Source organism: Streptomyces pseudovenezuelae (assembly GCF_001513955.1).
In the GTDB taxonomy this organism is placed as follows: Bacteria; Actinomycetota; Actinomycetes; order Streptomycetales; family Streptomycetaceae; genus Streptomyces; species Streptomyces pseudovenezuelae.
The window spans coordinates 267,148-324,818 of the sequence record NZ_KQ948149.1 but is presented as its reverse complement, the minus strand read 5'-3'; the positions used below and the strand labels follow the sequence as shown (position 1 = coordinate 324,818).

At 72.6% G+C, this 57,671-nt stretch carries 47 protein-coding genes (2 of these 47 only partly in view); 31 read left to right on the top strand and 16 right to left on the bottom strand.

The window, feature by feature from the left end:
* From AQI94_RS25735 to AQI94_RS25715, 5 genes are all read left to right on the top strand, one after another.
* Positions 1-1,298, top strand: partial view of a glycoside hydrolase family 38 N-terminal domain-containing protein gene (locus AQI94_RS25735; protein WP_062229948.1) — the final stretch only. The gene continues 2,917 nt to the left of window position 1, outside the view; 1,298 of the gene's 4,215 nt are visible here — the last part of the coding sequence; its start codon lies off the left edge, out of view; its stop codon occupies positions 1,296-1,298.
* The gene (locus AQI94_RS25730; RefSeq protein ID WP_031050869.1) at positions 1,295-1,960 is read left to right on the top strand and encodes a hypothetical protein; all 666 of its coding nucleotides are present in this window, start codon (positions 1,295-1,297) and stop codon (positions 1,958-1,960) included. Before AQI94_RS25735 ends, AQI94_RS25730 begins: the two co-directional genes overlap by 4 nt.
* A 117-nt stretch (positions 1,961-2,077) precedes the next feature.
* Positions 2,078-3,451, top strand: coding sequence for an extracellular solute-binding protein (locus tag AQI94_RS25725; RefSeq protein WP_031050872.1), 1,374 nt, complete (start codon positions 2,078-2,080; stop codon positions 3,449-3,451).
* A gap of 2 nt (positions 3,452-3,453) precedes the next feature.
* Positions 3,454-4,467 (top strand): carbohydrate ABC transporter permease, encoded by a 1,014-nt coding sequence (locus AQI94_RS25720; protein WP_031050875.1) that lies wholly within the window; start codon positions 3,454-3,456, stop codon positions 4,465-4,467.
* A complete protein-coding gene (locus AQI94_RS25715) occupies positions 4,464-5,372 on the top strand; it encodes a carbohydrate ABC transporter permease (protein ID WP_031050878.1) in 909 nt (302 codons plus the stop codon). Before AQI94_RS25720 ends, AQI94_RS25715 begins: the two co-directional genes overlap by 4 nt.
* Here AQI94_RS25715 and AQI94_RS25710 read toward each other — a convergent pair.
* Together AQI94_RS25710 and AQI94_RS25705 are read right to left on the bottom strand one after the other, a co-directional pair.
* Entirely contained in the window at positions 5,336-7,546 is a 2,211-nt protein-coding gene (locus tag AQI94_RS25710) for a glycoside hydrolase family 3 N-terminal domain-containing protein (protein ID WP_031050881.1), read from the bottom strand. The genes AQI94_RS25715 and AQI94_RS25710 overlap by 37 nt on opposite strands.
* Positions 7,543-8,619: an N-acetylglucosamine kinase gene (locus AQI94_RS25705; protein ID WP_062229947.1), complete on the bottom strand. Its 1,077-nt coding sequence runs from the start codon at positions 8,617-8,619 to the stop codon at positions 7,543-7,545. The genes AQI94_RS25710 and AQI94_RS25705 overlap by 4 nt, the downstream gene beginning before the upstream one ends.
* An 8-nt stretch (positions 8,620-8,627) precedes the next feature.
* Here AQI94_RS25705 and AQI94_RS25700 point away from each other — a divergent pair, with 8 nt between their 5' ends.
* On the top strand, positions 8,628-9,944 hold the full coding sequence (locus AQI94_RS25700) for a glycoside hydrolase 5 family protein (protein ID WP_031052228.1): 1,317 nt from the start codon (positions 8,628-8,630) through the stop codon (positions 9,942-9,944).
* A gap of 58 nt (positions 9,945-10,002) precedes the next feature.
* Here AQI94_RS25700 and AQI94_RS25695 read toward each other — a convergent pair whose 3' ends face one another.
* The 7 genes from AQI94_RS25695 to AQI94_RS25665 form a co-directional block, all read right to left on the bottom strand.
* Positions 10,003-11,481, bottom strand: a complete 1,479-nt coding sequence (locus tag AQI94_RS25695; RefSeq protein WP_031052226.1) for a glycoside hydrolase family 3 N-terminal domain-containing protein — start codon at positions 11,479-11,481, stop codon at positions 10,003-10,005.
* 56 nt (positions 11,482-11,537) lie between these two features.
* Entirely contained in the window at positions 11,538-11,786 is a 249-nt protein-coding gene (locus tag AQI94_RS25690; protein ID WP_031052224.1) for a hypothetical protein, read from the bottom strand.
* A gap of 93 nt (positions 11,787-11,879) precedes the next feature.
* A complete protein-coding gene (locus AQI94_RS25685; protein WP_062229946.1) occupies positions 11,880-19,694 on the bottom strand; it encodes a type I polyketide synthase in 7,815 nt (2,604 codons plus the stop codon).
* A 129-nt stretch (positions 19,695-19,823) separates the two neighbouring features.
* Positions 19,824-20,231, bottom strand: coding sequence for a peptide-methionine (R)-S-oxide reductase MsrB (msrB, locus tag AQI94_RS25680; protein WP_031045006.1), 408 nt, complete (start codon positions 20,229-20,231; stop codon positions 19,824-19,826).
* A gap of 13 nt (positions 20,232-20,244) precedes the next feature.
* Positions 20,245-21,636: a UDP-N-acetylmuramate--L-alanine ligase gene (murC, locus tag AQI94_RS25675; RefSeq protein WP_031045004.1), complete on the bottom strand. Its 1,392-nt coding sequence runs from the start codon at positions 21,634-21,636 to the stop codon at positions 20,245-20,247.
* Positions 21,637-21,680: 44 nt separating this feature from the next.
* Positions 21,681-22,154 carry a hypothetical protein gene (locus tag AQI94_RS25670; protein ID WP_031045003.1) on the bottom strand — a complete coding sequence of 158 codons (474 nt, stop codon included), beginning with the start codon at positions 22,152-22,154 and terminating at the stop codon, positions 21,681-21,683.
* Positions 22,155-22,307: 153 nt separating this feature from the next.
* Complete coding sequence (locus AQI94_RS25665; protein ID WP_031045001.1) at positions 22,308-23,105, bottom strand: pyrimidine reductase family protein; 798 nt, start codon at positions 23,103-23,105, stop codon at positions 22,308-22,310.
* Positions 23,106-23,178: 73 nt separating this feature from the next.
* Here AQI94_RS25665 and zapE point away from each other — a divergent pair, with 73 nt between their 5' ends.
* From zapE to AQI94_RS25585, 15 genes are all read left to right on the top strand, one after another.
* Positions 23,179-24,243, top strand: a complete 1,065-nt coding sequence (zapE, locus tag AQI94_RS25660) for a cell division protein ZapE (RefSeq protein WP_051832185.1) — start codon at positions 23,179-23,181, stop codon at positions 24,241-24,243.
* Positions 24,244-24,934: 691 nt separating this feature from the next.
* Positions 24,935-25,513: a carbonic anhydrase gene (locus AQI94_RS25650; protein WP_031044992.1), complete on the top strand. Its 579-nt coding sequence runs from the start codon at positions 24,935-24,937 to the stop codon at positions 25,511-25,513.
* Between the two features lie 5 nt (positions 25,514-25,518).
* Positions 25,519-27,000, top strand: coding sequence for a SulP family inorganic anion transporter (locus AQI94_RS25645; protein ID WP_031044989.1), 1,482 nt, complete (start codon positions 25,519-25,521; stop codon positions 26,998-27,000).
* Between the two features lie 100 nt (positions 27,001-27,100).
* Positions 27,101-27,877: a slipin family protein gene (locus AQI94_RS25640; RefSeq protein WP_031044985.1), complete on the top strand. Its 777-nt coding sequence runs from the start codon at positions 27,101-27,103 to the stop codon at positions 27,875-27,877.
* A 100-nt stretch (positions 27,878-27,977) separates the two neighbouring features.
* Positions 27,978-29,360 carry a PhoX family protein gene (locus AQI94_RS25635; protein WP_031044982.1) on the top strand — a complete coding sequence of 461 codons (1,383 nt, stop codon included), beginning with the start codon at positions 27,978-27,980 and terminating at the stop codon, positions 29,358-29,360.
* A 181-nt stretch (positions 29,361-29,541) separates the two neighbouring features.
* Complete coding sequence (locus tag AQI94_RS25630) at positions 29,542-31,059, top strand: FAD-dependent oxidoreductase (RefSeq protein ID WP_031044979.1); 1,518 nt, start codon at positions 29,542-29,544, stop codon at positions 31,057-31,059.
* Positions 31,060-31,119: 60 nt separating this feature from the next.
* On the top strand, positions 31,120-31,941 hold the full coding sequence (locus AQI94_RS25625; RefSeq protein WP_031044975.1) for a polysaccharide deacetylase family protein: 822 nt from the start codon (positions 31,120-31,122) through the stop codon (positions 31,939-31,941).
* A gap of 9 nt (positions 31,942-31,950) precedes the next feature.
* Positions 31,951-32,130 carry a hypothetical protein gene (locus AQI94_RS25620; protein ID WP_031044972.1) on the top strand — a complete coding sequence of 60 codons (180 nt, stop codon included), beginning with the start codon at positions 31,951-31,953 and terminating at the stop codon, positions 32,128-32,130.
* A 16-nt stretch (positions 32,131-32,146) separates the two neighbouring features.
* Complete coding sequence (locus tag AQI94_RS25615; RefSeq protein ID WP_031044970.1) at positions 32,147-32,863, top strand: aminoacyl-tRNA hydrolase; 717 nt, start codon at positions 32,147-32,149, stop codon at positions 32,861-32,863.
* Entirely contained in the window at positions 32,860-33,462 is a 603-nt protein-coding gene (locus AQI94_RS25610; RefSeq protein ID WP_031044969.1) for a TetR family transcriptional regulator C-terminal domain-containing protein, read from the top strand. Before AQI94_RS25615 ends, AQI94_RS25610 begins: the two co-directional genes overlap by 4 nt.
* A 125-nt stretch (positions 33,463-33,587) precedes the next feature.
* Complete coding sequence (locus AQI94_RS25605) at positions 33,588-34,187, top strand: TIGR03086 family metal-binding protein (protein ID WP_031044968.1); 600 nt, start codon at positions 33,588-33,590, stop codon at positions 34,185-34,187.
* A gap of 145 nt (positions 34,188-34,332) precedes the next feature.
* On the top strand, positions 34,333-35,628 hold the full coding sequence (locus tag AQI94_RS25600; RefSeq protein WP_031044967.1) for a DUF692 domain-containing protein: 1,296 nt from the start codon (positions 34,333-34,335) through the stop codon (positions 35,626-35,628).
* Positions 35,629-35,755: 127 nt separating this feature from the next.
* Positions 35,756-36,544 carry a DUF4142 domain-containing protein gene (locus AQI94_RS25595; RefSeq protein WP_031044966.1) on the top strand — a complete coding sequence of 263 codons (789 nt, stop codon included), beginning with the start codon at positions 35,756-35,758 and terminating at the stop codon, positions 36,542-36,544.
* A 100-nt stretch (positions 36,545-36,644) separates the two neighbouring features.
* Positions 36,645-37,487 carry a TIGR04222 domain-containing membrane protein gene (locus tag AQI94_RS25590; protein ID WP_031044965.1) on the top strand — a complete coding sequence of 281 codons (843 nt, stop codon included), beginning with the start codon at positions 36,645-36,647 and terminating at the stop codon, positions 37,485-37,487.
* 116 nt (positions 37,488-37,603) lie between these two features.
* Positions 37,604-39,226: an alpha/beta hydrolase gene (locus AQI94_RS25585; RefSeq protein WP_062229945.1), complete on the top strand. Its 1,623-nt coding sequence runs from the start codon at positions 37,604-37,606 to the stop codon at positions 39,224-39,226.
* On the opposite strand, the gene hemQ is transcribed toward AQI94_RS25585, so the two are convergent.
* Together hemQ and hemG are read right to left on the bottom strand one after the other, a co-directional pair.
* Positions 39,227-39,958: a hydrogen peroxide-dependent heme synthase gene (gene hemQ / locus AQI94_RS25580; RefSeq protein ID WP_031052469.1), complete on the bottom strand. Its 732-nt coding sequence runs from the start codon at positions 39,956-39,958 to the stop codon at positions 39,227-39,229. It abuts the gene before it with no gap.
* Between the two features lie 5 nt (positions 39,959-39,963).
* Positions 39,964-41,403, bottom strand: coding sequence for a protoporphyrinogen oxidase (hemG, locus tag AQI94_RS25575; protein WP_031052471.1), 1,440 nt, complete (start codon positions 41,401-41,403; stop codon positions 39,964-39,966).
* A gap of 157 nt (positions 41,404-41,560) precedes the next feature.
* On the opposite strand from hemG, the gene AQI94_RS25570 reads away from it, so the two are divergent.
* Together AQI94_RS25570 and AQI94_RS25565 are read left to right on the top strand one after the other, a co-directional pair.
* Positions 41,561-42,574, top strand: coding sequence for a DUF4349 domain-containing protein (locus AQI94_RS25570; protein ID WP_062229992.1), 1,014 nt, complete (start codon positions 41,561-41,563; stop codon positions 42,572-42,574).
* 27 nt (positions 42,575-42,601) lie between these two features.
* Entirely contained in the window at positions 42,602-43,996 is a 1,395-nt protein-coding gene (locus tag AQI94_RS25565; RefSeq protein ID WP_031044903.1) for an FAD-dependent oxidoreductase, read from the top strand.
* Positions 43,997-44,005: 9 nt separating this feature from the next.
* Here AQI94_RS25565 and AQI94_RS25560 read toward each other — a convergent pair whose 3' ends face one another.
* The gene (locus AQI94_RS25560; protein ID WP_031044898.1) at positions 44,006-44,332 is read right to left on the bottom strand and encodes a hypothetical protein; all 327 of its coding nucleotides are present in this window, start codon (positions 44,330-44,332) and stop codon (positions 44,006-44,008) included.
* Positions 44,333-44,467: 135 nt separating this feature from the next.
* Between AQI94_RS25560 and AQI94_RS25555 the strand changes: the two genes are divergently transcribed.
* A complete protein-coding gene (locus AQI94_RS25555) occupies positions 44,468-45,295 on the top strand; it encodes a rhomboid family intramembrane serine protease (RefSeq protein WP_031044896.1) in 828 nt (275 codons plus the stop codon).
* Between the two features lie 6 nt (positions 45,296-45,301).
* On the opposite strand, the gene hemE is transcribed toward AQI94_RS25555, so the two are convergent.
* Positions 45,302-46,357 carry a uroporphyrinogen decarboxylase gene (gene hemE, locus AQI94_RS25550; protein WP_031044893.1) on the bottom strand — a complete coding sequence of 352 codons (1,056 nt, stop codon included), beginning with the start codon at positions 46,355-46,357 and terminating at the stop codon, positions 45,302-45,304.
* 116 nt (positions 46,358-46,473) lie between these two features.
* Between hemE and AQI94_RS25545 the strand changes: the two genes are divergently transcribed.
* From AQI94_RS25545 to AQI94_RS25535, 3 genes are all read left to right on the top strand, one after another.
* On the top strand, positions 46,474-47,142 hold the full coding sequence (locus AQI94_RS25545; protein ID WP_078902720.1) for a DUF3000 domain-containing protein: 669 nt from the start codon (positions 46,474-46,476) through the stop codon (positions 47,140-47,142).
* A 224-nt stretch (positions 47,143-47,366) separates the two neighbouring features.
* Positions 47,367-48,029, top strand: a complete 663-nt coding sequence (locus tag AQI94_RS25540; protein WP_031044887.1) for a helix-turn-helix transcriptional regulator — start codon at positions 47,367-47,369, stop codon at positions 48,027-48,029.
* Between the two features lie 134 nt (positions 48,030-48,163).
* Positions 48,164-49,444: a ribonuclease D gene (locus tag AQI94_RS25535; RefSeq protein WP_078902719.1), complete on the top strand. Its 1,281-nt coding sequence runs from the start codon at positions 48,164-48,166 to the stop codon at positions 49,442-49,444.
* A 69-nt stretch (positions 49,445-49,513) separates the two neighbouring features.
* Here AQI94_RS25535 and AQI94_RS25530 read toward each other — a convergent pair whose 3' ends face one another.
* From AQI94_RS25530 to AQI94_RS25520, 3 genes are read right to left on the bottom strand one after another with little or no spacing between them, the layout of a single operon-like run.
* On the bottom strand, positions 49,514-50,344 hold the full coding sequence (locus tag AQI94_RS25530; protein WP_031044882.1) for a carbohydrate ABC transporter permease: 831 nt from the start codon (positions 50,342-50,344) through the stop codon (positions 49,514-49,516).
* Positions 50,341-51,282: a carbohydrate ABC transporter permease gene (locus AQI94_RS25525; RefSeq protein ID WP_031044880.1), complete on the bottom strand. Its 942-nt coding sequence runs from the start codon at positions 51,280-51,282 to the stop codon at positions 50,341-50,343. The genes AQI94_RS25530 and AQI94_RS25525 overlap by 4 nt, the downstream gene beginning before the upstream one ends.
* A complete protein-coding gene (locus AQI94_RS25520; protein WP_031044877.1) occupies positions 51,282-52,595 on the bottom strand; it encodes an ABC transporter substrate-binding protein in 1,314 nt (437 codons plus the stop codon). The genes AQI94_RS25525 and AQI94_RS25520 overlap by 1 nt, the downstream gene beginning before the upstream one ends.
* A gap of 154 nt (positions 52,596-52,749) precedes the next feature.
* Here AQI94_RS25520 and AQI94_RS25515 point away from each other — a divergent pair, with 154 nt between their 5' ends.
* The 4 genes from AQI94_RS25515 to AQI94_RS25500 all read left to right on the top strand — a co-directional run.
* On the top strand, positions 52,750-55,119 hold the full coding sequence (locus tag AQI94_RS25515) for a glycoside hydrolase family 2 protein (RefSeq protein ID WP_031044874.1): 2,370 nt from the start codon (positions 52,750-52,752) through the stop codon (positions 55,117-55,119).
* Positions 55,116-56,153, top strand: a complete 1,038-nt coding sequence (locus AQI94_RS25510) for a LacI family DNA-binding transcriptional regulator (RefSeq protein ID WP_031044873.1) — start codon at positions 55,116-55,118, stop codon at positions 56,151-56,153. Before AQI94_RS25515 ends, AQI94_RS25510 begins: the two co-directional genes overlap by 4 nt.
* 118 nt (positions 56,154-56,271) lie before the next feature.
* Positions 56,272-57,498, top strand: coding sequence for a thiolase family protein (locus tag AQI94_RS25505; RefSeq protein WP_031044870.1), 1,227 nt, complete (start codon positions 56,272-56,274; stop codon positions 57,496-57,498).
* Positions 57,495-57,671, top strand: the 5' portion of a protein-coding gene (locus tag AQI94_RS25500) for a 3-hydroxyacyl-CoA dehydrogenase NAD-binding domain-containing protein (protein WP_031044867.1). It continues 1,950 nt past the right edge of the window; only the first 177 of its 2,127 coding nucleotides appear in the window; its start codon is at positions 57,495-57,497; its stop codon lies beyond the right edge, outside the window. The genes AQI94_RS25505 and AQI94_RS25500 overlap by 4 nt, the downstream gene beginning before the upstream one ends.

Below are 57,671 nucleotides of genomic sequence, written 5' to 3'. Positions count from 1 at the left end.
TCTACATGTCCCTGATGCGCTCCTGCACGGGCTGGCCCTCCGGCATCTGGGTCGACCCACCCCGCCGCACGACTCCCGACGGCTCGGGCTTCCAGCTCCAGCGCTGGTCGCACACCTTCCAGTACGCGGTCGTCGCGGGCGACGGCGACTGGCGGGACCTCCGACTGCCCGCGCGGGGACACGAGTTCAACCATCCCCTCACCGCCCGCGTGCGCGGCGAGGGCGGGTCCGCGCTGCTGCCCCGCGAGACCTCCCTGCTGGAGGTGGAGCCGGCCCGCGAGGTACTCCTCGACGCCCTCAAGCCGCTGGGCTCCCCGCTGGCCCGGGGCAGCGCGGCGCCCGCGGATCCGGGGCGCGGGGTCGTCGTGCGCGTGCACGAGGTCAACGGACGGCCGGTGCGGGCCCGGGTGCGCGGGCCGGTCGCCTGGACCGAGGGCGCCCTGGCGGACGTACTGGAAAGGCCCGGTGAGTCGCTGCTCCCGGACGGCGAGGGGGCCCTGGAGGCCGGGCTCACCGGCTTCGAGGTGGCCACCTTCCTCGCCACGCCCCCGCAGGCGCCGGAGCCCCGGACCGACCCCGGGGTCGCCGCCCACGAGCCCGCCCAGCCCGTCCACACGCGCTACTGGCTGCACAACTCCGGGCCCGCCCCGCGCGGCAACATGCCGGTGTCCGTCTATCTCTCCCCGACCGCGCTCACCGCGACCGGCCCCGTCACCGCGACCGTGCGGATCGGCTCCGAGCTCACGGACACCTCGGCGAAGGGCACCGTGGTCCTCGACGTGCCGCCCGGCTGGACCGCCGAGCCTCCCGAGCTGCCGTACGCGCTCGGGCCCGGCGGCTTCTCGCTGGCCGAGGTGACGGTGACCCCGCCACCGGACGCCGCGCCCGGCCGGCACTGGCTCACGGCCCGGCTGTCGTACGGCGGCCAGATCTACGAGGACGTCGTGGGCCTCGACGTACCAGGCGGACCGCCCCCGGGGCAGGGCCTGGTGTGCGACCTGGCCGCCGACCGGGTCACCGTGCGCAGGGGTGAGCGGGCTCAGGTTCCGGTGAGCCTGCGCAACTCCACCCGGGGCCCGGTCGGCGGTCAGCTGTGGGCGGTGTCGTCCTGGGGCACCTGGCAGGGCGTCACGCCGGGCCTCCAGGGCTTCAAGGTGCCGGGAGGGGAGCGGCTGGACGCCGTCATCGAGGTGGACGGCTCACTGATCCCCCCGGGTGCGTACTGGCTGATGGCGAAGGCGGCGTGGAACGGTCACGTGGCCTACACGAGGGCGATCCCCCTGGAGGTGACCCCGTGACCCCGGAACACGCGGCACTGATAGACGGCGAACCGCTACCGAGGGACCGGGTGGACTCGTTCCTGGAAAGGCGCCCCTTCAGGGGCGCGGGGAACGGCGCGATCAGCCACGACGCACCCGCACCCGCCGGACGACAGCCGGAGGCACCCTCCGTCGCGAGACAAAGACGCCGCTGGGCCACCCAAGTCGTGGTCACCGACGAACTGGCCCGAAGAGCCTGCACGGACCGCGGCCTGAAGGTCCCGGAAGAGGTGTCCCCCGCCTCCGTCCTGGCCGTCGCCGAGACAGACGTGGCGGACCTCGGCAGCATCGTCGCCGCGGCCCTCGCCCACTCCCCGGCCGCCCGTGCCCTCCTCACCGCGCTGGAAGCCGAGCAGACGGTCCCCGAGACGGCCGTACGGGACTACTACGACCGCAACCAGGACCGCTTCCTCACCCCGGCGGCGCTGAGGCGGGGCGTCACGCCCTTCGACGGGGCGGCCCCGGAAGATCTGCTGCCGTACGACGAGGTCCGCGAGGGCATCGCGCGCGAGCTCCGCAGGGCAGCCGGCCGCCAGGCGTTCTTCGGTTGGCTGGACCAGGCGCGCGGCGGAGTGACCTACTCCCACGGGCACGAACACCCCGGCGACCCCTCGCACCCGGACCATGAACACCGTCACTGATCTCGTACGGAACCTAAACGCAACACAGCAAACCATTGACCTCCGATGAATTCTGGTCCACCTTTTCATCAATCGGAGTCGGAGTTGGTTCATTGAACCAGCCGTGGAGGGCATCACATGCGAGCAAAGAGACTGACCCGCACCCTGACCTGTATCGCCGTTCTGTCACTCGCTGCCACCGGCTGCGGTCTCAGTGGCGGCTCCGACAGCGGTGACGCCACCGCCGGCGGCTGCAAGGTCGACAAGGGCAACGTCGGGTCGGGGAAGCTGACCGGAGACGTCAAGGGCACGATCACCTTCCAGACGACGAACCTGAAGAAAGACTTCGGGGACTTCTTCAACGGTGTGATCGCGGACTTCCAGAAGGCCCACCCCGGCACCAAGGTCAAGTGGATCGACGACCCGGGCGACAACACCTTCACGAGCCGGACCGTCGCCGACGCCCAGGCCTGCACGATGGCCGACGTCATCAACGTCAACGCGCCGACGGCGACCGCCCTCACCAAGGCCGGCTACCTGCTCGACATCGGCACCAAGGACCCGGACGCCGCCAAGCCCTTCGTCCCGTCGTTCTGGAAGACCGCCACCTTCGCGAACGCCTCGGGCAAGGCGATCCACACCACGCTGCCCTGGTACACCGGCGGTGTCCTGCTGACGTACAACAAGGACCTGCTGGCCAGGTCCGGCGTCGACGCGGCGAAGCCGCCGACGAGCATCTTCGGGCTCTTCGCCGACTACGAGAAGGTCGCCAAGGCCGCCGACGGCAAGTACTTCGCGACGATGGCCAACCCGATCTGGCGCATCCCCGCCGACTTCGACCAGATGGGCATCAAGGTGCTCTCCGCCGACGGCAAGTCCGCCGTCTTCGGCGACGACCCGCGCACCACCCAGTGGGTCGCCTGGATGGCGAAGCTGTACAAGGAGGGCGCGATGCCGAAGGACTCGCTGTCCTCCAGCAACGACCCGTCCACGCTCTACAGCCAGGGCAAGGTCGCCTACGGCTCGACCAACCCGAGCTTCGTGCGGTTCGTGAAGCAGAACAGCCCGTCGGTCTACGACAAGACGGCCGTCGGCCAGCAGCCCTACGACGCGCTCGGCGTCGCCTCCGCCGGCGCCCCGCAGTACATCTCGGTCGCCGCGACCAGCAAGCACGCACCGGTGGCGCTGTCGTTCGCGGAGTTCCTCACCAACGCCGAGAACCAGACGGCCTGGTGCAAGGACCCCGACGTGGTGATCTTCCCGACCACCACCCAGTCGCTCGACGACCCGTTCTTCCAGAACGTCACCGGCAGCGACCCGTTCTCGCAGGCCCGCAAGCTCGTCGCCGACCAGCTCAAGACGGCCTCCACCAACCAGACCAACCTCTCCCCGGCCGTGCAGAACGCCATCGTGTCCCAGGTGCAGCTGGCCATGCAGGGCAAGAAGAGCCCCGCGGACGCCGTCAAGGACGCCCAGGAGAAGGCGAACGAGCTGCTGAAGCAGGGCAGCTGACGGTGACGGCACAGATCACGCATCCGGTGTCCGGCGTGGAGTCCCCGACCCCCGCGCCGGGCCCGGCCCCGTCCCGCCTCCGCCGACTCACCAGGGCCGTGCTGCCGGGTCCCGCTCCCGGCGCCAACGGCGCTGCCATGTACCGCCGTTGGTGGCTGCCCTGGCTGTGGACCGCCCCGGCGATCGGGTGCGCGGTGGTCTTCGGGGTGTTCCCGTTCCTCAACACGCTCCTGCTGTCGTTCACCAACGCCAAGCCGCTGGGCGGCGCCGCGGGGTTCGTCGGACTCGACAACTACACGCGGATGATCCAGGACGACGACTTCTGGCTCGCCACCCGCAACAGCATCCTCTACGCGGTGATCGTCGTACCGCTGATGGTGCTGCTGCCGCTGATGCTGGCCGTCCTGGTGGAGAAGAACCTCCCCGGCATCGGCTTCTTCCGCTCCGCCTTCTACACACCGGTGCTCGCCTCCAGCGTGGTCGTCGGTCTGAGCTGGCAGTGGCTGCTCGCCGACGACGGGCTGGTCAACACCTGGCTGGAGAAGGCCCACCTGATCAAGTCGGCCGTCCCCTTCCTCTCCGACTCCTGGCTGATCCTGCTCTCCGCGATGGGCCTGACCCTGTGGAAGGGCCTCGGCTGGTACATGGTCTTCTACCTGGCCGCCCTCGGGAACGTGCCGAGGGAACTGCACGAGGCCGCGCAGATGGACGGCGCCGGTGCCGTGCGCCGCTTCTGGCACATCACGGTCCCCGGTGTCCGGCAGGCCATGATGCTCGTCGGCACCCTCACCGGCATCGGCTCGCTCAGGGTGTTCACCGAGATCTACATGCTCGGCAGCTCCACCGGCGGCCCCGGCGGCGCCGACCGCACCCTGCCGTTCTACATCCGGGACGTCGGCCTGGACCCGATCACCGGCAACGCGGGATACGGCTCGGCCGTCAGCGTGGCCCTGTTCGCGCTGACGCTGGGGCTGACCCTGCTGGCGCAGCGTCTGACCAAGGAGGACGAGTCATGACGGCGAGCGTCGTCGAGACCACCGTCGGGACCACCGTCGGGACCAAGCGCCGTCGCCTGATGCCGCGTTGGCGGGACTACGGCCGCCCCCGCGAGCTGGTCGTCCGCTATCTGCTCCTCCTGCTGGTGCTCGGCCTCACCGTGGGCCCGCTGCTGTGGCAGCTCCTCGCCTCCCTGAAGGGCACGAGCGAGGACGTCTTCGGCGCGGACGCCACCCTGCTGCCGCACCATCCGACGCTGCGCGCCTACCGGACGGTCTTCGACCAGGTGCCGGTGTGGTCGTACATCAGGAACAGCCTGATCGTGGTCGCCCTGTCGGTCACCAGCCAGCTGGTCTTCTCCACGACGGCCGGCTACATGCTCTCCAAGCCCGCCTGGAAGGGCCGCAAGGCGGTCTGGGTGGTGCTGGTCGCCTCGATGATGTTCCCCTTCGAGTCGATCATGGTGTCGCTGTTCATCAGCATCCGCGACCTGGGCCTGGTCGACAGCCTGGCGGGCGTGTGGCTGCCCGGCTTCGTCGGCGCCATCAACGTCCTGCTCATGCGCGGCGCCTTCCTCGCGGTCCCGCGCGAGATCGAGGACTCGGCGATGCTCGACGGCGCGAACGAGTGGCAGCGCTTCCGGTACCTGTATCTGCCGTCCGCGTGGGGCGCGATCATGGTGGTCGTCATCAACACGTTCATCAGCGCCTGGGATGACTTCCTGTGGCCGCTGATCGTGCTGCGCTCGGAGAGCAACATGACGCTCACACTGGGACTCTCCCGCCTCCAGAGCTCCTCGTTCGGCTACGACCAGCGGATGGTCATGGCCGGTTCGGTGATCTCGGTGGTCCCGGTGCTGGTGCTGTTCGTGATCACCCAGCGGTGGTTCTACAAGGGCGTGTCGTCGGGGGCCGTCAAGCTGTGACCCTTCGCGGTGAGCGCCTCCCGGGCTGACGCGGCGACCCTGATCTCGACGGTGCCGCTGATGCCCTCCAGGGGCAGGGTCACCGTACGGCGCTCGCCCGGCGCCAGGCCGACACCCTCGAACGCGCACAGTTCGAGGGTGCGCGGCCAGGTGGGGGCGATCAGCCGGCGCAGGTAGACCTGGACGACCGAACGCCCGTACCGCTGACCGGTGTTGGTGACATCCACCTCGACCGCCGATCCCGTGAGGCGTGGCTCGCCGTACGCGAAGCTCGTGTACGACAGCCCGTGCCCGAAGGAGTACCGCGGCTCGGCGCTCTCGTCGGCGTATCCGCCGTACTCGGTGTCCTTGTGGTTGTAGTAGACGGGGAGCTGGGCCGCCGAGCGGGGCACGGAGACGGGCAGTCGGCCCGCGGGTTCCACGAGTCCGAGCAGCACCTCGGCGATCGCCTCGCCGCCCCAGGGGCCGGGATACCAGGCCGAGAGCAGGGCGGGCGCGGTGTCCGGCACGAGATGCGGGCGCCCCTGGACCAGCACGACCGCGGTCGGCGTGCCCGTCGCCACCACGGCGTCCAGCAGCGCGTACTGGGCGTCGCCCAGCCGGAGCCCGGCGAGGTCGACGCCCTCGCCGCAGGTCATCTCGGAGACCGCCGTGAGCGCGGCCCCGTTGGCGTCGAACACGGTCTCGGGGGTCCGGGCGCTGCTGCCGCCCAGCACCAGCACGGCGAGGTCGGACGCGGCGGCCTGGGCGATCGCCTCGGGGATGCCGGAGAGGTCGTCGCCGGTGAGCGAGCAGCCTGCGGCGTGGCGGATGTCGAGGCCGGGCGGGGCGAGCCTGCGCAGGCCGTCCAGGACGCTGCTGCCGGTGCCGGGGCGCTGCGGGGCCGTGTAGTCGCCCGACTGGTGGGCGGTGGTGGCGGCCTGGGGACCGAGCACGGCGATCCGCGAGACGTGCGCGCCGACGGGGAGCACCCCGTCGTTGCGCAGGAGGGTGACGGCGGCCCGGGCGACGTCCTTGCTGAGCTCCGCTCCGCCGGCCGGAGCGGGGCACGTCGTGCGCTGCGGCTCGAACAGCCCCAGCCGGAACTTGAGGCGCAGCACCCGGGCGACGGCGGCGTCGAGGACGCTCTCCTCGACGAGTCCGCGCTCGACCGCCTCCTCCAGGTGGGTGAAGCCCTCATCCCAAAGGCTCAGATCGACACCGGAGTTGAGGGCGAGAGCGCCCGCCGAGGTCTTGTCACCGGTGATCCGGGCCAGCCGGTCGACGGCGAGGCCGTCCGCCATGACGAGTCCGTCGAAGCCCCACTCCTCGCGCAACAGGCCGGTGAGCAGGGCGCGGTTGCCGGAGCAGGGCATCCCGTCGACCTCGTTGTACGCGGCCATGACGGCGGCGGCGCCCGCGCGGACACCGGCCCGGGCGGCGGGGAGGTGGATCTCGTGCAGCTCACGCCAACCCAGCTCCGACTCCGCGGAGTTGCGTCCGCCGACGGTGGCTCCCTGCCCGGCGAAGTGCTTGAGGACGACGGGTGCCTTGTCGGGCGCGAAGTCCTCACCCGGGCCCTGCGCTCCCCTGACCAGTGCTTCCGTCAGCCGGGCGGCCAGGTACGGGTCCTCGCCGAAGCACTCCTCGGTACGGCCCCAGCGCGGGTCGCGCGCGATGTCCAGCGCGGAGACGAGGGCCACGTGGCCGCCCCGGGCCCGCAGCTCGGCGGCGGCGTGGGCGGCGGCTCGCTCGTACAGTGCGGGGTCCCAGCCGGCGCCGACCGCGAGGTTGACCGGCAGGACCGTGCCGTCCAGGGCCATGAGGCCGTGCGGGACCTCCTCCACGAACAGCGCCGGGATGCCGAGCCGGCTGCGGCCCACGACGTGCCGCTGCACCAGTTCGGCGAGGGCGGCACCGTCCTGCGCGCCCGGTCCGTTCCCGTGGTCCACGCCGGACCACGCGTCGGCGCGCTGCAGGCCGTAGAGGGCGCCCAGGCCCTCGAAACGGTCGGTCTCGGCGTGGAGGGCCTCGGTGAGCTCGAAGCCGCCGTCGGGGGTGCGGCGGTAGGCGTCCCAGCCGTACATCCGCTGGTTGAGCTGGCCGACCTTCTCCCGCAGGGTCATCCGGGCGAGGAGGTCGCGGACGCGGGCCTCGGTCGGGGCGGTGGGGTCGCGGTAGACGGCGTCGCTCATGACGGGTGCGCCAGCCGGGCGAGGGCGACCGCGCCGGGGCGGCCGTCGGCCACCCAGTCCAGGCTCAGGCCGTGCGTGTGGAGGCGGGCGGCGAGCGGGGCGGTCAGCGGCCCCTCGGGACCGAGGAGCCCGCCCGTGGCGACGATCCGCTCCCCGGGACGCGGTTCCAGCGCCCGTACGGCCGCCAGCAGGTGGTCCGCCGCCTCGCTCAGGATGGTCTCGGCCACGGCGTCCCGCTCGGCGGCCGCCTCGGCGACCAGCGGGGCGAAGCGGGCCAGCCGGATCGGCGGATCGGCCATGACGGCGGGCAGCAGATGGCGGCGGAAGTCCTCACGCCGGGCGCGTTCCCAGCCGGGGACGCCGGTGGGGTGGGGCGCGGTACCGCTCGGCGGGACGGCGCCGCCACGGTCGTACGAGGGGATTCCACCCTTGGGGAGGACGTCGACCGGCAGGCCCAGGGTGCGGCCGACCCAGCCGGCCAGGACGGTCGGACGGCCGCGGCCGTCGGCCATGCGCAGGGCGGCGCGGACCGCGCTGCGGCCGATCCAGAAGCCGCTGCCCTCGTCGCCGAGGAGCCAGCCGTCGCCGTCCACGGTGGTCGTGGCGTGCCGGCCGGTGATGCGCATGGCGACCGCGCCCGTGCCCGCCACCAGGGCCAGGCCCTCGGAGGGGGTGCCCGGGGCGGCGGCGAAGGCGGCCTCGATGTCGCTGCACACCCCGACCCGGCCGGCCGGGATGCCCAGGCGGCGCAGGGCCTCGGTGAGGGCGGTGCGGGCCCTGCCGGTGCCGGGGTCGTCCTCGGAGGCCGCCGTGGCGCCCGCGAAACCGCCGGTCACGGACACGACACGGGCGCGCGCCTCCTCGGGGACCACCCGGGCGAGCGCTTCGGTGAGGTGGTCGGTGAGCTGGGGGACGGGGACGGTCATGGCGTTGCCCGGCCCGCCGGTGCTCTCGCCCAGCACATGGCCGTCGTCGGCGGCGGCGAGGACCGCACGGGTGCGGGTGCCGCCGGCGTCGAGGCCGATGACCAGAGCGCGACCGTCGCGCGGTGTGTGGTTCAAATCATTACCCATCGATGACTATGGTGATTGATACATTCGCGCAGGACAAGAGCAGAACCCGAGCAGAACACGAGCCGGACCGAGGTCGGACCGGGCCCGAACCCGAGGAGGATCCCATTCCCACGCTCCGCTTCGGCGTCAACTACACGCCCCGCCGCGGCTGGTTCCACGCCTGGCACGACTTCGATCCGGCCCGCACCCGCGAGGACCTCGCCCAGATAGCCGGGCTCGGCCTCGACCACGTCCGGGTCTTCCACCTCTGGCCGCTGCTCCAGCCCAACCGCACCCTGATCCGCACCGCCGCCCTGGACCAGCTGGCACAGCTGGTCGACCTGGCCGCCGAGGCGGGCCTCGACGTGCTGGTGGACGGGGTGCAGGGCCATCTGTCGAGCTTCGACTTCTACCCGGAGTGGACCCGCAGCTGGCACCACCGCAACGTCTTCACCGACCCGGACGCCGTCGCCGCCCAGGCGGACCTGCTCCGCGCCCTCGGCCGCGCCCTCGCCGGCCGCCCCAACCTCATCGGCCTCCAGCTGGGCAACGAGCTCAACAACCTGATCGAGCACAACCCGGCGACCATGGCGGAGGTCGACCACTACCTGGACACGCTGCTGGCGGCCGCCCGGGACGGCCTCGGCACCGACGGCGGCCTGGTCACGCACTCCGCGTACGACGCCGCCTGGTACGGCGACGACCACCCCTTCACCCCGCAGGCCTCGGCCCGCAAGGGCGATGTCACCACGGTCCACCCCTGGGTCTTCTCCGGCGGGTGCGCGAACCGGTACGGCCCCCGCTCCCCCGAGGCCCTGCACCTCGCCGAGTACGGCACGGAACTGGCCAAGGCCTACGCCGAGGACCCGGCCCGCCCGGTCTGGATCCAGGAGACGGGCGCCCCCGAACCCCACATCCCGGCCGCCGACGCCCCGCACTTCGCCCGCGAGACGATCCTGAACGCCTCGGGGTGCGCGGACCTGTGGGGCGTGACCTGGTGGTGCTCCCACGACGTGGACCGGTCACTGGCGGACTTCCCGGAACTGGAGTACACGCTGGGGCTGTTCGACTCGGGGGGCCACGCCAAGCCGATAGCGCGGGCCCTGGCGGAGACGGTCGCCGAACTGCGGGCGGCTTCCCTGCCGGTCGAGCCACGTGACACGGCCCTGGTCCTGGACTGTACGCCGTCCACGCGCTCGGTGTCGGGGCCGGGCGGGGCGTACTTCGAGGAGTGGATGCGGCTGCGGCAGGAGGGGGTGCGGCCGGCGGTGGTACTGGCGGAACGGACGGGGGACGAGGGCTACTTGGCGGCCAGGGGGATCAAGGAGCTCGTCCGAGTTCGGTAGAGGTTCGGGCTGTCGGGGGCGCGGGGAACTGCGCGACCCGCCCCCGCGAACCCCGCGCTCACCGCGCAGCGCCGAGCACTTCGGCGACCGCCCGCAGGTTGACCTTCCCGCGCCCGTAGGAACACAGCGCGCCGTCCTCCGGAAGCCCCGTGGCGACCCGCACCGCCCCGGGCCTCCGGACCAGCAGCTCGTCCCGCACGCGGGCCTGCCACGGGTGCAGGCCCGCGTCGCACGTGGCCACGACCAGCGGCGCGCTCCCGGCCCTGGCCAGAATCACGTCGACGAGGGTGGAGGGATCGACCGGCTCCCCGGCCACCGCCGTCCCCGTGGCCGTCGGATCACCGGCCAGCACCTCGGTCAGCAGATCCTCCCCACCCCAGTTCAGGGCGGGATGCGGGGCCGGGAACAGGTCCACGACATGCGCCCCGGACACCGAACCCGGCGTCGCCTGCCCCCGCACGGCCCGTCGAGCCGCCTCAAGGCCGGCCTCCGCGTCCCAGGCAGTGATCTCGTCGGCCGGCGTCGCGTACCGCTCGACCAGTCGCTGCACCCGCCCCGCCGCCTCCCGGACCCGTTCCTCGCCCAGCACCCCGTCCCGCAAGGCCTCCAGCACCGCGTCCCGGCACTCCAGGGTGACCTCCAGATCCGGCACGGCGACGATGACCTGGTCGGCACCGGCGGCGAGCGCGATCCGCGCCCCGGCCGCCTCCCCGTACCGGTCGGCGATCGCCTTCATCTCCAGCGCGTCGCTGACCAGCACCCCGTCGAACTCGAACTCGTGGCGCAGCAGGTCCCCGAGGATGCGCCGGCTGAGCGTGGCCGGCCGATTGGGGTCCAGTGCCGGGAAGACGACGTGCGCGCTCATGAGCATCGGCACGCCCGCGGCGATCGCGGCCCGGAAGGGGGCGAGGTCGAGTTCGTCGTACGGCCGCGGGTCGACGGCGAGCTCGTGGTGGCTGTCGGTGAGCGTGCCGCCGTGGCCCGGGAAGTGCTTGGCGCAGGAGGCGATGCCGCGGGCCTCGGTGGCCGTGATCCAGGCGCCGAGGTGGCGGGAGACCAGCGCGCTGTCCTCGCCGAAGGCCCGTGTGCGCACGATCGGGTTGCCGGCCTGTCGCTGGACGTCGGCGACGGGGGCGTAGGAGGCGGTGATGCCGAGGGTGGCCAGGTGCCCCGCGAGGGCGTCGGCGCAGCGGGCGGTGAGGTCCGGGTCGTCGACGACACCGAGGGCGTAGGAGCCGGGGACCTCCGGGGCGCCCGCGGCGACGAGGTGCCCGATGCCGCCGCCCTCGTTGTCGATGGCGACCAGCAGATCGGGGCGCAGGGCCCGCAGGGTGTCGGTGAGCCGGCGCACCTGTTCCGCGTCCCGCACGTTGCGGGTGAACAGGATGACCCCGCCGAGACCGCGGTCGATGAGCCGCTTCAGGGTGTCGGGGACGGCCGTGGTGCCTTCGAACCCGGCGACGAGACAGCGGTGGGCGGCCTCGTCGAGGTCGACGGGGAGGGCGGTGCGGGCGGACGGGCGCTCGGAGTGGGTCACCCCCGGAATCCTCTGGCTCGCTCAGCCGAAAGTCAACATACCAGTGGTTCTGCCATTCATCCCCGCCGCTCTCCTCCTGCCGCCCTCCCCCCGCTGCCCCTGGCGGCGGGCGCGGTCTCGGCCGGCGGGCCGCCGTAGCGCGCCTGCTCCTGGAGGTCGCTGCCGGTCCGGACGGTCTCGCCCACGACCCGCGTGGACAGCAGCGGGTCGGTCCGGTCGTCCGAAGCGGCCAACCGGCCCATCGTGCCGTCCAGTTCGGCCGCCGCGGCACTCCCCCGGTCCCCGAGCCGCTCCGGTCCCGGCACCGCCGTGTCGCCGTGTCGCCGGGACCAGGCCGCCCGCCGGCTCGGCGAAGGCCGCCGCGGCCGATCGTCCGGCCGGCCCCCCGCCGACGGCGATCAGGTCGTACTCGGGGTCAGCCAGGCCCGGATCGCCGCGGCCGTGGAGTCGGCGTCCTGGTGGACGACGGAGTAGTGGTCGCCGGGGACGTCCGCGATGTCGTGGGGCAACGGCCAGTGCGGCAGCCAGTCCCCGTCGGGGTCGCTCCGCCGCATCTCGGCGGTCGGCCGGCCGCGCAGCAGCAGCGTCGGCACGGGCGGGGGTCCGGGGGCCGGCTCGGGATGCCATCCCTCCAGCACGCGCGCGTAGCCACCGCCCGCGATCAGCAGCGAGTCGTCGAACTCCGCGACCACGTCCTCCGGCAGGGCTGCACCGGCGGCCATCAGGGCGAGTGCGCGTGCGTCCCCGCGCTGGAGCAGGCCCGCGTGGGAGTCGACCAGGACGACACCGGCCGGCGGCTCTCCGGCGCTCGCGAGACGGCGTGCCACCTCGTGGGCGATCACTCCGCCGGCGCAGTAGCCGACCAGGACGACCGGGCCGCCGCGGGCGAGCTCGCGCACCGTGTCGGCGTGCGCCAGGGCCAGGGTCTCCATCGAGTCCGGCACCGCCCTGCGGGAACCGAGTCCTGGGTGCTCCAGCAGGTGGACGTCCCGCTCCCCGGCGAACCGTTCGGCCAGGCCGGTGGGGACCCGGTGGAAGGGTGCCAGGTAGTCGGGGAGGTAGGCGAGCGCCGCGCCCCTTCCGCCCCGGGCGAGCTGGACGGGTTCGACGGTGTGCCGGGCCCGGTCGGCCGTGGTGAAGGACGGCAGGGCGTACGAGGCGACGTACCGCAGGGTCATCGCCTCCAGCGGGCCCCGCTCGCGCAGTACGCGGTGGTAGAGGGTGCTGAACGGGTAAGCGGGCGGCGGCGCTTGAGCCGGGAGTTCCGTGGCCGGGGCCCCTGGGGTGTCCTGGGTGTCCGGGGTCCCCGGGGTGTCCGTCGGCCCCGGAAACGCACCCCCCTCGTCCAACGCGGCGAGCAGGTGCTCCGACAGCCCTTCCAGGGTGGGGTGTTCGAGGACGACCGCAGGCGCCAGCCGGACCCGGGTGAACGCGCTGAGCCGGTTGCGGAACTGAAGGGCCGTCAGCGAGTCGAAGCCGAGCTGTCCGAACTCGCGGTCGGCGGGGAAGGAGTCCGCGTCCGGGAAGCCCAGCACGGCCGCCAGTTCGGCGCGGAGCAGACCGGCCAGCACACCCGCGCGGTCGGCCTCGGGAGCGGCGGCGAGTTGCTCGCGCCAGGCACCGGGGGCCTGCCCGGCCGGCGGTGCCGCGGCGGCCGGGGCCGACCGCGCCGGACGCAGGTCCGCGAGCAGCGGCAGGGGCGAGCCGCTCAGCGTGGCGCGGGCGAACGGGACGGGCACCAGCACCGGTGCCGCCGTGCGCAGCGCGCAGTCCAGCAGTCCGACGCCCGCCCACTCGGTGATCGCGGGCACGTCGTCCTCGGCCGGCGGGTGCGGCGCCACCCGGCCCGCCATGCCGTCGTGGTGCGCGGTGGTCCAGGGGCCCCAGGCGAGCGACCGGGCGGGCAGCCCACGGGCGGCCCGGTACGCGGCGAGCGCGTCGAGGAAGCCGTTGGCGGCCGCGTAGTTGGACTGCCCCGGCCTGCCCAGCACCCCGGCGGCCGAGGAGTACAGCACGAACGCGGCCAGGTCCAGTCCCGCGGTCGCCTCGTGGAGGTACCAGGCGGCGTCCGCCTTGGGCGCCAGCACGTCGGCCACCCGCTCCGGCGTCATGCCGTCCACCACCCCGTCGGCCACCACTCCGGCGAGATGGAACACGCCGGTCAGGGGCGGCCGGCAGGACCCGACCAGCGCCTCGACGGCGGACCGGTCGCTCACGTCACAGGCCACCACCCGTACGTCCGCGTCCAGTTCGGCCGCCCAGTCGGGTGTACGGCCGCCTCGGCTCGCCAACAGCAGGTGCCGGGCTCCGCGTTCGGCCACCAGGTACCGCGCGAGGCTCGCACCGAGCGCTCCGGTGCCGCCGGTGATGAGCACGGTGCCGTCGGGGTCGAGGGCGGGCGGCGCGGCATGCGCGGGTTCCGCGGTGACCAGCCTGGGCACCAGGACCGTGCCGTCATGCAGGGCGAGTTGGGGTTCGCCGGTGCGCAGCGCCGCGTCCCGTGCGGCGGGCGTGAGGGTGCCGCCGCGCAGGTCGACCTGCACGATCCGGCCGGGGTGCTCGGACTGGGCGCTGCGCACGAACCCGGCCACCGCGGCCTGTGCCGGGTCCGGGTCGTCCCCGGTGGCGTGGTGGGTGAGCACCAGCAGACGGCCCGCACGGGTGCCGGCGACCCGTTCGCGCACCCGGGCGAGGACGGCCGTGACGAGGTCCCGGGCCCGGCCCGGCATGTCCTCGCGGGCCCGGCTCGACAGGTGTGCCGTATCGAGGAGTTCGTGCCCGGTGTCGGCGTGCCCGGTCTCCGTGGCGGGCCGCCAGGCCACCCGGTACAGCTCTGTCGGCCGGACCTTCGTCACCCGGGTGACGAGGGAATCGACGGTGGCCAGCGGCCGCCCGTCCCCTCCGGTCAGCGTCACCCGTGCCTCGTCGGCCCCGAGCCGCTCCAGACGGACCCGCGCGGCGGTGGCGCCGGTCGCGTGCAGGGTCACGCCGGTGCAGGCGAGCGGGATCCGTGTCTCGCCGGGTCCCTCGGCCAGCAGGGCGGCGTGCAGTGCGGCGTCGAACAGCGCGGGGTGCAGGGTGTACGAGCCGGCCTCCGCCGCCTCCGGAGACCGCAGCGCCACCTCGGCGAAGGTCTCGGCACCGCGCCGCCAGAGCCGGGTGACCGCGCGGAAGGCCGGCCCGTAGTGGTGTCCGTACGCGGCGAGCCGCTGATAGTCGACAGCGACCTCCTCGGCGCCGACGGGTGGCCATGACATGTCCTGGGCGGCCGCGGGAGGTGTGCCGCCGGGGGCGACCGACGCTCCGGCATGGCGCGTCCAGGTCCCGCCCGTCCGCGCCCACACGGTGACCGGACGGTTCCCCTCCTGGTCCGGGGCGTCCGCGACCACCTGGATCCGCAGCTGGTCCGACGCGGGCAGCGCCAGCGGCTCGTGGAGGACCAGCTCGGACAGCCGCAGCGGTCCCCGCGTCACGTCCGCCCCCGCCGCCCGGAAGGCCAGCTCGGCGAAGACCGTCGCGGGCACCAGCACCCGGTCGCCGATCACATGGTCCGCGAGCCAGGGCTGCCGCGCGGTGGACAGCACCCCGCTGTACCGGGTCCCGGGCCCGTCGGCGTCCGGCTGCGCCTCGCCGACCAGCGTCCTGGCGGCACGGCCGCCCTGGTCACGGACGTCGAGCCAGTAGCGCTGCCGCTGGAAGGGGTAGGTCGGCAACGGCCGGCGCCGGGCGCCGGTTCCCGCGTACACGGACCGCCAGTCGACCGGTACTCCGTGGACGTGCAGCTCCGCCAGGGCCACGGCTGTGTCGGCACCGGACGTGAACAGGGCTGCGGAGTCCGGCTCGACGCACTCCTCGGCCGCCGCGGTCAACGCCGCCGAGGGCCCGGCCTCCACGTACGCCGTCACCCCCGCCCGGTCCAGCCAGTGCAGCGCGTCGGCGAACAGGACGGTCTCCCGCGCCTGCCGCACCCAGTACTCGGCGGTCCGGATCGCGTCCGGCTCCGGGCGGCCGGTCAGCGTCGACACCACCGGCACGGTGGGCCGGTGGTAGGTGACCGACTCCGCGACCTCCCGGAACCGGTCCAGCATCGGGTCGAGCAGCGGCGAGTGGAAGGCGTGGCTGACCTTCAACCGGGTCGCCGTACGCCCGAGTCGGGCGGCCAGCGCGGACACCGCCTCCTCGTCGCCGGACAGCACCACGGACTCGGGTCCGTTGACGGCGGCGACGGCGACCCGCGCGCCGGGCTCCTCGTCGAGCTGTTTCACCACGTCCGCCGGTGCCGCCCGTACGGCGAACATGGCTCCGTCCGCGGGTAGTTCGGCCATCAGTCGGCCACGCGCGGCCACCAGCCGTACCGCGTCGGCCCGCGAGAACACGCCCGCGATGTGCGCGGCGGCCAGTTCGCCGATCGAGTGGCCGACGACGAAGTCGGGGCGCACTCCGCAGTCGGCGAGGAGGGCGTGCAGCGCGACCTCGTAGGCGAACAGGGCGGGTTGGGCGTAGTCGGTGCGGTGCAGGAGGTCGCCGTCGGGGTCGTCGATCACCTCGCGCAGGGGCCGGTCGAGCAACGGGGTGAAGGCGTCGCACAGTTCACCGAAGACGGTGGCGAAAGCGGGGAAGCGGGCCGCCTGTTCACGGCCCATGCCGGTGCGCTGGGCGCCCTGGCCCGTGCAGAGCAGCGCCACCTTGGTGGTGCCGCGCGCGGTGCCCCTGCGCAGTGCGGGGCTGTCCGCGCCCTCGGCCAACTCCCTTAATCCGGCGAGGAGTTTGTCGGTGTCGGTGGCCAGCACGGCGGCCCGGCGCTGGAGCGGGGCGCGGGTCGTCGCGAGCGAGTAGGCGACGTCCAGGGCGGCCTCCGCCCCGTCGGCGTCGGCCAGCGCGGCCGCCAGCTCCCGGGCGTGGGCGCGGAGTCCGGCCTCGTCGCTGCCGCCGACGAGCCAGCAGGTGACGGTGCCCGGGCCGGAGTGGACGTGCCGCGATTCCGGCCCGGCCTCCTCGGCCTTCCCCGGCTCCTCGATGATCACGTGCGCGTTGGTCCCGCCGATCCCGAACGACGAGACCGCCGCCCGGCGCGGCCGGTCGCGTTCCGGCCAGGGCCGGGCCCGGTCCAGCAGCCGTACCGCCCCGTCGGACCAGTCGACGTGCGACGAGGGCTGTTCCGCGTACAGCGACCTGGGCAGTTCGCCGTGGCGCATCGCCTCGATCATCTTGATGACGCCGCCCACCCCGGCCGCGGCCTGGGTGTGCCCGAGGTTCGACTTGAGCGAGCCGAGCCACACCGGGTCCTCGGGGTCGCGGCCCCGGCCGTACGTGGCCAGCAGGGCGCCCGCCTCGATCGGGTCGCCGAGCGCGGTCCCGGTGCCGTGGCCCTCCACGACGTCGACGTCGGCCGTGTCCAGTCCGGCGTCGGCCAGGGCCAGCCGGATCAGCTCACGTTGGGCCTGGCCGCTCGGGGCGGTGAGGCCGTTGGACGCGCCGTCCTGGTTCACGGCGGAGCCGCGCAGCACGGCCAGGACCGGATGGCCGTTGCGCCGGGCGTCCGACAGCTTCTCCAGCAGCACCAGGCCGACACCCTCGGCCCAGGCGGTGCCGTCGGCGCCGTCCGCGAAGGACCGGCAGCGGCCGTCCGCCGACAGCCCGCGCTGCCGGCTGAACGCCACGAACGGCTTCGGACTGGCCAGCACGGTCACCCCGCCGGCCAGCGCGAGGGTGCACTCGCCCGCGCGCAGGGCGGCGGCGGCCAGGTCCATGGTGACGAGGGAGGACGAGCAGGCCGTGTCGACAGTCAGGGCGGGACCGCGCAGGCCCAGCACGTAGGAGATCCGCCCGGAGGCCACGCTGCCCGCCGACCCGACGCCGATGTGCGACTCCAGCGCGTGCGCCTCGGCGTCGGCGCCGTATCCGCCGTGCATCAGGCCGACGTAGACTCCGGTGGCGCTGCCGCGCAGCGCGGGCGCGGGGATGCCGGCGCGCTCCAGCGTCTCCCAGGCGACTTCGAGCAGCAGCCGGTGCTGCGGGTCCGTGGCCGTGGCCTCGCGCGGCGAGATGCCGAAGAACAGCGGGTCGAAGTCGGCCGCGTCGGTGAGGAAGCCGCCGCGTCGGGTGTACGTCGTCCCGAGCCGGTCGGGGTCGGGGTGGTACAGGGCGTCGACGTCCCAGCCCCGGTCGGCCGGGAACTCGCCGGTGGCGTCCACGCCCTCGGACACCAGCCGCCAGAGGTCCTCGGGCGAGCGCACCCCGCCCGGGTAACGGCAGCCGGCGGCCACGATCGCGATCGGCTCGGCGGCGGGGCCGCGGCGCGGGGCGGTGGTCGCGGGGCCGCCGCCGTGCAGCCTCTCGTCCAGGTGGGCGGCGACCGCGGCGGGCGTCGGGTGGTCCCAGACCAGGGTGGCGGGCAGCCGCAGCCCGGTGCGCAGGCCGAGCCGCTGCCACAGGGTCATCGCGCCCATGGAGGTGAGACCGAGGTCGGCGAAGGCGGTGTGGGGGTCGATCGCGGCGGCGTCGGTGACGGGCGCCTCGTCACGGCCGGCCGCCGGGGTGCTCGCGGATCCGCCCGGTACCGGCGAGACGCCGGCCGCGTCCGGCTCGCCGGGACCGCCCGCCCCGGCGACGGCGGCCGTCTCCGCGCACACCAGCTCGGTCAGCATCGCCCGGCGCTCGGCCGGGGTCCGGTCGGCGAGTCCCGCGAGGGCCTCCTCGGCCGGGCGGGCGGCGAGGCCCTCCCTGAGGACCGCCCGCCGGGGCTTGCCGGCCGCGGTGCGGGGGATGGCCGGGGTGAACAGCACGTCCTCGGGGACCTTGTGCGCGGAGAGCACTTCGGCGCAGGCCCGCAGCAGCGCGCCCGTGTCGACGGCCTGTTCCTCCGGTACGACGAACGCGACCGGGACCTCGCCGAGCAGCGGATGCGGCCGCGCCACCACGGCCGCGTCCAGCACCCCGGGCAGTGCGCGCAGCACCTGCTCGACCTCGACGGGGTCGACGTTCTCCCCGCCCCGCACGATCCGGTCGTTCGCGCGCCCGGTGACGGTCAGGTAGCCGTGCTCACCGAGCCGCCCCAGGTCGCCGGTGCGGTACCAGCCCTCGCCGTCCACCCCCGCCCCGTCGCGGTAGCCCAGCATGACGCCGGGCCCGCGCACCCAGATCTCCCCCTCGGCGCCCACGACCTCCGCGCCGGTGCCGGGCTCGACGAGCCGTACCTCCATGCCGGGGAGCACGGCCCCGCTGCTGCCCGGCACCCGCGGCCCCGCCGGCGACTCCATCGCGATCTTGCCGCAGGTCTCGGTGCTGCCGTAGCCGTCGAGCAACGGCGCCCCGAACCGCGCCTCGACCCGCTCCCGCAGCTGAGGATCGCTCGGTGCCCCGGCGGTGACGCAGACCCGCAGCGAGGGCACCTCGCCCAGTCCGGCGTCCAGCAACTGCTGGTAGGTGAGCGGTACTCCGCCCAGTACGGTCGGCGCGAACTCCTCGACCAGCCGTACCAGCGCGGCCGGTTCCCGCACCGCGGTGATCCGCGCGCTGCCGCCCGCCACGGTCGTGCCGAGGACGCAGAGCGAGTGGGCGTAGGTGTGCGCCAGCGGCAACGGCCACAGCAGCCGGTCGTCCGCCGAGAGGCCCAGCCGGGGCACATAGCAGGCGACCGGGGACCAGAGCGCGGACCGCTGGCTGGCGACGGCGGCCCTGGGGGTGCCCGAGGTGCCGGAGGAGTACAGCAGCCAGGCGGGCTCGTCCAGAGCGAGGTCGTCACGCGGCCCGGGTGAACGGCCGTCCGCCACGAGGTCGTCGAAGTGCACGACCCCTTCGGGCACCGGCCCCTCCCCGGTCACCACCAGTCGCGCCGACCGCTCCCCCACCACACTGGCGATCCGCGCCAACTGCCGCCGGTCGACGACCAGTACGTCCGGATCGCAGTCGGCGAGCAGCGCCGCGAGCTCGGCATGGGTGCCCCGCGGACTCAACGGGACCCCGACGGCGGCGGCCCGGACGGTGGCGAGCAGTCCCTCCACCAACTCGACGCTGTTGTCGAGACAGAACGCCACCCTGGCACCCCGCCGCACCCCGAGCGCGCCGGCCAACCGCCGTGTCCGCAGCTCCAGTTCGGCCCAGTTCACCGCCCGCCGGTCGTCGGCGAACGCGAGCTTCGCGCCGTACCGCGAGGCGTTCTCGACCAGCATCTGCGCCACGGGCCGGACCGCGGACTGTGCCCCGACGCGCATCGGGCCTCCCTCTGGATCACCGAGTCCGCACCGTATCCCGCCCGCGCGCCCGTCACCGCATCACAAAGGGGCGCCGGGCGGGCGCAGTTGGCGAAACCGGCCACCGAACTCGGCGAGGAGGCCCCGGTGTCAGCCCTCGTCCTCCGTCAACCGCAGCGAGATGCTGTTGATGCAGTACCGCTGGTCGGTCGGCGTCGGATACCCCTCGCCCTCGAACACGTGCCCGAGGTGCGAGCCGCAGCGGGCGCAGCGCACCTCCGTGCGCACCATCCCGTGCGAGCGGTCCTGGATCAGTTCGACCGCGTCGCTGTCCTTCGGGTCGTAGAAGGACGGCCAGCCGCAGTGGGACTCGAACTTCGTGGTGGAGGTGAAGAGTTCGGCACCGCAGGCGCGACAGGAGTACACGCCGGTGGTCTTGGTGTTGGTGTACTCACCGGTGAAGGCGGGTTCCGTGCCGGCCTGGCGGAGTACGGCGTACTCGGCCGGGGTCAGCTCCGCACGCCACTGCTCGTCCGGCTTGTCGACGTCGTACGACATGAAGCTCAGCCCCTTACTTCGCGAGACGGTCCAGGATCAGCGGGCCGAGGTCCGTCACGTCACCCGCGCCCATGGTGAGAACGAGATCACCGGCCTTCGCCATTCCCGCGACCTGCTCGGGCACGTCCGCCTTGTCGGGGACCGGTGTCACGTCCGCGCCCGCGGCCCGCGCCGCCTCGATGATCAGCTCGCTCGTGACCCCGGGGATCGGGTCCTCGCGGGCCGGGTAGATCTCCAGGACCAGTGACCCGTCCGCGAGCGCGAGGGCCTCGCCCATCTCCTTGCCGAGTTCCTGCGTCCGCGAGAACAGATGGGGCTGGAAGACGACGAGGATGCGGGCGTCACCGGCGGCCGCGCGCATGGCCTCCAGGTCCGCGGTCATCTCGGTGGGGTGGTGGGCGTAGGAGTCGATGACCTGCACCCCGGCGGCCTCGCCCTTGAGCTGGAGGCGCCGCTTGACGCCGGTGTACGCGCCGAGGGCCGGCGCCAGGTCGGCGGCGGGGATCCCGAGGGCCACCCCGGCGGCGAGGGCGGCCACCGCGTTGTGCGCGTAGTGGCGGCCGGGCACGGAGACGGTGAAGGTGAGCGGGGAGCCGTCCAGCTCGACGGTGACCTCGCTCTTGAGGCCCTGCGGGACGACCGAGAGCACCCGTACGTCGGCGTCCTCGGCGTCGCCGTACGTCACCACGCGCACGCCCGTCGTCGTGACGCGGCGGGTCAGCTCCCGCGCTCCCTCGTGGTCCGCGTTGACGACCAGCGTGCCGCCCTTGGCGACGCGGTCCACGAAGGTCTCGAAGGACTCGTAGATCTCGTCCATCGACGCGTAGTTGGCGTGGTGGTCGAGCTCGACGTTGAGGACGATCGCGACCTCGGGGGCGTACTTGTGGAAGCTGCGGTCCGATTCGTCCGCCTCGGCGACGAAGATCTCGCCCTCGCCGTGCAGCGCGTTGGAGCCGGGGGCGTCCAGGTCGCCGCCGATCGCGTACGAGGGCTTCAGGCCCAGCTCGGACAGGGAGACCGCGAGCATCGAGGTCGTGGTCGTCTTGCCGTGGGTGCCCGCGACCGCGATCGGCCGCAGGCCGTCCATCAGCGAGGCGAGGGCGTCGGACCGGTGCACGACGGGGATGCCGAGCTCGGCGGCGCGGGCCAGCTCGGGGTTGTCGGCCCGGATCGCCGACGAGACGACGACACAGGTGGCGTCACTCGCCAGGTGCTCGGCCGTGTGCCCGATGTGCACGGTCGCGCCGAGCGCGCGCAGCGCCTCGGCGGTCGCCGACTCCTTGGCGTCACTGCCGGCCACCTTCGCCCCGCGCTGCGCGAGGATCTTCGCGATGCCCGACATCCCGGCCCCACCGATCCCGATGAAGTGCGGTCGGTCCATGGCGGTAGGAAGGCCGGGTGCCATGCGTGTGTCTCCCCAAAGTGGTGCGGTACGGATGCGGGATCAGCCTATGCCTTGCTGTGCGAGAACAGCTTCAGCACCGGGACGCCCACCTTGTGACGGGCCCGGGACGCCCAGTCGCGGTGGAAGAACTCCTCCACGTAGTGGGGGTCGGTCAGCACGATCACCTCGTCCGCGCCGATCTCGCCGACCAGGGCCTTGAGCGCGTCCAGGGGGTGGTCCTCGATGAGCCGCCCCTCCGCCTCGCTCCCGGAGGCCCTGAGCGCCTGCAGGGACACCTCAAGGGCCCGCTCCCCCACGCCCTTGGCGTCCTCGCCCTCGGGCGTCTCGCGCTCCCGGACGGCCTCGTCCAGCTCGCCCAGCGCCACGTCGTCGATGGCCCGCAGCAGCCGGTCGGCCTGGTCCCCCCGCGGCTGGAGGAGCACATGGAACGCGACCGCCTCGTCGCCGTGCAAAGTGGTGACGAACTCCACGTCGGCGGACGTCAGGGCCTTCTCGATCATCAAAACGCTTGTGAACACCGGGCGTCCCCTTCTCTGCTCGCTGCGGAAACCATCCTGCCCCGTGATCGCACGGGTACTGCCGGATTCAGTGTGCCCGCCGGAAACTAAACGGAACGACAGATTCCGCCGATGTCGGCCTCAGCGGTACCGATCGAACCCCCGTCCGGGCGGTCAGTGCCTGCGATACCTGCTGAAGAGGAATCCGTCCTCCTCCAGCAGGGAGTCCAGTGCGAACCGCGCCGGTACGGCCACCGACGGCCCCCCGGCGATCCGCTGCGCGTCGCCCGCGGTGAGCATCGGCGACACGGTCAGACAGAGCTCGTCGAGCACTCCGGCGGCCACCAGCTGCCCGAGCAGCCTCGGGCCGCCCTCGGTCAGCAGCCGGGTGTGTCCCAGTTCGGCGAGCGCCCGTACGGCCCGGGCGGGGTCCACGCCGACACCGTCCCCGGCGATCACCACCCGCGCGCCCGCCTTCTCGGCCGCGGCGATCCGGTCCGGGGCCGCCGCGGCGCCGGTGAGGATCAGCGTGGGCACCAGGGGCGAGGTGTAGAGCGGGAGCGAGAAGTCCAGGTCCAGGCTCGCGGTGACCACCGCGATCGCCGGGACCGGCCCCTGCCCGGCCGCCTCCCGCATCGCCGCGAACTCGTCCCGCACCCGTGCCGGCCGGTACCCCTCCTGCCGGACCGTTTCCGCACCGGCGATCACGACGTCCGCCAGGGCCCGCAGCGTCCCGAAGATCCGCATGTCGGTCGCGGTGGAGATGGGCTGCGACCGGCCGTCGTGCTGGGCTGCCCCGTCCAGCGTGGAGACCATGTTGGCGCGCAGCCACACCCCGGGGGTCCCGGGTCCGGGACCGAGCTCGGGGTACGCGTAGGCGGCGGCCAGCTCGTCGAGGCTCCAGTCATGACCGTTCCCCCCCTCGGGGCTCCGGATCGCTGTCTCGTCGGTCACAGGGAACAGGCGTCGCATGTCGTGCAGTGTGGCACGGCGCTTAGCATGGTGAACCGTGTCTACTTCCCCTGCCGCGTCCGGGTCCGGTTCGATGACCGACACCGCCCCGCCCTCCCTGTGCGACCGTGCGCCGCACGTCCCCGCGGACCGGCTGGTCGCCGAGATGGTGCCGCCGCCGCGGTTCGACTCGGTGCGTTTCGACACGTACATCCCGGACCCGAACCAGCCGAGCCAGACCGAGGCCGTCCGGGTCCTTGAGGGCTTCACGGCGGGCCTCGGCGGCGCGCACGCGGTCGGCGGCGGCAGGCGCGGCTTCCTCGGGTTCGGCAGGGCCAGGGCGCCGAAGACCCCGGCGGGCCCCCGCGGCGTCTACCTCGACGGCGGCTACGGCGTCGGCAAGACCCACCTGCTGGCCTCCCTCTGGCACGCCACACCCGCCGAACCCTCCCTCAAGGCCTTCGGCACCTTCGTCGAGCTGACCAACCTGGTCGGCGCCCTCGGCTTCCAGAAGACGGTCCAGACGCTCTCCGGGCACCGCCTCCTGTGCATCGACGAGTTCGAGCTGGACGACCCGGGCGACACCGTCCTGGTCTCCACCCTGCTCGGCAAGCTGGTGGACGCGGGTGTGGCGCTCGCCGCCACCTCCAACACCCTGCCGGGCAAGCTCGGCGAGGGCCGGTTCGCGGCCGTCGACTTCCTGCGCGAGATCCAGGGCCTGTCGGCGCACTTCCGTCCGCTGCGCATCGACGGCGAGGACTACCGCCACCGCGGGCTGCCCGAGGCCCCCGCGCCGTTCACCGACGAGCAGGTCACCAGGGCGGCGCACGCCACCGAGGGCGCCTCGCTCGACGACTTCCCGAGCCTGCTGGCGCACCTCGCCCGGGTCCACCCCAGCCGGTACGGCGCCCTGACCGACGGCCTCGCGGCGGTCTGCCTCACCGACGTGCAGCCGGTGCCGGACCAGTCGACGGCGCTTCGGCTCGTGGTGCTCGCCGACCGGCTCTACGACCGCGAGGTCCCGGTACTGGCCTCCGGACTGCCCTTCGACCGCCTCTTCAGCGAGGAGATGCTGAACGGCGGCTACCGCAAGAAGTACTTCCGCGCGATATCCCGGCTGACCGCGCTGGCACGCGACGCCAAGGGCCTGGTCGCTTAATCACAGCGAAACCTCGCACGTCAAGGGCCAGTTCGCGTCAGCGACCCGGCACGCTTCAGCCTCTCTTCAGCCGGAAACGTTAAGTTAACCCAGCAAACAACTTTGCCGAGCTAAGGTGTTTCTTGACCACTCGTTGACCAACGTTTGGTCTGGACTAGAAGTGTGGACTGCCGAGAGGGGGGCGCATGTTCCGAGGTAGGACGGTACGGACCGTGGTAGCGGTTCTCACCGCCGTGCTTCTGGCGCTCCCGTTCTTCGCCTCCACCGAGGGATTCGCAACCGCGCACACAGGCCGTAAAGCTGAGGCCAAAGCTCAGACCGGAAGCAAGCTCCCCGGCACGGCGTCCCGTGCCGAGACCTCCGGCAAGCGCCACTGCAACCACCTCGGGGACCCGACCGGTCCCCTGCGCACCCGCGACCGGCACCGCGCCGTCGACTTCGCCCCCGAGGGGCCCGAGCGCCCCCTGTCGGCCGAGCAGCCGGCCGCCGCGCCCGAGCGGGTCGCATCAGGCGAGTTCCCCCTGTCGAGACCCTCGACAGCCCACGCTCCGGCGGCACTTCAAGTTTTCCGCTGCTGACAGCAGAGCAGTCCCCCACCTCTGTTCCCCCACCTGTCATGTCAACCGACGCGCCCTTCGGCGCGCCTGGTAAGCCCGACGCGCCCCCACGGCGCGCCAGGAGGAGTCACCACATGCAGCCCCTCATCGACAACGCCCGTACGTTCGGACAGCGCCCTGAGGAGTTCGCCAAGCTGGCCGAAGGCCAGTCCCCCCAGGTTCTGTTCATCACCTGCTCGGACTCCAGGGTCGTCCCGGCCCTGATCACGGGCGCCCGTCCGGGCGAGCTCTTCGAGCTGCGCACCGCGGGCAACATCGTTCCCCCCTACGCCTCGCAGCACCCCACCAGCGAGGCGGCCACCATCGAGTACGCCGTGGAGGTGCTGGGCGTCCGCGACATCGTGGTCTGCGGGCACTCGCACTGCGGCGCCGTCGGCGCCCTGGTCCGCGGCGACGACCTGGACGCCGTCCCGGCGGTGCGCGACTGGCTCAACCACGCCACCCCGCGCCCGGCCGGCACCGTCGAGGACCCGGAGGTGGCCGAGGGCGTGCAGAGCCACGTCCTGGCCCAGGTGCTGCGCCTGCGGTCGTACCCGTTCATCGACAAGAAGCTCGCGGAGGACCAACTGACCCTGCACGCCTGGTACTACGAGGTGCACACGGGCGCGGTGCGCGTCCACCGCGCCGAGACCGACGCGTTCGAGGGTCTGTGATCGGCATGATGACCAAATACCCTCACCTGCGGCAGGACTTCGCCGCCTCCCTGGTCGTCTTCCTGGTCGCGCTCCCGCTCTGCGTGGGCGTGGCCGTCGCCTCCGGTGTCCCGGCGGAGCTCGGTCTGATCACCGGCATAGTCGGCGGCATCGTCACCGGTCTGATGCGAGGCAGCAGCCTCCAGGTCTCCGGGCCCGCGGCCGGCCTGACCGTCCTCGTCTTCGAGGCGGTGAACGAGTTCGGGCTGCCCGCGCTCGGAGTGATCGTGCTGGCCGCCGGACTGATCCAGCTCGCCATGGGCGCCCTGAAGCTGGGCCGCTGGTTCCGGGCGATATCCGTCTCGGTCGTCGAGGGCATGCTGGCCGGTATCGGCCTCGTGATCATCGCGGGCCAGCTGTACTCGGCGGCCGGCCTGAAGGCCCCCTCCTCCGGGCTCGACAAGATCCTGGGCCTGCCCGGCGCCGCCGTCGACGCGCTCGGCAGCACCACGGCCCTCGCCTCGCTCGCCGTCGGCGCGGGCACGATCGCGGTGCTCGTGCTGTGGAAGAAGCTGCCGAAGAAGGCACAGACCGTGCCCGGCGCGCTCGCCGCGGTCCTGCTGGCCACCCTGGTCACCCAGGCCTTCGGCCTGTCCATCGCCACCGTCGAGGTGAACGGCCTGCTGGCCTCCGTCCAGCCGCCCGGCATGGACGCCTTCGGAGAACTGGCCAGCCCCGCCATCTTCGGCACGATCATCGCCTTCACCCTGATCGCCTCCGCCGAGAGCCTGTTCAGCGCCGCCGCGGTGGACCGGCTGCACGACGGTCCGCGCACCGAGTACGACAAGGAGCTCATGGCCCAGGGCGTGGGCAACACGGTGTGCGGCGCGCTCGGCGCGCTGCCCATGACCGCGGTCATCGTGCGCAGCTCCGCCAATGTCCAGGCAGGCGCGAAGACCAAGGCGTCCCGGGTCCTGCACGGCGTGTGGCTGCTGCTGTTCGCGGCCCTGCTGCCCTCCACGCTGGCGCTGATCCCGCTGCCCGCGCTCGCCGGCATCCTGGTCCACGCGGGCTTCAAGCTGATCCCCTTCCGGGAGATCGTGTCGCTGTGGCGCGGCCACCGCGGCGAGGCGCTGATCCTGGTCGCCACGGCCGTCTCGATCGTCGCGGTGAACATGTTCGAGGGCGTGCTGATCGGTCTGGCCCTGTCGGTCGTCAAGACCGCCTGGGAGGCCTCGCACCTCAGGCTGGAGATCGTCGACAAGGGCGCGGGCCCGATCCAGGCGCACCTGTCGGGCAACGCGACCTTCCTCAGGCTGCCCAAGATCCTCGACAGCCTGGAGTCTTTGCCCCAGGACCGGCCCGTGGAGCTGGACCTCTCCGGTCTGCACCACCTGGACCACGCCTGCCGTACGGCCCTGGAGAACTGGGCCGAGCGGCACAGCGCGGTCGGCACGGAACCCGTGCGGGTCACGGAACCGGAGCTGGCGAAGGCCACCACCCCGTAGTGCCCTCCCGCCCGGTCCGGGGCCCGTCGTGGCCCCGGACCGGGCACCGGGCATATCGTGGCAGGAGCAGACATACGGACCTCTGGACGAGGAGGCCGGAATGCTCCAGGAACTGGTGACGGCGGCCGTGGCGGTCGGTACCGCGGGCGTCGTCTACATCGCGGCGGCGGCCCGGGTCGTCAAGCAGTACGAACGCGGGGTCGTCTTCCGCCTCGGACGCCTCGCGGGCGAGGTGCGCGATCCGGGGTTCACGGCGATCGTGCCGTTCGTGGACCGGCTGCACAAGGTGAACATGCAGATCGTCACCATGCCGGTGCCCGCCCAGGAGGGCATCACCCGGGACAACGTGACCGTGCGCGTGGACGCCGTCGTCTACTTCCGGGTCGTCGACGCGGCGAGCGCCCTGGTCAAGGTCGAGGACTACAAGTTCGCCGTCTCCCAGATGGCCCAGACCTCGCTGCGCTCGATCATCGGCAAGAGCGAGCTGGACGACCTGCTGTCCAACCGCGAGAAACTCAACGAGGGCCTGGAGCTGATGATCGACAGCCCGGCCGTCGGCTGGGGCGTGCAGGTGGACCGCGTCGAGATCAAGGACGTGTCGCTGCCGGACGCGATGAAGCGGTCGATGGCCCGGCAGGCCGAGGCCGACCGTGAGCGCCGGGCCAGGATCATCAACGCCGACGCCGAACTCCAGGCCTCGAAGAAGCTCGCCGAGGCCGCCGAGCAGATGTCCGAGCAGCCCGCCGCGCTCCAGCTCAGGCTGCTCCAGACGGTCGTGGCCGTGGCCGCCGAGAAGAACTCGACGCTCGTCCTGCCCTTCCCGGTGGAGCTGCTGCGCTTCCTGGAGCGGGCGCAGGAGCATCCGACCGGGAGCTGACGGGCGGGGACACGCTCCGCGCGTGGTTCCCGCGGGCCGACCCAGGTGATAGACACAGCGAGGTCACAGTCCTGTCCGCCAGCAGGAAGGTTGCTTCGCCATGTCTTTGTCCGGTCTTCCAGCGACACGACGTCAGGTCCTGGCCCGTTCCGGCGCCCTGGGCGTGGGCATCGCCTTCACCGGCGCCCTCTCCGAACTCTTCGCCGGCACCGCCGCCGCCCAGTCCCTCGGCCACACCGGCTACGGCCCCCTCGTCCCCGACCCGAAGGGCCTGCTGGACCTGCCGAAGGGCTTCCGCTACCAGGTCCTGTCCCGCGAGGGCGACGAGCTCCGCTCCGGCGAGGGCAAGGTCCCCTCCAACCACGACGGCATGACCGCGCTGCCCGGCAGACACGGTCGCGTCCACCTGGTCCGCAACCACGAGAACCGGCCCACCGCCCCCATCGCCGTCCCCACCGTCGCGGGTCTGACCTACGACCCGGCGGGCAAGGGCGGCTGTACGGCCCTCACGCTGGACTCCCGCAACAACGTGCTGTCGGAGCGGGTCGCCATCGCCGGCACCGCCGTCAACTGCGCGGGCGGGCCCACGCCTTGGGGCACCTGGCTGACCTGCGAGGAGACCGAGGACAGGGCCGGCACCAACGGCTACACCAAGGACCACGGCTTCATCTTCGAGGTCGACCCGGTCGACCCGCACCGCTCCGGGGCCGTACCGCTGACCGCGATGGGCCGCTTCCAGCACGAGGCCATCGCGATCGACCCGAAGCGCGGCATCGTCTACGAGACCGAGGACGCCTTCCTCAAGCCCTTCGGCCTCTTCTACCGCTTCCTGCCCAACCGGCCCGAGGGCGGCCTCGGTTCACTGCGCGCGGGTGGCCGGCTCCAGGCGATGCGGGTGCCGGGCGTACCGGACCTGTCCCTGATCCAGGAGACCGGTGCCTGCTTCGAGGGCATCGAGTGGGTCGACGTACCGGACCCGCTGGCCACCGAAACCCCCGTGCGGCTCCAGGACTTCGGGCCCAAGGGCATCACGCACGCCCAGAAGCTGGAGGGCTGCTACTGGGGCGGGAAGTCCGTCTACTTCGTCTCCTCGTTCGCGCACAGCGCCGACGGTTCGGCCGCCGACCACTACGGGCAGATCTGGCGCTACGACCCCTCGGCCCGCCGCCTCACCCTGGTGATCGTCTTCGGTCCGGACACCGACATCCAGCTGCCCGGCGAGTCCCCCGACAACATCTGCCTCGCGCCCAGCGGCGGCCTGATGGTGTGCGAGGACGGCAGCGGCGCCCAGCACGTCTTCGGTGTGACCCGGCACGGCGAGGTCTACGCGATGGCCCGCGGCCGGCAGAACATCGGCACGCCCGAGGCGCCGGAATGGGGCGAGTTCGCGGGCGTCACCTTCTCCCCCGACGGGCAGACGATGTACGTCAACTGCTACACGCCCGGGACGACCTTCGCGGTGACGGGACCCTGGCGCAGGTAGCCGCCCCCCGCGACGACCGACGCGCCCCCGGCCCCCCGGAGCACGATCGAGGGGGCCGGATCCGGGCCGGAAGGGGGGAACGCCTTCTGAGCTGGACCCGCGCTGTCCGGAGCCGGACCTCGACGTGGAAGAGGCCCGTGGGCGGCTGCTGGAACAGTGAATCCGGGGGTACTCGGGGCCCATGACCGAGAACCGGCACGTCAAGGGCTCGTACTGGCTGGAGACTGCACCCGGTGGACCCCGGCCGCCGCTGACCGAGGACCTCGACGTCGACGTGGCCGTCATCGGCGCCGGCATCGCCGGACTGAGCACCGCGTGGGAGCTGACGCAGGCGGGGCGGCGGGTGGCGGTGCTGGAGGCCGGGCAGGTGGCCGCCGGCGTCACCGGGCACACCACCGCCAAGCTGACCGCCCTGCACACCCTGATCTACGACAAGCTGCGCCGCACCCGCGGCCCCGAGGGCGCCCGGCTGTACGCCCGCTCGCAGAGCGAGGCGATCGAACGGGCCGCGGAGATCGCGGACGAGCTGGGCGTCGACTGCGACTGGGAGCAGCGCAGCGCCTACACCTACGTCCAGGACGAGAGCCGGGTCGAGGAGCTGCGGGCCGAGGCGGCGGCCGCCCGGGACGCGGGGCTGCCGGCGTCGTTCGTGACGGAGACCGGACTGCCCTTCCCGGTGGCGGGCGCGGTACGGGTGACCGGGCAGGCGCAGTTCCATCCCCGCAAGTACCTGCTGGCCCTGGCCGAGGACCTGGTCGCCTCCGGGGCGGCCGTGCACGAGCACACCGCGGTCCTCGGACTCGACGAGGGCGAGCCGTGCCGGCTGTCGACCGACACGCGGGCCACGGTGACGGCCCGGGACGTCGTGGTCGCCACCCACTACCCGATCTTCGACCGGGCCCTCCTGTTCGCCCGGCTCTCCCCCCGCCGCGAACTGGTCGTCGCCGGGACGATCGAGCGGGAGCGGGACCCGGACGGCATGTACATCACGCCGGACGAGGGCACCCGCTCGGTCCGCACGGCACCCTGGGACGCCGACCGGCGGCTGCTCATCGTCACCGGCGAGCACTTCACCCCCGGCACCGGCGACACCCGCGCCCGGTTCGACGATCTCTCCGCCTGGGCCGCCCGGCACTTCCCGGGCGTCGAGCTCAGCCACGCCTGGGCCACCCAGGACAACGACCCCACCGACACCGTGCCGCTCGTCGGCCCGCTGCACCCGGGGTCCCGGCACGCCTACGTCGCCACGGGGTTCGGCGGCTGGGGCATGAGCGGCGGCGTCATGGCGGGCCGTCTGCTCGCGGCCCAGATCACCGGCGAGCAGTGCGCGTGGAGCGAGCTGTACGACCCGCGGCGCCTGCGCTCGACGGTCCGCGAGGCCCCGGCCTTCCTCAAGACCCAGGCCCAGGTGGCCCGCCACTTCGTCGGCGACCGGCTGCGTCCCGCACCCCCGCTGGAGTCCCTGCCGCCGGGCGAGGGCGCCGTGGTCCGCGTGAACGGCGAGCGTCTGGCCGTCCACCGCGACGACGAGGGCAACCTCCACGCCGTCTCCCCCCGCTGCACCCACCTGGGCTGCCTGGTCTCCTTCAACGGGGCCGAGGACGCCTGGGAGTGCCCGTGCCACGGCTCCCGCTTCGCCACGGACGGCAAGGTGATCCAGGGGCCGGCGACCAAGCCGCTGGAGCAGCGGGACATCTGAGCGGGTGACGTCACGGCCGGGGTGAGCGGCGAAGAGGACAGTTCGCCATATTTTCATACGGTGATCACTCTTGTACGACGCGTCACCGCCGCCTGTGTCCTCGGCGCCGCCCTCACGGCCTGCGCCGCGGCTCCCCACCCTGTCCCCCGGGTGGCCCGACCGGCTCCCTCCGCGACCTCGGCGCCCCCCACCCTCGCGCCGGGCCCCGGGGGCCTGACACCCGTCTTCAAGAACGGCTCCCGCACCCACGGCAGATCGGTCGCGCTCACCTTCGACGCCGACATGACCGCGGACCAGGGGGCCCGGGCGGCGGCCGGCGAGCACTTCGACAACCCCGGGCTGATCGCGGCCCTGCGCGAACTGAAGGTGCCGGCCACCGTGTTCATGACCGGGCGGTGGGCCGAGGAGTATCCGGACCAGGCCCGTTCCCTCGGGCGGGACCCGCTCTTCGAGGTCGCCAACCACTCCTACAGCCACTACGCCTTCACCGACGACTGCTACGGGCTGCCGACGGTCTCCGGCGACCGGATGCGGGCGGACGTGGAGCGGGCGTACGCGGCGTTCCGGAGAGTGGGGGTGCCGGACGCGCGGCCGTACTTCCGCTTTCCCGGCGGGTGCTACGACCGGCGGGCGCTGAGGGCGCTGACCCCGGCCGGCGTGACCGCCGTGCAGTGGGACGTGGTGAGCGGGGACGCGTTCGCCACGGACGCGGAGGCGGTGTCCCGGCAGGTGCTGGAGGGGGTGCGGCCGGGGTCGGTCGTGGTCATGCACTGCACGCGCAGTGCCGCGCCGACGACGGAGCGGGTGGTGCGGACAGTGGTGCCCGCACTGCGGGCGCGGGGGTTCCGGTTCGTGAGGGTCTCCGAACTGATCGGGTCCTAGGCTGGAGGCATGAGCGAGGACCACTGCACGACCGGCGACGGACCGAAGCCTCCGGTCGCCGACGGGCCGCCTTACGCGGAGTGCGTGCTGTGCCGGAAGCCGACCGAGTACCCGGAGTCGTACAAGGGGATCACGCTGTGCCCGGTGTGCGAGTGGCAGGAGGCTCAGCGGACGGCCTGCTCCGGGTGACCTTAGGGTGGTCCGGGTGAGCCACGACGTGACGCCCTCGACCGACAGCCCCTTCCGTTCCGAGCCGACCGCACGCGACCAGGCGCCCCAGTTCGTGCTGCCCCTGGTCGTCCGGATGGAGAAGGCCGCTCCGCCCGCCCGTACCGACGCCCTGGAGACCGCCGCCCGGGCCGTGCTCGTCCTGCTCAGCGACGAGCGTTCGGTGGGGGACGGGGAGTGGGCCGAGGTCGTGCGGGACTGGCAGGACGCCCGGATCCGCAAGGTCGTACGGCGGGCCCGGGGGGCCGAGTGGCGGCGTGCCGAGGCCCTGCCCGGGATCACCGTCACGGGGAAGGCGGCCGAGGTGCGGGTGTTCCCGCCGGTGCCGCTCGACGGGTGGCCCAAGGAGCTGGCCAAGCTGCAGGTCTCCGGTACCGACCTCGACGACCCCGAACCGCCCGCCGCGGCGGATGCGAGCGCTCCCGTCCTGTGGCTCAGCCCGGACCTCGACATGTCGGCCGGCAAGGCGATGGCCCAGGCCGGTCACGGCGCCCAACTGGCGTGGTGGGAACTGTCGGCCGAGGAGCGGGCCGCCTGGCGGGACGCCGGTTACCCGCTCGCCGTACGGACCGCGCCCCCCGGGCGCTGGGCCGAACTCACCGCCAGTGGGCTGCCGCTGGTCCGGGACGCCGGTTTCACCGAGATCGCGCCCGGCTCCTGCACGGTCGTCGCGGACCATCCGGCACTGCGGTGACCAGGGTCGACGGGCGCGTCGAGCGGGGCAACCGCACCCGGCGGACCGTGCTGCGGCGGGCCGTCGACATCGCCTCGGTCGAGGGGCTGGAGGCGTTGTCGGTGGGGCGGCTGGCCGGGGAACTGGAGCTGAGCAAGAGCGGGGTGTTCGCGCTGTTCGGGTCCAAACTGGAGTTGCAGCTGGCGACCGTGCGGGAGGCCTCGCGGATCTTCGTCGCCGAGGTGCTGGAGCCGGCCTCTGCTGGCGCCGAGGGGCTGGCCCGGCTGCGGGACCTGTGCGAGGGCTGGCTCCGGTACTCGGAGCGGCGGGTCTTCCCGGGGGGCTGTTTCTTCTACGGCGTCATGGCCGAGTTCGACGCCCGCGAGGGAGCGGTTCATGACGCTCTCGTGGCGGCCCAGCGCGCCTGGCTCGCGGAGTTGGAGCGGTGCGCCGAGCAGGCGCGGGTCGCGGGCGAGCTGGGCGCGGACACCGATCCGGCGCAACTCGCCTTCGAGGTCGTCGCGTTGATGGAGGCGGCGAACGCGATGTCGGTACTGCACGGCGAACCCGGGCCGTATGTCAGGGCCCGGCGGGGCATCGTCGCGCGGTTGGGCGCCTGAGGCTCGGCCAACCGGTCGGTGGGAGAGTTCTGCGGTCGGACAAGGCACTTCGGCAAACAAGTAGCACGATCGTTCGTTTATATTTAGGGTCGGGTGATCCTGGACCTGAGGGCGGAGGAGCGCTGATGGATGTCGTCGAGCTGGACCGGATCGCCGTACTGGAGGCCGCGCGGGTGGTGGAGCTGGCCCGGGGCGGTGACCACTGGGCGCGGGACACCCCCTGTGCGGGGTGGGACCTGCGGCGGCTGGTGGCGCACATGACCGCGCAGCACCACGGGTTCGCCGCCGCCGCACGGGGCGTGGGCGGCGAGCGGGAGCACTGGCGGGAGCGGGTGGAGGTGGACGAGCCCGCTCGGGCGCATCGCGCGGCCGCGGACGCGGTGCTCTCGGCGTTCGCGGCACCGGGCGTGACGGAACGGGAGTTCGTGCTGCCGGAGCTGGGCGGAGGGTTCGCCGGCCGTACGGCGATCGGCTTCCACTTCGTCGACTACGTCGTGCACGCGTGGGACGTGGCGGCCGCGCTCGGGGTGCGGCTCCGGCTGGCGGACGAGGTGCTCGGCGCGGCCCTGGCCGTGGCCCGGCGCGTGCCCACGGATCCGGCCGGCCGGGGCCCGGGATTCGCGTTCGCGCCCGCGTTGCCGGTGGCGGAGGGGTCCGGGCCGCTGGAGGAGGCACTGCGGCTGCTGGGCCGCGAACCGCGGGCATGGCCCGCGACGGGCGGGTGATCGCACCGCCCCGAACCTCAAATGTTGCTCTGAAGGTCCCCCCGGCGCGGTTCGGGCCCGGACTCCGGGGCCATACCTCCGTCACGTCGGGCGGGCGGGCGACGACCGGAGCGGATGCGGGACTGGCCGAGGGAGGGGACGGACCATGGAGCGACTGGGCACGGGGATCGGATGGCGGCCGGAGATCGCGGACGCCGTGGAGAACATGCCGGGCATCGACTGGGTCGAGGCCGTGGCCGAGAACGTCTGCCCCGGGCACCTGCCCGGGTCGCTGCGACGGCTGCGCGAGCGCGGGGTGACCGTGGTGCCGCACGGTGTCTCGCTCGGCCTCGGCGGGGCGGACCGGCCCGACGCCGGGCGGCTGCTGGCTCTCGCCGAGCGGGCCGAGGCACTGGGCTCGCCGCTGGTCACCGAGCACATCGCGTTCGTCCGGGCGGGCGGCCCGCTGACCGCCTCCGCGCGCCTGGAGGCCGGGCATCTGCTGCCCGTGCCGCGCACCCGGGACGCCCTGGACGTCCTGTGCGAGAACATCCGCATCGCGCAGGACGCGCTGCCTGTGCCGCTCGCCGTGGAGAACATCGCCGCACTGATCGCGTGGCCGGGCGAGGAGATGACCGAGGGGCAGTTCCTCTACGAGCTGGCCGACCGGACCGGGGTGCGGCTGCTGATCGACGTGGCCAACCTGCACACCAACCACGTCAACCGCGGCGAGGACCCGGCCGAGGCGCTCGCCGAACTCCCCCTGGAGGCCATCGCGTACGTCCATGTCGCGGGCGGCTTCGAGCGGGACGGGGTGTGGCACGACAGCCACGCCCACCCGGTGCCGCGGCCGGTCCTCGACATCCTCACCGAGCTCGCGTCCCGGGTGTCACCGCCGGGGGTGCTGCTGGAGCGGGACGAGAACTTCCCCGAACCGGCCGAGCTGGAGGGGGAGTTGGCGGCGATCCGGGAAGCGGTGGAGAAGGGGGGCGGTGCGCGGGCCACCGGTGCGTGGCGCGCTGCCGCGGAGCCGTCGAGCGTCTCGACCGAGCCCGCCCGGCAGCGGGTCGCGCTCGCCCAGACCGCGCTGCTGTCCGCGCTCGTGGCCGGGACACCGGCGCCCGAGGGGTTCGACCGGGTGCGACTGGGGGTGCAGGCGCGGGCGCTCGCGGCGAAGCGGGCGGACGTGGTGGCGAAGGTGGCGCCCGAGCTGCCGGTGATCCTCGGGGCGGGTTACCGGGCGGCGTTCCTGGCGTACGCGCAGGGGGCACCGATGACGGACGGGTATCGGCGGGACGCGCTGGACTTCGCCGAACACCTCCTGCTGGGCGGGGAGCTGGAGGGCGCGCGGGTGCGGCGGGAACTGCGGGAGTGGTGGCTGGAGCGTTCCGGCCCGGCACCGAGGTCCCGGAGGCCGGGAGTCCGGCTGGCCCGGGCGACGCGGAGGGCGCTGCGGCGGTGAGAGTCCGCGTGCGGGGGCGGGCCGCCGTGTCCGGGCGAACACGGCGGAAGTGGATATTGACGCGGCAGTAATATGTCAATCCCGCACCTGAGACCCCCTAGCGTGCGGTGCCGCACCAGGAGGCACCATGCGACCGCGACCGCCCGTCAAGGGACGAGGCATCTTCACCGGCACCGGCGTCATCATCGTCGGGCTGACGGCGACCCTCGTGGCCCTGCTCGTCCCGATGTGGTCGTACGCCGACCGCTCCGGCACGGGACTGAGCGTGCTCAACGCCGAGACCGTGACGACGCCCTACGGACCGCTCTCCGCGCTGGACCGGGAGTTCGTCACGAAGGTGCGGCTGGCGGGGCTGTGGGAGCTGCCCGCGGGTCAGCAGGCGCAGCGGAAGGGCACGACGCAGGCCGTACGGACGGCGGGGCAGCACCTCGTGGAGGGGCACACCTTCCTCGACGCGCGCGTGCGGGACGTGGCGTCCAAGCTCGGACTGGCCCTGCCCAACGAGCCCAACGAGCAGCAGAAGCAGTGGCTCGCCACCCTGGACCAGGCCCAGGGCGTCGACTTCGACAGCCAGTTCGCCAACATCCTGCGCCTCGCCCACGGCAGGGTGTTCTCCGTCGTCGCCGAGGTCCGCGCGAGCACCCAGAACTCCCTGGTCCGCGCGCTGGCCGACGACGCCAACAGCACCGTGCTGGACCACATCAAGGTCCTTGAGGCCACCGGGTACGTCGACTTCGGCGCCCTGGCCCGGGACATGGCCATGGGCAGCACCCCGCCCATCACCAACTCCCCGGCACCGCCCGGCCCGACGACCGACCCGGGCCAGGTCGTCCCGGTCACCCCGTCGCCGTACGTCACGACCTTCACCCTTCCCCCGGCCGCCTCCAGCCCGCCCCCGTTGCCCGAGCCGTCGTAGTCCGCTTCCGGACAAACGGAACGTCACACACCGACAACACTCCGTCCGGATCCTGAACAGCCCATGGCGCCGCCAGGAGCCTTTGGCATAGAAACGCGGCATGTTCTGGGTTCTTCTTCTGCTGCTGGCCTGGGCCGCCGCCGGCACCGCGTGCACGCGACTGTGCCTGGCCGCCGTACACGCGGCGGCCGCCGACGCGGATGCCCGGGGACACGATCTGACGCTCTACGAGGCCGCGTTCCTGTCCGGCGGCCCGCGGCGGGTCGCCGATCTGACACTCGTCTCCATGGCCCGCCAGCGCCGGCTGCTGCTGGCCCACACCGGCTGGGCGACCGTCGTGGATCCGCGCGGCCGCGACGAGATGGAGCGCACGGTCATCGGGGCCATCGGGCCCGAGGGACAGTCCCGGATCGCTCCGGTGCGGGCGGACGCGGCCTCGGCGGAGGCGGTGCGCAGCCTCGCCGACCGGCTCGTGGACGCGGGGCTCGCCGTGCCCGCCGGCACCTGTTCCGGTATCGCGGTGGCGGTCCGCCAGGTGCGGCTGGCCTCGGTGGCCGTCGTCGCGCTGGGCGCGATCGCGCTGCTGGCGCCGGCCCCGTCCCAGATGCCGCGGCAGCTGGTCGCCCTCTGGTTCGCGCTGCCGCTGGCACTGACCGTGAGCTGTCTGGCCATCGCGCGGATGGAGGTCCACCCGTACTCGCGCTGGGCCTCCCCGGCGGGCCAGCGGCTCCTGGGCACCCTGACCCGGCGCCCGGCCGGCACGGACGAGCGGACGTATCTCACCTCCGTCGCCGTGCGCGGCATCAGCGCGGTCGGCGAACCGGACCTGCGCGCGGCCTTCGCCCACCGCGAGCAGCACCACGGCCCGCACCGCGAGGTAAGGCGGGCGGAGCGACCCGGCGGACACGGCGAGGAGCACCGCCGTCCGCACCGGCGCGACTGAGCCCACCCGGGGGCGCACGGAGGCATTGGGGCCGACACCGGCGAGGCGGTGCTTGCCTTCCCCCACGGCCGAACCAAACATCCCTTTTGTCGCTGCCGCGCACCGAAGGGACACCGATGAGAGCTCCCGCCCTCCACACGGTCGCCGGAGCCCTGCTCCTGACCACGCTCGCCGCCGCACCCGCCGGGGGCGCCCCGGCCGCCCCGGGGGCGGCCGAGCGGCACGGCACAGCGGTCGCCGCCGCGCGCGCCGGGACGGCCGGCGTCCGCTTCGGCGCCTGCCCCGCCGCGGAGGACCTGCCCGGCGGCGTCCAGTGCGGCACGGTGTCCGTCCCGCTCGACTACGCCCACCCCGACGGCCGGCAGATCGCACTGACCGTCAGCCGGGTGCGGGCCACCCAGAAGGACCCGCACAACAGCAAGCGCCGGGTGCCCCGGCAGGGCGCCCTGGTCTACAACCCCGGCGGGCCCGGCGCCTCCGGCATGTACTTCCCGCTGATCGGCGCGCTGCCCGAGTGGAAGGGGCTCGCCGCGGCCTACGACCTGGTCGGCTACGCCCCGCGCGGGGTGGGCCGTTCGGCGCCGCTGTCCTGCACGGACCCGAAGCGGTACTTCAAGGCGCCCACCCAGGCGCCGACGCATCCCTCGCCGTCGTACAAGAAGGAACGCGTCGCGCAGGCGAAGACGTACGCGCGCGAGTGCGCGCGGAAGGCGGGCGCGGTCCTGCCGTTCTACAACTCCCTGAACAACGCCCGGGACCTCGACGTCCTGCGGGCCGCGCTGGGCGAGCAGCGACTGACGTTCATGGGGGCGTCGTACGGGACCTACTTCGGCGCGCTGTACGCGACGCTCTTCCCCTCGCACGTACGGCGGATGGTGTTCGACGCGGCCGTGAACCCGGCCCCGGAGCAGGTCTGGTACCGCAACAACCTGGACCAGTCGGCCGCCTTCGAGGAGCGCTGGTCCGACTTCCGGGAATGGGTGGCCCGGCACGACGACGTGTACGGCCTCGGAGCCACGTCCGAGGAGGTGCTGCGCAGCTACGACAGGGCGGCGGCGCGGCTGGCCGCCGAGCCGGCCGGCGGGAAGGTCGGGCCGGGGCAGCTCCAGGGGGCGTTCCTGTCGGCGGGTTACTACGACGACTTCTGGCCGCACCGGGCGCAGGCCCTGTCGGCGTACCTCAAGGGCGATCCGAAGCCGCTGATCCAGCAGGCGGCGCCGCATCAGGAGGCGGCGCGGGAGGCGGAGAACGCGAACGCGGTCTACACCGCCGTCGAGTGCAACGACGCGCCCTGGCCGACGGACTGGAAGGTGTGGGACCGGGACAACACCCGGCTGGCGCGGGTGGCGCCGTTCGAGACGTGGGACAACGTGTGGATGAACCTGCCCTGCGCGTACTGGCCCACGGCCCGGCAGGAGCCCCTGGACGTGCGGACCGGACCCGGTGAGCTGCCCGCGACCCTGATCCTGGCCGCCGAGCGGGACGCGGCGGCGCCGTACGACGGCGCCCTGGAGCTGCACCGGCGGCTGTCCGGTTCGGTGCTGGTGACCGAGCGGGACGCGGGCACGCACGGCATCGCGGGCGGCCCGAACCCCTGCGTCAACGGATACCTGGACGCCTACCTGCTGGAGGGCAGCCTCCCGGTGCGGCGCGCCGCGTGCGCCCCGCACCCCGAGCCGCAGCCGAAGGCGAAGCCGACGGCCGGCTCCCGGAAGGCGACCGGCGAACCGACTCGCTGATCAGGCGAGACCCGCCACGAGGTCGCCGATGTCCTTGCGGCGGCCCGTGTAGAACGGGACCTCCTCACGGACATGCATCCGGGCCTCCGAGGCGCGCAGGTGGCGCATGAGGTCGACGATGCGGTAGAGCTCGTCGGCCTCGAACGCCAGGATCCACTCGTAGTCGCCGAGGGAGAAGGAGGCGACCGTGTTGGCGCGGACGTCCGGGTAGCCGCGGGCCATCTTGCCGTGGTCGGCGAGCATGCGGCGCCGGTCCTCGTCGGGCAGGAGGTACCAGTCGTAGGAGCGGACGAACGGGTACACGCTCACGTAGTCGCGCGCGTGCTCGTCCGCCAGGAACGCCGGGATGTGCGAGCGGTTGAACTCGGCGGGGCGGTGCAGCGCCATGTTCGACCAGACCGGCTCCAGCGCGCGGCCCAGCTTCGTGCGGCGGAAGAGGTTGTACGCCTCCTGGAGCTGGTCGCTGGTCTCCGCGTGCCACCAGATCATGACGTCGGCGTCGGCGCGCAGCCCGGACACGTCGTAGGTGCCGCGGATCGTGACGTCCTTGGCGGCGAGCTGGTCGAACAGCTCCTGGACCTCGTCGGCGTACCCGGTGCGGTCCTCGGGGAGCACGTCCTTCAGCTTGAAGACGGACCAGAGCGTGTAACGGATGACCTCGTTGAGGTCCTTGGCCAGCTTGCCCTTGTTCGGGACCCTGCCGGACTCGGGGGTGGGGGCGTCGTTGCTCATGACCGCTATTCTCCCGCGCCGCCGTGCAGACTCTGCACCGGGTTGGCCGTGAGCTCCCGCACCGCGGTGAGGTCGCCCTGGATCTGGTCCACGGCCGCGTGGGCGCTCGCGACGCAGGCCGGGATGCCGACGCCGTCGTACTGCGCGCCGCACACCGCGAGGCCCGGAAGCTTGCCGACGTGCTCGCGGATGCGGGCCACGCGCGCGTGATGGCCGACGGGGTACTGGGGCAGGCCGTCGGTCCAGCGGGTGACCCGGGTCTCGACCGGGGTGGCGACCAGGCCGGTGGCCGCTTCGAGGTCGCGGCGGGAGACGTCCACCAGGGCGGGGTCGTCGCGCTCCAGGATCTCCGTCTCGCCGAAGCGGCCCACGGAGGTGCGCAGGACCGCCAGTTCCGGGTTCTCCTCGGCGATCCAGCCCCACTTCTGGGAGGCGAAGGTGGCGGCCTTGATGGTGCGGCCGTCCACCGGCGGGACGAGGAAGCCGCTGCCCGCGGGCAGGGCCGTGTCGGAGCGGCGGTAGGCGAGGGTGACCAGGGCCATGGAGGCGTACTCCACGGTGTCGAGCTCGGTGGCGGCCTCGGGGGCCTCGGCGCGCAGCAGGCCGGCGGCGGCCGGGGCGGGGACGGCGACGATCACGGCGTCCGCGTGCAGGGGGCGGTCCGCGGTGACGATCTTCCAGCCGCCGGAGGGTTCGCGGCGCAGCTCGCTCACCGGGGCGCCGGTGACGATCTCGCCGCCCCCCGCGCGGACCGCGTCGGCGACGGCGAGCGGGAGGGTGCCGACACCGCCCTCGATGCCCATGAAGACAGGCCCGGTCTGCCGGCCGGCGGCCATCCGGGCCTGGATCTCGCGGACGCCCTCGGTGAGCGAGGTGTGGGTCCGGGCGACCTGGAAGAGCTGCGGGACCGCCGAGCGCATCGAGATGCGGTACGCGTCGCCCGCGTACACCCCGCCCAGCAGGGGCTCGATGAGGCGGTCGACGACCTCGCGGCCCAGACGCGCCGCGACGAACTCCCCCACCGCCACGTCGTCGCCGACCTCCGTGCGGGGCAGCTCGGCGTCCTGCGCGATGCGGGCGAGGCCCTCCTCGGACAGCACTCCGGCGAGAGCCTCGGCGCTGCCGGGGACGCCCATGACGTGGCCCTTGGGCATCGGGCGCAGGGCGCCGCGGGTCCAGATCGAGGCGGTCGCGGTGGCCGGCGCCCGGAGGCGCTCGTGCAGGCCCACCTCACGCGCCAGGGCCACCGCCTCCGGCCTGCGGGCCAGCATCGACTCGGCGCCGAAGTCCACGCGCGCGCCCGCGATCTCGCCGGGCAGCAGCTTGCCGCCGACACGGTCCGACGCCTCCAGGACGGTGACGCGCGCGCCGCGCTGCGTCAGCCGGTGGGCCGCGGCCAGTCCCGCGATGCCGGCTCCGATGACGACGACATGTGATCCGCTCATGGATCCAGCCTCTCAGACCCCGCCGACAGTCCACCGGCGGCCCGGTGTCCTTCACGAGTCCTGACCGTGACCGCATCGGGACCGCCCGGGTCCAACGTTCGCGCCCCCCGCGGCGTCGAAGAAGCGTCAGTTGTTCACGACCCTCGGGGGGACGCTCATGCGCGCACCACGTTCACGCCGTTCACGAAGCTCCGTGCGGCCCGTCCAGGCCCTGGCCGGGCTGCTGCTGGCCGCGGCCCTGGCGCTGACCGGGTGCAGCGGCGCCGGTGACGACGACGGCAGCGGCGCCCTCAAGGACGACCGGGCGGCCGCCTCCCAGGCTCCCGAGGGCGCGGCAGGCGCCGAGAGCGGCGCGGGCGGCAAGCAGGCCACCGCCGCGCCGAACCCCGCCGCGAACCACATCATCCGCACCGCCACGCTGACCGTGCAGGTCAAGAACGTGCCCAAGGCGCTCGCGGCGGCCCGCACCACCACCGAGAACTCGGGCGGGTTCGTCGGCAAGGAGTCCACCTCCCGCGACGAGGAGGGCCGCGAGCAGACGGAGGTGGTGCTGCGGGTGCCCGTCGAGAAGTACGACGAGGTCCTCGTCGACCTGGAGGGCGCGGGCAAGCTCCTGGAGCGCACCGCGAACGCGCAGGACGTCACCGACCAGGTCGTCGACGTGCAGAGCCGGATCGCGACGCAGCGCGCGAGCGTGGCGCGGATCCGGGAGCTGATGGACAAGGCGACCCAGCTGAGCGACGTGGTCACCCTGGAGGGTGAACTGAGCACCCGTCAGGCCGACCTGGAGTCGCTGCTGGCCCGCCAAGCGTCCCTGAAGGACCGCACGAGTCTGGCCACCATCACGCTGTCCCTGTCCGAGTCCCCTGTCGTCAAGGCCGCGGCGGACGACGACCCCGGCGTCGTGGACGCGCTGGCGGGCGGCTGGGACGCGTTCGTGACCATGCTGCGCTGGATCGTGGTGGCGCTGGCCGCGGTGCTGCCGTTCCTGGCCGGGATCGCGCTGCTCGTGCTGGTGTGGCTGCGGCTCGTCCGGCCCCGGCTGCCGCGCCGGCCGGCCTCCACGGGCGCCTCGACCGCCCTGGGCCCGCTGCCCGCGGCGCGTCCCGTCCCGGACCCGGAGCGCGCGCAGGACCCGGCAGGCACGCGGGAGCGGGGCGAGCGGGGCTGAAATGCCCCGCCCTCGTAGCGTGTTCGCATGAACATGAGCCGTACGCGGGACACGAGGGAACGTCTGGTGGTGATCGGCGGCGACGCCGCGGGGATGTCCGCGGCGTCGCAGGCCCGCCGGATGAGAGGCCCCGACGAGCTGGAGATCGTGGCGTTCGAGCGGGGTCACTTCACCTCCTACTCGGCGTGCGGGATCCCGTACTGGGTGGGCGGGGACGTCGCCGGGCCGGACGAGTTGATCGCCCGTACGCCCGAGGAGCACCGGGAGCGCGGCATCGACCTGCGCATGCGCACCGAGGTCACGGAGATCGACGTCGGCGGGCAGCGGGTACGCGCGCGTGAGCTCGATTCGGGGGCCGAGTCCTGGACCTCGTACGACAAGCTCGTGATCGCGACCGGCGCCCGCCCGATCCGCCCGGACATGCCGGGCGCCGACGCCCCCGGTGTGCACGGGGTGCAGACGCTCGACGACGGCCGGGCGCTCATCGAGACGCTGGCCCGCACGCGTGGCCGCAAGGCGGTGGTCGTCGGTGCCGGGTACATCGGCGTGGAGATGGCCGAGGCGCTGATCAACCGCGGCTACGAGGTGACGGTCGTCAACCGGGGCAGCGAGCCCATGTCGACGCTCGACCCGGACATGGGCCGCCTGGTGCACGAGGCCATGGAGGGCCTGGGCATCACCATGGTCAACGACACCGAGGTGGCCAAGGTGCTCACCGGCGAGGACGGCCGGGTGCGGGCGGTGGTCACGCAGGACGCGGAGTATCCGGCGGACGTGGTGGTGCTCGGTATCGGCGTGCGCCCGGAGACGACGCTCGCGAAGGCGGCCGGCCTGCCCCTGGGCGATCACGGCGGCCTGCTGACGGACCTCGCGATGCGGGTGCGCGGCCACGAGAACATCTGGGCGGGCGGTGACTGCGTGGAGGTCCTCGACCTGGTGTCGGGGCAGGAGCGGCACATCGCGCTCGGTACCCACGCCAACAAGCACGGCCAGGTCATCGGCACGGGCGTCGGCGGCGGCTACGCCACCTTCCCGGGGGTCGTCGGCACGGCCGTCAGCAAGGTCTGCGACCTGGAGATCGCCCGGACCGGGCTGCGCGAGAAGGACGCGCGGCGGGTGGGCCTGCAGTTCGTGTCGGTCACGATCGAGTCCACCAGCCGGGCCGGCTACTACCCGGGCGCCTCCCCCATGACGGTGAAGATGCTCGCCGAGCGCCGCACGGGGCGGCTGCTCGGCGTGCAGATCGTCGGGAGGGAGGGGGCGGGCAAGCGGGTCGACATCGCCGTGGTGGCCCTGACGGCGGGGATGACGGTGGAGCGGATGACGGCCCTGGACCTGGGGTACGCGCCGCCGTTCAGCCCGGTGTGGGACCCGGTGCTGGTGGCGGCCAGGAAGGCCGTCGCGAAGGTGCGGGGCTCCTGATCAATACACCTAGGCCGTTCCGTTGATCCGCTCGATGGCCTGGCGGGCCTGGTCGGCGGGCGGCCGGGGCGGCAGCGCCGAGACGGAGGCGCTGGTGCTTGCGGGCATCGCGGTGGGCTGCTCACCGGCCGGTTTCGCGTGCGCCGCGGACCGGGTGGACCGGAGCCGGTTGCTCACCGCCTCGTCGAGCGTCACCGGCCGCTGCATCTGGGACGCGAGCCGCCCGGCCTCCTGGCCCAGCCTGGCCACGTCCTCCCACGGCAGTCGCACCACCAGGGAGAGTTCGGCCTCACCGTCGGGAAGAGCGTGCATCGGCGGAGTAATACGGTCGTTCATCGCTGTTCCTCACGTCGTCCCCGCGGCCCGCCTTCCCCGTGCCGCGGGCGGTTGAGGAGACATACGCACGCGTGCGTGCGGGTGTTCACCGAGGCGCCACCGATTCGCCGGGCCCATCGCGGGCAGTACTTCCTTGTGGTCATCCCCGTCCATGACGTGAACCCTGTGCGCCGCACCCCCGTGGTGACGTATGCGCTCATCGCCGCGAACGTCCTCGTGTTCCTGTACACGCCCGGCCTGGCCGGCTCCGTGGCGGGCGACAGCAGCGTGTCGCAGCTGTGCCACCTCCAGGCGTTCCTGGACCACTGGGCGGCGATCCCGCAGGAGTTGATCCACCATCAGCTGCCGAAGCTCGTCCCCACGGGCGACGTCGGCACGAACGCGCAGGGCGCGACGGGCTGTGTGGTGGCCCCGCCTGACTACGACAAGTCCCCCGCGCTGTCGGTCCTGACGGCGATGTTCCTGCACGGCGGCTGGCTGCACCTGCTGGGCAACATGCTGTTCCTGCTGATCTTCGGCAACAACGTCGAGGACCGCATGGGCCATGTGCGCTTCGCGCTGTTCTACGTCGTCTGCGGCTACGCGGCGTCGTACGGCTTCGCGCTGCTCAACGCCGACTCGTCCGACCCGCTGATCGGCGCCTCGGGAGCCATCGCCGGCGTTCTGGGCGCCTATCTGGTGCTGTATCCGAAGGCCAGGGTGTGGGTCCTGGTGCCCTTCCTGGTCTTCCTGCCGCTGAGACTGCCCGCGTGGCTGGTGCTGGGCTTCTGGTTCGTGCTGCAGGCGTTCTACTCGTCCGGCGAGGGCGTCTCCGCGGCGGGCACGGTCGCGTACGCGGCGCACGTCGTCGGCTTCCTCGCCGGGATGCTGCTGGCCTGGCCGCTCAAGGCCGGCACTCCCCCGCCGCCGGAACCGCGCGGCCTGCTGTTCGGCAGGAAGGCGCGGCCCCGGCACTCGTGGTGAGGGGGCCTATCGAGCCGTCTGCGTGTGGACGTACTCGACGAGGTGGGTCAGCGCGTCCGGGTCGGTGGACGGCATGACGCCGTGGCCGAGGTTGAAGACGTGGCCCTCCAGCGCCTCGGCGGAGTCCAGGACCTCGCGGGTCTTGGCCTCGACGGCCTCCGTGGACGCGAACAGGACCGTCGGGTCGAGGTTGCCCTGGAGCGCCTTGCCGGGACCGACGCGGCGGGCGGCCTCGTCGAGCGGGACACGCCAGTCGACGCCGACGACGTCCGCGCCGGCCTCTCCCATCAGCTGCAGCAGCTCACCGGTGCCGACGCCGAAGTGGATGCGGGGGACTCCGTAGCCCTCGACCGCCTCGAAGACCTTCGCGGAGGCGGGCAGCACGGAGCGGCGGTAGTCGGCGGGGGCGAGGGCGCCGGCCCAGGAGTCGAAGAGCTGGACCGCGGAGGCGCCGGCCTCGATCTGGACCTTCAGGAAGGCGGCGGTGATCTCGGCGAGGCGGTCGAGGAGGTCGGCCCACAGCTCGGGGTCGCCGTACATCATCGACTTGGCGTTCTCGTACGTGCGGGACGGGCCGCCCTCGACGAGGTAACTCGCGAGGGTGAAAGGCGCGCCCGCGAAACCGATGAGGGGGGTCGGGCCGAGCTCGCGGGTCAGCAGGCCGATGGCCTCGGTGACGTAGGAGACGTCCTCGGGGGTGAGGTCGCGCAGCTGGGCCAGGTCGGCGCGGGTGCGGATCGGGCGCTCGACGACCGGCCCGACGCCGGGCTTGATGTCGAGGTCGATGCCGATGGCCTTGAGCGGGACGACGATGTCGCTGTAGTAGATCGCCGCGTCCACGCCGTGCCGGCGCACCGGCTGCAGCGTGATCTCGGCGACCAGTTCGGGCCGCGCGCAGGACTCGAGCATGGGGATGCCCTCGCGCACCTTGCGGTACTCGGGCAGCGAGCGCCCGGCCTGGCGCATGAACCACACGGGGGTGTGCGGCACGGGTTCGCGCCGGCAGGCCTTGAGGAAGGCGGATTCGTACGTGGCTGACGGCGGCGTCTGGTGTGCACTCACGTCGGAAAGTCTCGCACGGTGCGATGCGTGCCCGGTGCGCGGTGTCTGTGTGGGCATGGAGCCGAGTCAGGGTGTCTAGGCCCGCACCAGGCCCCGGTTCCCCTTAACCTTCCCGCATGGCTGCGGCACAGGGACGACTGTCGGACGACACGGGCGGAATGGACGACGCGAAGGGGAGTGACCGGGATGGGAGCGGTGCGGCTCCGCCGGCCTTCCAGGCCGCGGTTCAAGCCCTGCGCGGCAGTCGGCTGCGGCCGCAGATCGAGATCGAGGCGACCCGGGCCCCCCAGCGGCTCGCCCCGCACGCGTACGCGTTGGAGGCGGCGGTCGTCGACGGCGACCAGGATCTCGCCGACGGACGGCTCGTGCTGCTGCACGACCCGGACGGCCACGACGCCTGGCGGGGCACCTTCCGCCTGGTGACGCTGGTGCGCGCGGAGCTGGAGCCGGAGATGGCCGCCGACCCGCTGCTGCCCGAGGTGTGCTGGTCCTGGCTGACCGGCGCGCTCTCCGCGCGCGGGCTGTCGTACGGCGAACCGAGCGGCACCGTCACGCGCGCGAGTTCGCACTACTTCGGCGGTCTGTCCGAACGCCCCGCGGCCTCGCAGATCGAGATCCGGGCCTCCTGGACGCCCCGGGAGGGCCTGGGCGGGGTGCCGGACACGGCGGGGCACCTGGCCTCCTGGTGCGACCTGCTGGCCCAGGTCGCGGGCCTGCCGCCGGCCGGTCCCGGCGACGCGTCGGTGGTCACCCTGCCCCAGCGACGGGATCCGCAGGCGCGCTGACCGAACACGGCGGCCACCCACACGGAGCATCAATTTGTCGATACGGCCACTTTCAGTCAGGAGTGGGCCCTCGAACGAACCGATGTGTTCACCGAACGATCGACCGTACGTCCGAATTGCACTAATTGTTACTCACTAGATCGTGATCATTCTCTAAAGGACGCCGGGTTCGGTGCCGAAGACGTCTGTGACCTTCCAAGCCGTCCCGCACCCCAGGAGGCCCGGTGTCCGTTCTCCTCGAGCAGCCCGCAAGCCTGGTCGCCTACCGCCCGAACAAGCCCACCGCCATGGTGGTCGTGGCCGACCCGCGCGTCCGATCCACCGTCACCCGTCATCTCTGGGCGCTCGGTGTGCGCGATGTCATCGAGGCCTCTTCCGTGGCGGAGGCCCGTCCCCGTATCGGCAGTCCCAGAGACATCTGCGTCGCCGAGGTCCATCTCCCCGACGGCTCCGGCCTGACCCTGCTGTCGGAAACCCGCGCCGCGGGCTGGCCCAACGGGCTCGCCCTCTCCGCGGCCGACGACATCGGCGCCGTACGCAACGCCCTCGCGGGCGGAGTCAAGGGCTATGTCGTCACCGGCACCCGGACCAACCTCGGGCTCCCCACCCGACCGGGAGCCGCCCCCATCGGCGCCGCCGCCGCCCGTATGCACCGCCGCCCCCCGGGTGCCCCGAGCCACCCGGGCGGCTACCGCGAGCTCTCCGGCCGTGAGGTCGAGGTGCTGCGGCTGGTGGCCGAAGGGCAGTCCAACAAGGCGATCGGCGTCTCGATGGGCCTGTCCGCACTGACCGTCAAGAGCCACCTCGCCCGGATCGCCCGCAAGCTCGGCACGGGAGACCGCGCCGGCATGGTGGCGGTGGCTCTCCGTACCGGCATCATCCACTGAGGTTCTGTTCGCACCTCACTGTTCACGGACGTGAACCGAAGCTCTCGCCGAGCTGACTGGTTTACGACCCCCAGGCGCCTGCCGACGGAACGTTCCGTCGGCAGGCGCTGTCCATACACAGATACCCTTGACATGTGACCGACGCCCAAGAGACCGCAGCAGACATTTCACTGCGAACCACCGGAGGCGCCCCTCCGGACGATGGCGGATCTTCTGTCGCGGAGGCTCCGATCCCTCTGCTGGAGCCGCGCGAGGGCATTCCGCCCGTGATCGCCGACGAGGACGCGCTCGCCGGGATGATCGCCGCGTTCGCCGCCGGCTCCGGCCCCGTCGCCGTCGACGCCGAGCGGGCGTCCGGCTACCGCTACGGACAGCGCGCCTATCTCGTGCAGCTGCGCCGCGAGGGAGCGGGGACCGCCCTGATCGACCCCGTGGCCTGTCCCGACCTCTCCGGTCTCGGCGAGGCGCTCTCCGGGGTGGAGTGGGTGCTGCACGCCGCCACCCAGGATCTTCCGTGTCTGCGCGAGATAGGCATGATCCCCTCGCGCCTCTTCGACACCGAGCTGGCCGGGCGGATCGCCGGGTTCCCCCGGGTCGGGCTCGGCGCGATGGTCGAGGGAGTGCTCGGCTTCGTCCTGGAGAAGGGGCACTCGGCCGTCGACTGGTCGACCCGTCCGCTGCCCGAGCCATGGCTGCGCTACGCCGCCCTCGACGTGGAACTCCTCGTCGACCTGCGGGACGCGCTGGAGAAGGAGCTCGACCGGCAGGGGAAGCTGGAGTGGGCCCTTCAGGAGTTCGACGCGATCGCCTCCGCCCCGCCGGCCGAGCCGCGCAAGGACCCCTGGCGCCGGACCTCCGGGATGCACAAGGTACGGCGGCGCCGACAGCTGGCCGTCGTGCGCGAGCTGTGGGAGGCCCGGGACCGGATCGCCCAGCGCCGGGACGTGTCGCCGGGCAAGGTGCTGTCCGACGCGGCGATCGTCGAGGCCGCGCTGTCCCTGCCGGTCAACGTGCACGCGCTGGCCGCGCTGAACGGGTTCGGGCACCGGACGGGACGGCGGCAGCTGGAACAGTGGCAGGCCGCCGTCGACCGGGCCAGGGCCCTTCCCGAGGCCCAGCTGCCGCAGCCCGGGCAGTCGGTGACGGGACCGCCGCCGCCGCGCGCCTGGGCCGACAAGGATCCCGAGGCCGCGGCTCGGCTGTCCGCGGCTCGGGCGGCGGTGTCCGCGTTGGCCGAGACGCTGAACATGCCTCAGGAGAACCTGATCACTCCGGACACGGTGCGGCGGGTTTGCTGGGAGCCGCCGGGTGTGGTCAGTGCGGAGTCGGTGGGAGCGGCGTTGGCCGGGTACGGGGCTCGGGCGTGGCAGGTGGAGCAGGTCACGCCGGTGCTGGTCGCCGCGCTGTCCGCCTAGTCGCCGCGGGCTGCGTGCGGCACGGCGACTGCGGGTCGGTCGTCGTGACTGGTCGCGCCCTGGGGGGGGTCACCTGGTCGCGCCTCTCATGAAGCCGTTGTAGATGAAGCGCTGCAAGGACAGGAACACGATCAAGGTCGGAAGGATGACCAGGACCGCTCCCGCCGAGATCACCTCCCAGTGGGCCGCGTACGGGCCCTTGAAGCGGAACAGCGACGTCGAGATCACGCCAAGATCTTCCGAGGGCATGTAGAGGAAGGGAATGTAGAAGTCGTTGTAGACCGTGATGCCCTTCACGATCACCACGGTCGCCGTCGCCGGCTTCAGCAGCGGGAAAATGATCTTCCGGTAGATCGTGAAGGCGTTGGCGCCGTCCAGGCGGGCCGATTCGTCCAGGGAGATCGGGATCGAGCGGACGAACTGCAGGAAGATGTAGATCGAGACGATGTCCGTGCCCATGTAGAGGACGATCGGCGCCCACAGGGAGTCGAACATGCCGAAGCTGTTGACGATCTGGAAGGTCGCCACCTGGGTGGTGACGCCGGGGACCAGCGCGGCCGTCAGGAAGAGTGCCACCACCAGCTTCTTGAAGCGGAAGGTGAAGCGGTCGATGGCGTAGGCGGTCATCGAGCCGATGAGGACCGTGCCGCCCACCGACACCAGCAGGATGATCGCCGTGTTGGTGAAGGCGGAGAGCATCCCGCCGTCCTGGAAGGCCGCCACGTAGTTGTGGAGGTTCAGCGGGTCGTCCGGGAGGTCCAGGGCCCCGCTCGTGTTCGCCATCTCCTTCTCCGACTTGAGGGAGGTGAGCAGGACGACGACGAGCGGCAGCAGGACGACCGCGGTCGCGGCGACCAGCGACAGGTGGACCAGGGCGCGGGAGATCGTACGGCGGGTCATACGAGGTCCACCTTGTCGTCGGGGACCAGGCGGCGCTGCACCCAGGTCACCAGCAGGATGATCAGCAGGAGGACGACGGCGGCCGCCGAGGCCAGGCCCGTCTTGTTGAAGCGGAAGGCCAGGTTGACCGTCTGGATCACGAAGGTCTCGGTGCCGGTCGCGCCGCCGGTCATGATGTACGGGATCTCGAAGACCGAGAGCGAGCCGGAGATCGAGAGGATCACCGTCAGCGTCAGGACCGGTTTGATGCCCGGCGCGATGATGTAGCGGAACTGGTTCCAGCGGCCCGCGCCGTCCAGCTCCGCGGCCTCGTACAGCTCCCCCGGGATGGACTGGATCGCGCCCAGGAAGAGCACGAAGTTCAGGCCCAGGTAGCGCCAGACGGAGACGCCGGCCAGCGAGGTGTTCGCGGAGGCCGGGGTGCCGAGCCAGGCGTGGTCGGTGTGCACGCCGAACAGACTCAGCACCGAGTCGAGGGTGCCGCCGTCCTGGAAGAAGTAGAGGAACACGAACCCGATGGCGACCCCGTTGATCAGGTACGGGAAGAAGAGCACGCCCTTGAAGAAGTTCCGGAAGCGGACGTCGAAGCTCAGGACCGTGGCGAAGTAGAGCGCGAGGACGATCTGGACCGCGGAGGCCGCGAGGTAGTAGCCGCTGACCCAGAAGACCTCGAAGAGGTCGGGGCGGGTGAAGACCTCCTGGTAGTTCTCGGCGCCCGTGTAGTGCAGCACCGGGCTGACGCCGTCCCAGTCGGTGAAGCTGTACGCGAGCATGTTGACGATCGGCGCGTAGGTGAAGGTGATCAGCAGGGCGAGCGGGGCGATCAGGAACAGCCAGGGGGTGACGCCCCGCCACGTACGGGTCCGGCGCGAGGCGGGCGCCGGGACGGGGGCGGCCGGGGTCACCTCCACGGCCGCCTTCTGTGTGGTGTCCGTCATCAGGACCCCAGGTTCTTCTGGGCTTCCGTCCAGCGCTTGCCGAGGTCGTCGAGGAAGCCTTCGAGGTTGCCCTTGCGGGCTCCGCGGGCGAGGTCGACGAGGTTCTGGCGGTACTCGGGGGCGTAGATGCCCACCTCCGAGTCGCTGTCGATCTGCTTGACCCGGGCGCCCTTGGCGTCGTCGACCTCGATGAGCTTCACGCCCTGCTCCTCGTACGGCTTGAGGACCTCGGGCATGGCGGCGTTCTTCAGCGGTGAGATCGCCAGGTTGTCCTGCCCGTACGTCGACTTGTCGGTGAACCAGTCGATCCAGGCGCGGGCGGCCTCCTTGTACTGGGAGTGGACGTTGACGGCCTGGTTGTAGTCGGGGGCGACGGTCGCGCAGAACTTGCCGTCCGTCTGGGACGGGAAGGGCATGAAGCCGATGTCGTCCGGGTTCACGCCGGCCTTCTTGGCCGCGTCCCGGAACTGCACGATCGCCCAGGTGCCGAGCCACTGCGTGGCGATCTCGCCCTTGGCGGTACGGGGCTTGGACTCCTCCCAGTTGCTGGTCGTGGGGTCCTTCTCGACCAGGCCGGCCTTCACGATGTCGTGGAGCAGGGTGTCGCCGACGCGCAGGTCGGCGCCGTTCGCCCACGGGTCGCCCTCGGCCAGCTTCGTGGTGGCCTGCGGGTCGCAGTGGACGGCGCCGTCGACGTACGTCCACGAGGTGAGCGTCCAGCCGGCCGCGAAGTTCGTGTAGTACGGGATCGCGTCGGTCCTCGCCTTGATGGCCTTGAGGTCGGCGATGAACTCGGCCGGGGTGGTGGGCCATTCGGTGACCCCGGCCTCCTTCCAGATCCGCTTGTTGTAGACGAACCCCGGGGCCACGCCGATCGGGCTCTGGCCGTAGACCTTGCCGTCGACGGTGGTGTAGTCGGTGAACCGGTACTTCTTGCCGCGCTCGGCCGCGGTACCCAGCGAGGCGAAGAACCGGGGGTAGTCGGCCTTCTTGATGACCGCGGGGATCAGCAGGACGTCACCGTAGTTCTCGGTGTTCATCCGGATCTTGACCTCGGCCTCGTAGTTCGTGAGGGCCTCGAACTCGACCTTGACCTTGGGATAGGTCTTGTTGAACTCGGCGGCGTACTTCTTCATCGTGCCGTCCTGCACGAGGTCGGTGCGGACGGTGAGGACCTTGATGGTCCCGGTGACCTTCGACGGGTCGTCAGGAGCCTTGGCGTCGGCCCCCTTCGACGAGCCTCCGGTGCCGGTGCACCCCGGGATCAGCAGGGCGGCTCCCACGGTCAGGGCCAGGACTGTACGGCGGTTCATGTGCATCAGCTCCGTTCACGGGACGGACGAGCACGAGCGGGTTGGCTGGTTCGGTACTCTGACAACGTTTTCTTAACCGGTAAAGTCCCTATCGCGCCAACGATGCCGAAAAGCTTTCGAAACACTGGACTTGATCGGTTTAGGGAGTGCGTACATGCTTCAGGCCACACCGCTCACCGACGGATGGATCCTGCGGCACGAGGGGGGCGCGCTGCCGGCCGTGGTGCCGGGCTGTGTGCACACCGACCTGCTGGCGGCGGGGCTGATCCCGGATCCCTTCCTCGGGCGCAACGAGAGCGACCTCGCGTGGGTGGGGCGGCGGGAGTGGACCTACGAGAGAGACCTCGCGCCCGTGAACGGGCATGAGCAGACCGACCTCGTCTTCGACGGTCTGGACACCGTGGCCGAGGTCCTGCTCGACGGCCGGCTCCTGGGCCGGACAAGGAACATGCACCGCTCGTACCGCTTCGACGTGACCGGGATGTCCGGGCGGCTCACGGTGCGGTTCGTGTCCGCGTACGCCGAGGCCGAGGCGGTGCGGGGGAAGCTGGGCGAGCGGCCCGCCGCGTATGCCGAGCCGTACCAGTACCTCCGCAAGATGGCCTGCTCGTTCGGCTGGGACTGGGGGCCCACGCTGGTGACGGCCGGGATCTGGCGGCCGGTCCGTCTGGAGCGGTGGTCGACGGCCCGGATCGCCTGGGTGCGGCCGCTGGTGACCGTCGAACAGGGCGTGGGCGTCGTCGAGTTGGCGGTCGAGGTGGAGCGGGCCAGGGTCGAGGCGCCGCTGACGGTGGAGGCCACCGTGGGCGGAGTGCGGGTGCGCGCCGCGCTCGACGGCACCTCGGGGACGGTACGGCTGCGGGTGCCGGACGTGCGGCTGTGGTGGCCGCGCGGGTACGGCGAACAGCCGCTGTACGAGGTGGAGTTGACGCTGCTGCACGAGGACCGCCCGCTGGACGTGTGGCGGCGCAGGGTGGGGTTCAGGACCGTCGAGCTGGACCGGTCGGCCGATGAGCACGGCTCGGGGTTCACGTTCGTCCTCAACGGCGAACGGCTCTTCGCGCGGGGCGTGAACTGGATCCCGGACGATGTGTTCCCCTCCCGGATCACCCGTGAGCGGTACCGGGAGCGGCTCGGGCAGGCGGCCGAGGCCGGCGTCGACCTCGTACGGATCTGGGGCGGGGGAATCTACGAGAGCGAGGACTTCTACGACGCCTGCGACGAGTTGGGGCTGCTGGTCTGGCAGGACTTCCCGTTCGCGTGCGCGGCCTATCCGGAGGAGCAGCCCCTCAGGGGCGAGGTGGAGGCGGAGGCCCGGGAGAACGTCGTACGGCTGATGCCGCATCCCTCGCTCGTGCTGTGGAACGGCAACAACGAGAACCTGTGGGGTTTCCGGGACTGGGACTGGGAGGCGCGGCTGGCCGGGGACTCCTGGGGCGAGGGGTACTACCTGGGCGTACTGCCGCGGGTGGTGGCCGAGTCGGACCCCACGAGGCCGTACACGGCGGGCAGTCCCTGGTCCGGGTCGTGGGCGCATCACCCGAACGACCCGGCGCACGGGACGCACCACTCGTGGGAGGTGTGGAACCGTCTCGACTACGCCGGGTACCGCGACGACGTCCCGCGGTTCGTGGCCGAGTTCGGCTGGCAGGCACCGCCCGCGTACGCCACGCTCGCGCGTGCGCTGCCCGGGGAGGAACTCGCGGCGGACTCGCCCGGGGTGCTGCACCACCAGAAGGCGGACGACGGGAACGGCAAGCTGCGGCGGGGCCTGGAACGTCATTTCGCCTTTCCCGAGGGGGACTTCGACCGCTGGCACTACCTCATGCAGGTCAACCAGGCGCGGGCGGTGGCCGCCGGGATCGAGCACTGGCGCTCGCGCTGGCCGGTGTGCGCGGGGACGGTGCTGTGGCAGCTCAACGACTGCTGGCCGGTGACGAGTTGGGCGGCGGTGGACGGGGACGGGCGGGAGAAGCCGCTGTACCACGAGCTGCGGCGGCTGTACGCGGACCGGTTGCTGACGGTTCAGGAGCGTGCGCAGGGGCTGGTGCTGGCGGCCGTCAACCAGGCGGGTGACCCGTGGGCCGGGGTGCTGCGGCTGCGGCGGATGTCGGTGGACGGCGAGGTGCTCGGCGAGACCGGGGTGGACTTCGGCACCGAGAGGCGCGCGGTGGCCCACGTCGACGTACCGAGGGAGCTGGAGCCGGTCGGGCCCAAGGAGTTCCTCGTCGTGGACGTCGACGGCCTGCGCGCCCTGCACTTTCCCGCACCCGATCGTGAAATCCCGTACCCCCGAGCGGAGTTCGACGTCACCGTGGCGCCGGGTGCCGTCACCGTGACGGCTCGCACCCTCGTACGGGATCTGCTGTTGCAGGCCGACCGTCTGCACCCGGACGCGAGGGCGGATCGCGGGCTCCTCACCCTGCTGCCCGGGGAGCGGGTGACCATCGGGGTGCGGGGCTGGGAGACTCCTGACGCGGACGCCGCCCGGTCCGCCCTGTACTTCCTGGAGCCCAGCCGATGACAGCCCAGCCGGCCCCCCGCGTCACCATCAAGGACGTCGCCGCGCGCGCCGGGGTGTCCAAGGGGGCCGTGTCGCTCGCCTTCAACCACAAGCCGGGGCTGTCGGAGACGACCCGGGACCGGATCTTCCGGGCCGCGCGGGAACTGGGCTGGGCGCCGAACCTCACGGCACGGACCCTGGCCGGGTCGCGGGTGGACGTGGTGGGGCTCGCGATCTGCCGGCCGGCCCGGCTGCTGGGGCTCGAACCCTTCTACATGGAGTTCGTCTCGGGCGTGGAGAGCGTGCTGATCGAGCGCAGCTGCTCGCTGCTGCTGCGGCTCGTGCGGAACGTGGAGGAGGAGGTCGGGCTCCAGGAGTCGTGGTGGCGGGGCCGGCAGGTCGGGGGCTCGATCCTGGTCGACTTCCGGGCCGACGATCCGCGCGTCGCGGCGGCCGAGCGGCTGGGGCTGCCGGTGGTGGCCGTGGGGCATCCGTCCTTCACCGGCGGCCTGCCCTCCGTGTGGACCGACGACGCCACCGCCGTGACGGAGGCCGTGCGGTACCTGGCGGCGCTGGGACACCGGCGGATCGCCCGGGTGGGGGGTGCGGCGGCGCTCGGGCACACCGCGATGCGGACGGCCGCGTTCGACGACGCGGCGCGGGCGCTCGGTCTCGCGGGGGCCTGGCAGGTGACCACCGACTACTCGGGAGAGGCCGGGGGGCGGGCCACCCGGTCCCTGCTGACCGCCCCGCCGAGCGACCGGCCGACCGCGATCGTCTACGACAACGACATCATGGCGGTGGCCGGGCTGTCGGTCGCGGCGGAGATGGGGCTGCACGTCCCGCGCGATGTCTCGCTGCTCGCCTGGGACGACTCGCAGCTGTGCCGGCTCACCCACCCCACGCTCTCCGCGATGAGCCATGACGTGCACGGATTCGGCGCCGAAGCGGCTCGTACGCTGTTCGGAGTAATCACCGGGGAGGGCCCGGGGTCGCACCCCGTGCCCACTCCGGTGCTGACACCCAGGGGCTCCACGGCGCCTCCCGCGATGTGACCTTCGCCGCTCCCGCCTCCAGGGGTGTGCAGTCACGTTACTCATAAGTAGCATGGGTTCTGAGCGCGCGCTCAGCGCATCGCAGCAGTGCAGATCCCGCATCTGGAGGAGAGCCATCGTGCCTCGTACCGTCAGGGACGTCGTCTTCGTCGACGGCGTCCGCACCCCGTTCGGCAAGGCGGGCCCGAAGGGCATCTACCACGAGACCCGCGCCGACGACCTCGTCGTGAAGGCGATCCGGGAGCTGCTGCGCCGCAACCCGGGTCTGGACCCGAAGAAGATCGACGAGGTCGCCATCGCCGCGACCACGCAGATCGGTGACCAGGGGCTCACCATCGGCCGTACGGCCGGGATCCTCGCCGGTCTCCCGCAGTCCGTCCCGGGCTACTCCATCGACCGCATGTGCGCCGGCGCGCTGACCGCCGTCACCTCGGTGGCCGGTTCGGTCGCCTTCGGTGCCTACGACATCGCCGTCGCCGGTGGTGTCGAGCACATGGGCCGCCACCCCATGGGCGAGGGCGTGGACCCGAACCCGCGGTTCGTGAGCGAGAAGCTCGTCGACGAGTCCGCCCTGTTCATGGGCATGACCGCCGAGAACCTGCACGACCGGTACCCGACGATCACCAAGCAGCGCGCCGACGAGTACGCCGTGCGCTCCCAGGAGAAGGCCGCCAAGGCGTACGCCAACGGCAAGATCCAGGCCGACCTGGTCCCGATCTCGGTGCGCCGCACCAACCCGGAGGCCGGTGAGACGGGCTGGGGCCTGGTCACCGCCGACGAGCCGATGCGCCCGGGCACCACGCTGGAGAACCTCTCCGGCCTCAAGACCCCGTTCCGCGTGCACGGCCGGGTCACCGCCGGTAACGCGGCCGGTCTGAACGACGGCGCCACCGCCTCGCTGATCGCCTCCGAGGACTTCGCGCGGGAGAACGACCTCCCCGTCAAGATGCGACTGGTCTCCTACTCCTTCGCGGGCGTGGAGCCGGAGGTCATGGGCTACGGCCCGATCCCGGCCACCGAGAAGGCGCTCGCGCAGGCGGGTCTGTCGATCTCCGACATCGGCCTGTTCGAGGTCAACGAGGCCTTCGCGGTCCAGGTCCTGGCGTTCCTGGAGCACTACGGCATCGCGGACGACGACGAGCGCGTCAACCAGTACGGCGGCGCCATCGCCTTCGGCCACCCGCTGGCCTCCTCGGGTGTGCGTCTGATGACGCAGCTGGCCCGTCAGTTCGAGGAGCAGCCCGAGGTCCGCTACGGCCTGACCACCATGTGCGTCGGCTTCGGCATGGGCGCGACGGTCATCTGGGAGAACCCGAACCACAAGGACGCCGGAGGCAGCAAGTGAGCACCACGGAGCTTTTGAAGGGTGCGGCCGAGCTGTTCCCGGACGAGGTCGTCACCCAGGCGCACGTACGTCACCTGGACCTGCCGTTCAACGCGGGCCGTTTCGCGCTCATCACGCTGGACAACGGCTTCGACCACACCAAGCCGACCACCTTCGGCCCGGCCTCGCTGGCG

What these genes read in the sequence shown, in the direction of transcription:
- AQI94_RS25725 (WP_031050872.1), top strand. Translation starts at nt 2,078, where the DNA reads ATGCGAGCAAAGAGACTGACCCGCACCCTGACCTGTATCGCCGTTCTG.
- AQI94_RS25715 (WP_031050878.1), top strand. Translation starts at nt 4,464, where the DNA reads ATGACGGCGAGCGTCGTCGAGACCACCGTCGGGACCACCGTCGGGACC.
- AQI94_RS25710 (WP_031050881.1), bottom strand. Translation starts at nt 7,546, where the DNA reads ATGAGCGACGCCGTCTACCGCGACCCCACCGCCCCGACCGAGGCCCGC.
- AQI94_RS25705 (WP_062229947.1), bottom strand. Translation starts at nt 8,619, where the DNA reads ATGGGTAATGATTTGAACCACACACCGCGCGACGGTCGCGCTCTGGTC.
- AQI94_RS25700 (WP_031052228.1), top strand. Translation starts at nt 8,628, where the DNA reads ATGGTGATTGATACATTCGCGCAGGACAAGAGCAGAACCCGAGCAGAA.
- AQI94_RS25685 (WP_062229946.1), bottom strand. Translation starts at nt 19,694, where the DNA reads ATGCGCGTCGGGGCACAGTCCGCGGTCCGGCCCGTGGCGCAGATGCTG.
- msrB (WP_031045006.1), bottom strand. Translation starts at nt 20,231, where the DNA reads ATGTCGTACGACGTCGACAAGCCGGACGAGCAGTGGCGTGCGGAGCTG.
- murC (WP_031045004.1), bottom strand. Translation starts at nt 21,636, where the DNA reads ATGGCACCCGGCCTTCCTACCGCCATGGACCGACCGCACTTCATCGGG.
- AQI94_RS25665 (WP_031045001.1), bottom strand. Translation starts at nt 23,105, where the DNA reads ATGCGACGCCTGTTCCCTGTGACCGACGAGACAGCGATCCGGAGCCCC.
- zapE (WP_051832185.1), top strand. Translation starts at nt 23,179, where the DNA reads ATGACCGACACCGCCCCGCCCTCCCTGTGCGACCGTGCGCCGCACGTC.
- AQI94_RS25650 (WP_031044992.1), top strand. Translation starts at nt 24,935, where the DNA reads ATGCAGCCCCTCATCGACAACGCCCGTACGTTCGGACAGCGCCCTGAG.
- AQI94_RS25645 (WP_031044989.1), top strand. Translation starts at nt 25,519, where the DNA reads ATGATGACCAAATACCCTCACCTGCGGCAGGACTTCGCCGCCTCCCTG.
- AQI94_RS25640 (WP_031044985.1), top strand. Translation starts at nt 27,101, where the DNA reads ATGCTCCAGGAACTGGTGACGGCGGCCGTGGCGGTCGGTACCGCGGGC.
- AQI94_RS25635 (WP_031044982.1), top strand. Translation starts at nt 27,978, where the DNA reads ATGTCTTTGTCCGGTCTTCCAGCGACACGACGTCAGGTCCTGGCCCGT.
- AQI94_RS25630 (WP_031044979.1), top strand. Translation starts at nt 29,542, where the DNA reads ATGACCGAGAACCGGCACGTCAAGGGCTCGTACTGGCTGGAGACTGCA.
- AQI94_RS25620 (WP_031044972.1), top strand. Translation starts at nt 31,951, where the DNA reads ATGAGCGAGGACCACTGCACGACCGGCGACGGACCGAAGCCTCCGGTC.
- AQI94_RS25605 (WP_031044968.1), top strand. Translation starts at nt 33,588, where the DNA reads ATGGATGTCGTCGAGCTGGACCGGATCGCCGTACTGGAGGCCGCGCGG.
- AQI94_RS25600 (WP_031044967.1), top strand. Translation starts at nt 34,333, where the DNA reads ATGGAGCGACTGGGCACGGGGATCGGATGGCGGCCGGAGATCGCGGAC.
- AQI94_RS25595 (WP_031044966.1), top strand. Translation starts at nt 35,756, where the DNA reads ATGCGACCGCGACCGCCCGTCAAGGGACGAGGCATCTTCACCGGCACC.
- AQI94_RS25590 (WP_031044965.1), top strand. Translation starts at nt 36,645, where the DNA reads ATGTTCTGGGTTCTTCTTCTGCTGCTGGCCTGGGCCGCCGCCGGCACC.
- AQI94_RS25585 (WP_062229945.1), top strand. Translation starts at nt 37,604, where the DNA reads ATGAGAGCTCCCGCCCTCCACACGGTCGCCGGAGCCCTGCTCCTGACC.
- hemQ (WP_031052469.1), bottom strand. Translation starts at nt 39,958, where the DNA reads ATGAGCAACGACGCCCCCACCCCCGAGTCCGGCAGGGTCCCGAACAAG.
- hemG (WP_031052471.1), bottom strand. Translation starts at nt 41,403, where the DNA reads ATGAGCGGATCACATGTCGTCGTCATCGGAGCCGGCATCGCGGGACTG.
- AQI94_RS25570 (WP_062229992.1), top strand. Translation starts at nt 41,561, where the DNA reads ATGCGCGCACCACGTTCACGCCGTTCACGAAGCTCCGTGCGGCCCGTC.
- AQI94_RS25565 (WP_031044903.1), top strand. Translation starts at nt 42,602, where the DNA reads ATGAACATGAGCCGTACGCGGGACACGAGGGAACGTCTGGTGGTGATC.
- AQI94_RS25560 (WP_031044898.1), bottom strand. Translation starts at nt 44,332, where the DNA reads ATGAACGACCGTATTACTCCGCCGATGCACGCTCTTCCCGACGGTGAG.
- AQI94_RS25545 (WP_078902720.1), top strand. Translation starts at nt 46,474, where the DNA reads ATGGCTGCGGCACAGGGACGACTGTCGGACGACACGGGCGGAATGGAC.
- AQI94_RS25530 (WP_031044882.1), bottom strand. Translation starts at nt 50,344, where the DNA reads ATGACCCGCCGTACGATCTCCCGCGCCCTGGTCCACCTGTCGCTGGTC.
- AQI94_RS25525 (WP_031044880.1), bottom strand. Translation starts at nt 51,282, where the DNA reads ATGACGGACACCACACAGAAGGCGGCCGTGGAGGTGACCCCGGCCGCC.
- AQI94_RS25520 (WP_031044877.1), bottom strand. Translation starts at nt 52,595, where the DNA reads ATGAACCGCCGTACAGTCCTGGCCCTGACCGTGGGAGCCGCCCTGCTG.
- AQI94_RS25515 (WP_031044874.1), top strand. Translation starts at nt 52,750, where the DNA reads ATGCTTCAGGCCACACCGCTCACCGACGGATGGATCCTGCGGCACGAG.
- AQI94_RS25510 (WP_031044873.1), top strand. Translation starts at nt 55,116, where the DNA reads ATGACAGCCCAGCCGGCCCCCCGCGTCACCATCAAGGACGTCGCCGCG.